This is a genomic window from Levilactobacillus tongjiangensis (genome assembly GCF_003946345.1).
GTDB classification, from domain to species: domain Bacteria; phylum Bacillota; class Bacilli; order Lactobacillales; family Lactobacillaceae; genus Levilactobacillus; species Levilactobacillus tongjiangensis.
The window spans coordinates 57,672-115,342 of the sequence record NZ_RHNY01000006.1 but is presented as its reverse complement, the minus strand read 5'-3'; the positions used below and the strand labels follow the sequence as shown (position 1 = coordinate 115,342).

49 protein-coding genes (1 of these 49 only partly in view) are annotated in these 57,671 nt (G+C 51.0%); 9 read left to right on the top strand and 40 right to left on the bottom strand.

Features of this window, described 5'->3' with window-relative positions; translation table 11 throughout:
- Positions 1-489 precede the first annotated feature (489 nt).
- The 5 genes from EKM75_RS04955 to EKM75_RS04935 all read right to left on the bottom strand — a co-directional run bounded on the left by EKM75_RS04955 (position 490) and on the right by EKM75_RS04935 (position 6,586).
- Positions 490-1,191: a DnaD domain-containing protein gene (locus EKM75_RS04955; protein ID WP_125692598.1), complete on the bottom strand. Its 702-nt coding sequence runs from the start codon at positions 1,189-1,191 to the stop codon at positions 490-492.
- Between the two features lie 92 nt (positions 1,192-1,283).
- Positions 1,284-2,462 carry a pyridoxal phosphate-dependent aminotransferase gene (locus EKM75_RS04950; protein WP_125692596.1) on the bottom strand — a complete coding sequence of 393 codons (1,179 nt, stop codon included), beginning with the start codon at positions 2,460-2,462 and terminating at the stop codon, positions 1,284-1,286.
- 22 nt (positions 2,463-2,484) lie between these two features.
- Positions 2,485-2,988 (bottom strand): cell wall elongation regulator TseB-like domain-containing protein, encoded by a 504-nt coding sequence (locus EKM75_RS04945; protein WP_125692686.1) that lies wholly within the window; start codon positions 2,986-2,988, stop codon positions 2,485-2,487.
- 49 nt (positions 2,989-3,037) lie between these two features.
- Entirely contained in the window at positions 3,038-5,878 is a 2,841-nt protein-coding gene (locus EKM75_RS04940) for a helicase C-terminal domain-containing protein (RefSeq protein ID WP_125692594.1), read from the bottom strand.
- A gap of 423 nt (positions 5,879-6,301) precedes the next feature.
- Entirely contained in the window at positions 6,302-6,586 is a 285-nt protein-coding gene (locus EKM75_RS04935; RefSeq protein WP_125692592.1) for a hypothetical protein, read from the bottom strand.
- 291 nt (positions 6,587-6,877) lie between these two features.
- On the opposite strand from EKM75_RS04935, the gene mvk reads away from it, so the two are divergent.
- Genes mvk through fni form a run of 4 tightly spaced genes read left to right on the top strand, consistent with a single transcriptional unit; the run spans position 6,878 to position 10,965 of the window.
- Positions 6,878-7,825: a mevalonate kinase gene (gene mvk / locus EKM75_RS04930; RefSeq protein ID WP_125692590.1), complete on the top strand. Its 948-nt coding sequence runs from the start codon at positions 6,878-6,880 to the stop codon at positions 7,823-7,825.
- The gene (gene mvaD / locus EKM75_RS04925; protein WP_125692588.1) at positions 7,822-8,805 is read left to right on the top strand and encodes a diphosphomevalonate decarboxylase; all 984 of its coding nucleotides are present in this window, start codon (positions 7,822-7,824) and stop codon (positions 8,803-8,805) included. The genes mvk and mvaD overlap by 4 nt, the downstream gene beginning before the upstream one ends.
- A 35-nt stretch (positions 8,806-8,840) precedes the next feature.
- Positions 8,841-9,914: a phosphomevalonate kinase gene (locus EKM75_RS04920; RefSeq protein WP_125692586.1), complete on the top strand. Its 1,074-nt coding sequence runs from the start codon at positions 8,841-8,843 to the stop codon at positions 9,912-9,914.
- A gap of 13 nt (positions 9,915-9,927) precedes the next feature.
- Positions 9,928-10,965, top strand: a complete 1,038-nt coding sequence (gene fni, locus EKM75_RS04915) for a type 2 isopentenyl-diphosphate Delta-isomerase (RefSeq protein WP_125692584.1) — start codon at positions 9,928-9,930, stop codon at positions 10,963-10,965.
- Between the two features lie 286 nt (positions 10,966-11,251).
- Here fni and EKM75_RS04910 read toward each other — a convergent pair whose 3' ends face one another.
- Complete coding sequence (locus EKM75_RS04910; protein ID WP_125692582.1) at positions 11,252-12,619, bottom strand: RsmF rRNA methyltransferase first C-terminal domain-containing protein; 1,368 nt, start codon at positions 12,617-12,619, stop codon at positions 11,252-11,254.
- 223 nt (positions 12,620-12,842) lie between these two features.
- Here EKM75_RS04910 and EKM75_RS04905 point away from each other — a divergent pair, with 223 nt between their 5' ends.
- A complete protein-coding gene (locus EKM75_RS04905) occupies positions 12,843-13,655 on the top strand; it encodes a Cof-type HAD-IIB family hydrolase (RefSeq protein ID WP_125692580.1) in 813 nt (270 codons plus the stop codon).
- Positions 13,656-14,440: 785 nt separating this feature from the next.
- Here EKM75_RS04905 and glpK read toward each other — a convergent pair.
- The 3 genes from glpK to EKM75_RS04890 form a co-directional block, all read right to left on the bottom strand.
- Positions 14,441-15,943, bottom strand: a complete 1,503-nt coding sequence (glpK, locus tag EKM75_RS04900) for a glycerol kinase GlpK (RefSeq protein ID WP_125683982.1) — start codon at positions 15,941-15,943, stop codon at positions 14,441-14,443.
- Between the two features lie 174 nt (positions 15,944-16,117).
- The gene (locus tag EKM75_RS04895; protein WP_011667624.1) at positions 16,118-16,306 is read right to left on the bottom strand and encodes a 2-hydroxymuconate tautomerase; all 189 of its coding nucleotides are present in this window, start codon (positions 16,304-16,306) and stop codon (positions 16,118-16,120) included.
- Positions 16,307-16,376: 70 nt separating this feature from the next.
- Complete coding sequence (locus EKM75_RS04890; RefSeq protein WP_125692578.1) at positions 16,377-17,273, bottom strand: YitT family protein; 897 nt, start codon at positions 17,271-17,273, stop codon at positions 16,377-16,379.
- Between the two features lie 276 nt (positions 17,274-17,549).
- On the opposite strand from EKM75_RS04890, the gene EKM75_RS04885 reads away from it, so the two are divergent.
- Together EKM75_RS04885 and yjeM are read left to right on the top strand one after the other, a co-directional pair.
- Positions 17,550-18,965, top strand: coding sequence for a C69 family dipeptidase (locus EKM75_RS04885; RefSeq protein ID WP_125692576.1), 1,416 nt, complete (start codon positions 17,550-17,552; stop codon positions 18,963-18,965).
- A gap of 54 nt (positions 18,966-19,019) precedes the next feature.
- Positions 19,020-20,531, top strand: coding sequence for a glutamate/gamma-aminobutyrate family transporter YjeM (gene yjeM / locus EKM75_RS04880; RefSeq protein ID WP_125692575.1), 1,512 nt, complete (start codon positions 19,020-19,022; stop codon positions 20,529-20,531).
- Between the two features lie 364 nt (positions 20,532-20,895).
- Here the strand turns inward: yjeM and EKM75_RS04875 are convergent, their stop codons facing one another.
- The 3 genes from EKM75_RS04875 to EKM75_RS04865 form a co-directional block, all read right to left on the bottom strand.
- Positions 20,896-22,899, bottom strand: coding sequence for a KUP/HAK/KT family potassium transporter (locus tag EKM75_RS04875; protein WP_125692573.1), 2,004 nt, complete (start codon positions 22,897-22,899; stop codon positions 20,896-20,898).
- A 113-nt stretch (positions 22,900-23,012) separates the two neighbouring features.
- Positions 23,013-23,297, bottom strand: coding sequence for an LlsX family protein (locus EKM75_RS04870; RefSeq protein WP_125692571.1), 285 nt, complete (start codon positions 23,295-23,297; stop codon positions 23,013-23,015).
- Positions 23,298-23,756: 459 nt separating this feature from the next.
- On the bottom strand, positions 23,757-24,575 hold the full coding sequence (locus EKM75_RS04865; RefSeq protein ID WP_125692570.1) for a serine hydrolase: 819 nt from the start codon (positions 24,573-24,575) through the stop codon (positions 23,757-23,759).
- Positions 24,576-24,911: 336 nt separating this feature from the next.
- Here EKM75_RS04865 and EKM75_RS04860 point away from each other — a divergent pair, with 336 nt between their 5' ends.
- Complete coding sequence (locus EKM75_RS04860; protein ID WP_125683996.1) at positions 24,912-25,184, top strand: hypothetical protein; 273 nt, start codon at positions 24,912-24,914, stop codon at positions 25,182-25,184.
- Between the two features lie 154 nt (positions 25,185-25,338).
- Here the strand turns inward: EKM75_RS04860 and EKM75_RS12890 are convergent, their stop codons facing one another.
- The 23 genes from EKM75_RS12890 to EKM75_RS04745 form a co-directional block, all read right to left on the bottom strand.
- Positions 25,339-26,274, bottom strand: a complete 936-nt coding sequence (locus EKM75_RS12890; protein ID WP_225426660.1) for a hypothetical protein — start codon at positions 26,272-26,274, stop codon at positions 25,339-25,341.
- Between the two features lie 233 nt (positions 26,275-26,507).
- Entirely contained in the window at positions 26,508-26,852 is a 345-nt protein-coding gene (locus EKM75_RS04850; protein WP_125692569.1) for a hypothetical protein, read from the bottom strand.
- Between the two features lie 323 nt (positions 26,853-27,175).
- On the bottom strand, positions 27,176-27,643 hold the full coding sequence (locus tag EKM75_RS04845; RefSeq protein WP_125692568.1) for a hypothetical protein: 468 nt from the start codon (positions 27,641-27,643) through the stop codon (positions 27,176-27,178).
- Between the two features lie 31 nt (positions 27,644-27,674).
- On the bottom strand, positions 27,675-28,136 hold the full coding sequence (locus tag EKM75_RS04840; protein WP_125692567.1) for a hypothetical protein: 462 nt from the start codon (positions 28,134-28,136) through the stop codon (positions 27,675-27,677).
- Positions 28,137-28,309: 173 nt separating this feature from the next.
- On the bottom strand, positions 28,310-28,666 hold the full coding sequence (rplS, locus tag EKM75_RS04835; protein WP_125684004.1) for a 50S ribosomal protein L19: 357 nt from the start codon (positions 28,664-28,666) through the stop codon (positions 28,310-28,312).
- 112 nt (positions 28,667-28,778) lie between these two features.
- Positions 28,779-29,558, bottom strand: a complete 780-nt coding sequence (gene trmD, locus EKM75_RS04830) for a tRNA (guanosine(37)-N1)-methyltransferase TrmD (RefSeq protein WP_125684007.1) — start codon at positions 29,556-29,558, stop codon at positions 28,779-28,781.
- Positions 29,558-30,076, bottom strand: a complete 519-nt coding sequence (gene rimM, locus EKM75_RS04825) for a ribosome maturation factor RimM (protein WP_125692565.1) — start codon at positions 30,074-30,076, stop codon at positions 29,558-29,560. Before rimM ends, trmD begins: the two co-directional genes overlap by 1 nt.
- Positions 30,077-30,451: 375 nt before the next feature.
- A complete protein-coding gene (locus EKM75_RS04820; protein ID WP_125692563.1) occupies positions 30,452-30,712 on the bottom strand; it encodes a KH domain-containing protein in 261 nt (86 codons plus the stop codon).
- 9 nt (positions 30,713-30,721) lie between these two features.
- Positions 30,722-30,997: a 30S ribosomal protein S16 gene (gene rpsP / locus EKM75_RS04815; RefSeq protein WP_020088982.1), complete on the bottom strand. Its 276-nt coding sequence runs from the start codon at positions 30,995-30,997 to the stop codon at positions 30,722-30,724.
- Positions 30,998-31,084: 87 nt separating this feature from the next.
- Positions 31,085-31,381: a hypothetical protein gene (locus EKM75_RS04810; RefSeq protein ID WP_125692561.1), complete on the bottom strand. Its 297-nt coding sequence runs from the start codon at positions 31,379-31,381 to the stop codon at positions 31,085-31,087.
- Positions 31,378-32,691 (bottom strand): vWA domain-containing protein, encoded by a 1,314-nt coding sequence (locus EKM75_RS04805; protein WP_125692559.1) that lies wholly within the window; start codon positions 32,689-32,691, stop codon positions 31,378-31,380. The genes EKM75_RS04810 and EKM75_RS04805 overlap by 4 nt, the downstream gene beginning before the upstream one ends.
- Before the next feature lie 3 nt (positions 32,692-32,694).
- The gene (locus EKM75_RS04800) at positions 32,695-33,870 is read right to left on the bottom strand and encodes an ATP-binding protein (protein WP_125692557.1); all 1,176 of its coding nucleotides are present in this window, start codon (positions 33,868-33,870) and stop codon (positions 32,695-32,697) included.
- A gap of 31 nt (positions 33,871-33,901) precedes the next feature.
- Entirely contained in the window at positions 33,902-36,550 is a 2,649-nt protein-coding gene (locus EKM75_RS04795) for a cation-translocating P-type ATPase (protein WP_125692555.1), read from the bottom strand.
- A 447-nt stretch (positions 36,551-36,997) separates the two neighbouring features.
- Positions 36,998-38,446: a signal recognition particle protein gene (gene ffh / locus EKM75_RS04790; protein WP_125692553.1), complete on the bottom strand. Its 1,449-nt coding sequence runs from the start codon at positions 38,444-38,446 to the stop codon at positions 36,998-37,000.
- A 19-nt stretch (positions 38,447-38,465) separates the two neighbouring features.
- Positions 38,466-38,807, bottom strand: a complete 342-nt coding sequence (locus tag EKM75_RS04785; protein ID WP_125684023.1) for a putative DNA-binding protein — start codon at positions 38,805-38,807, stop codon at positions 38,466-38,468.
- A 459-nt stretch (positions 38,808-39,266) separates the two neighbouring features.
- A complete protein-coding gene (gene ftsY / locus EKM75_RS04780; RefSeq protein ID WP_125692551.1) occupies positions 39,267-40,739 on the bottom strand; it encodes a signal recognition particle-docking protein FtsY in 1,473 nt (490 codons plus the stop codon).
- Positions 40,739-44,293: a chromosome segregation protein SMC gene (gene smc / locus EKM75_RS04775; protein ID WP_125692549.1), complete on the bottom strand. Its 3,555-nt coding sequence runs from the start codon at positions 44,291-44,293 to the stop codon at positions 40,739-40,741. The genes ftsY and smc overlap by 1 nt, the downstream gene beginning before the upstream one ends.
- A 17-nt stretch (positions 44,294-44,310) precedes the next feature.
- Positions 44,311-45,000 (bottom strand): ribonuclease III, encoded by a 690-nt coding sequence (gene rnc / locus EKM75_RS04770; protein WP_125684029.1) that lies wholly within the window; start codon positions 44,998-45,000, stop codon positions 44,311-44,313.
- 96 nt (positions 45,001-45,096) lie between these two features.
- Positions 45,097-45,348, bottom strand: a complete 252-nt coding sequence (gene acpP, locus EKM75_RS04765; protein ID WP_125684031.1) for an acyl carrier protein — start codon at positions 45,346-45,348, stop codon at positions 45,097-45,099.
- A gap of 940 nt (positions 45,349-46,288) precedes the next feature.
- Positions 46,289-47,323 (bottom strand): phosphate acyltransferase PlsX, encoded by a 1,035-nt coding sequence (gene plsX, locus EKM75_RS04760; RefSeq protein WP_125692547.1) that lies wholly within the window; start codon positions 47,321-47,323, stop codon positions 46,289-46,291.
- Between the two features lie 16 nt (positions 47,324-47,339).
- Positions 47,340-49,373: an ATP-dependent DNA helicase RecG gene (recG, locus tag EKM75_RS04755; RefSeq protein WP_125692545.1), complete on the bottom strand. Its 2,034-nt coding sequence runs from the start codon at positions 49,371-49,373 to the stop codon at positions 47,340-47,342.
- Positions 49,374-49,450: 77 nt separating this feature from the next.
- Positions 49,451-51,145, bottom strand: coding sequence for a DAK2 domain-containing protein (locus tag EKM75_RS04750; protein WP_125692543.1), 1,695 nt, complete (start codon positions 51,143-51,145; stop codon positions 49,451-49,453).
- 32 nt (positions 51,146-51,177) lie between these two features.
- The gene (locus tag EKM75_RS04745) at positions 51,178-51,540 is read right to left on the bottom strand and encodes an Asp23/Gls24 family envelope stress response protein (protein ID WP_125684039.1); all 363 of its coding nucleotides are present in this window, start codon (positions 51,538-51,540) and stop codon (positions 51,178-51,180) included.
- A gap of 232 nt (positions 51,541-51,772) precedes the next feature.
- Between EKM75_RS04745 and rpmB the strand changes: the two genes are divergently transcribed.
- Entirely contained in the window at positions 51,773-51,958 is a 186-nt protein-coding gene (gene rpmB / locus EKM75_RS04740) for a 50S ribosomal protein L28 (RefSeq protein WP_125684041.1), read from the top strand.
- Between the two features lie 1,071 nt (positions 51,959-53,029).
- On the opposite strand, the gene EKM75_RS04735 is transcribed toward rpmB, so the two are convergent.
- The 5 genes from EKM75_RS04735 to EKM75_RS04715 all read right to left on the bottom strand — a co-directional run.
- Entirely contained in the window at positions 53,030-53,704 is a 675-nt protein-coding gene (locus EKM75_RS04735; RefSeq protein WP_125692540.1) for a thiamine diphosphokinase, read from the bottom strand.
- Positions 53,704-54,357, bottom strand: coding sequence for a ribulose-phosphate 3-epimerase (gene rpe / locus EKM75_RS04730; protein ID WP_125684044.1), 654 nt, complete (start codon positions 54,355-54,357; stop codon positions 53,704-53,706). Before rpe ends, EKM75_RS04735 begins: the two co-directional genes overlap by 1 nt.
- Before the next feature lie 12 nt (positions 54,358-54,369).
- Entirely contained in the window at positions 54,370-55,266 is an 897-nt protein-coding gene (rsgA, locus tag EKM75_RS04725; protein ID WP_125692538.1) for a ribosome small subunit-dependent GTPase A, read from the bottom strand.
- A gap of 102 nt (positions 55,267-55,368) precedes the next feature.
- On the bottom strand, positions 55,369-57,405 hold the full coding sequence (gene pknB / locus EKM75_RS04720) for a Stk1 family PASTA domain-containing Ser/Thr kinase (RefSeq protein WP_125692536.1): 2,037 nt from the start codon (positions 57,403-57,405) through the stop codon (positions 55,369-55,371).
- A protein-coding gene (locus EKM75_RS04715) for a Stp1/IreP family PP2C-type Ser/Thr phosphatase (RefSeq protein WP_125692534.1) crosses the window boundary here: on the bottom strand, positions 57,405-57,671 show its end. Its footprint extends 480 nt past the window's final position; only the last 267 of its 747 coding nucleotides appear in the window; its start codon lies beyond the right edge, outside the window; its stop codon occupies positions 57,405-57,407. The genes pknB and EKM75_RS04715 overlap by 1 nt, the downstream gene beginning before the upstream one ends.

The following is a 57,671-nucleotide window of genomic DNA, read 5'->3' as shown; positions in this document are numbered from 1 at the left end:
CCTCCCTAGCCACCTCCAGCTCTGATTGCGTTTTAACCTATTCCAAGCGATACTGAAATATCTACTCATACCACTCACAGGGGCTAGCCGATACTACTCGATTATTAAAATACTGTATAAGCCGAGAGGCCGCCAGATATGGGCTCAGGCGCGTCGTTCTACTTTGTCAGTAGGTGTTTTCCCTACTGGCTTAGCAGAAGACCAAGCTTGGAGACTCGGCACTTTCGAGGCTTCAAGTTGTGTCCGCACCGTTCCAGCCCATATCTGGCGGCCGGTAAGGCGAAAGTCAGGCCAAAGAGGTGGTGCCAGCTGTGAAAATGGCGTTAGCTAGTGATTTTCTAGCTTAGGCCATGGCGCTTTTGAAGACAGGTGAACTTCCTGGCTTCAAAACGAGCGGGAGGCCCGCCTTTCGGCTGAAGCGTCCCCACAGCAGGCACCGCCTCTGACCACCGGAGAACGACAGCTTCCACCATAAATTACAGGTTAACCCTAGTTGTCCGTTAGCTTAAAGATGGGAACATCTGGAATATCACTGCCACCCGGTTGATTGGTTGGCTTAGCCGCGTGCCGCGGTTCTTGGCGTTCCCGTTCCTTTTGAACCTGCACGGCCGTGGTCAGGTGCTTCTTCTCCCAGCTCAACAGGATGCGATCCATGTACTTCAAGCTGTACGCCTGACTCAACACAGCCTCCTTTAAGGCCAACTGAATCAACTCTGGCTTATAGTTGTCCTTGTCTAACCAGTCACTAATACTTTCCATCTCCAGGGGTGACAAGGGCCGGCCAAATTCCCGCTCAATGGCGTTGAAAACTGTGGACCGTTCATTGGTCGCCGCTTGCTTCACTTCTTGATGCGTTTCCTGAACGGCGAGCTGACTCAACCGCTCCGTCAACAAGCGGAAATCGTAGGCATCTTGCTTCTGTCCCTGACTATCGGTCACGGTCGTAATCGTCATTAATTTATGACTGATCATCTCATGTAACAGCTGGTAGACCCGCTGCTTATCCCAGCCCAGGTGGGCCGCAATCTCGTCCGCATCGGGCAGTGACGTGCCCTGGTCCATGTAGCGGCGCAATTGCAGGTAGATCAAGAGCTGGTCGGTGGTCATCCCCACTTCTCTAAAGTGGTCGAGCAGGTAATTCGCTAAGCTGGTCTGACCAGCCGCAACGTACCGCTGTATAAATTCATCCATAAGCTTCCGTATCCTCCTCAAAAGGGTTTCCAGCCTTAGAGAAAAAACGAGACTGGGAGTTTTTCCCCAGTCTCTCCCTAAAACTCATTTAATTATGTTTCCATAAATTGGCTTAGTCGTGCCATTGCCGTCCGGAGTTTCTCCGAGTCGGTGGCGTAGCTCAACCGAATGTGTTGGGGCAGGCCAAACGCTTCCCCGGTGACCACGGCTACGTGCGCCACATTTAAGACTGCCGACACAAACTCATCGGTCGTCTGGAAGCCCTTCATAGCCATTGCTTCACTGACATCTGGAAAGAGGTAAAACGCCCCCTGCGGCTTCTGTGGCAGGCTAAAACCTGGAATGGCCGCCAACAATGGGTAGACCAAATCGAGTCGCTGCTTAAAGGCTGCGTTCATTTGCCCCACTGGCGTTTGATCACCAGTTAAGGCTGCTAGGGCCGCCGCCTGACTGACCGCTGCGGCGTTACCCGTCATGTGGGACAACACGTTCTTCATCGCCGTCGTAATCTGTTGGTTGGCTACCGTGTAACCAATCCGCCAACCGGTCATCGCGTACGTCTTAGAAACGCCGTTGACCAAGACGGTGTGTTCGGCCACTTCGGTACCCAAGGTCAACATCGACGGTGCTGGTGCCTGTTCGTCATAGACCAGATCGCCGTATATTTCATCGGCAACCACGAGCAGGTCGTGACGAACCGCCCAATCCCCAATCGCTTGTAGCTCGGCCTTAGAATAGACGATACCACTCGGATTCTGAGGCGAGTTCAGCACAATGGCCTGCGTCGTTGGGGTGACAGCGGCATCAAGTTGTTCTGGCGTTACCTTGAGTGAAGCACTCGGGGCAACCTCGATTGGATGCCCACCCGCCAGCTTCACCTGTTCACTGTAACTGACCCAGTATGGTGCTGGCAACAACACGTCATCCCCAGGATTCAGGATAACTTGGAACAAGGTGTAGAGCGCCATTTTAGCGCCCGTCGTGACCACGACCTGATTCGGCAACACCTGTACGCCCTGCTTGGTTGCTAAAGAATCTGCAATCGCCTGACGCAGTGGCAGAATCCCCGCCGTTGCCGTATAACTATCCACTTCGTTGGCCCGAATCGCCGTGACCGCGGCCTCTTTAATGCTGGTCGGCGTATCAAAGTCCGGTTGACCCAATCCTAAGTTGATAACATCAATTCCCTGTGCCTGTAGCTCCTGCGCCTGTTGCGACGTCTTTAACGTTGCCGATGGCTTGACGGCTAATGCACGTTGTGAAAGTTGCATGCGCCACCCTCCTTTTTGACCCTTAAATATTCGCGATTTGTTGTAAAACTTTGCCATTACTGTACTGGAACGTGAGGTAGCAGAGTTCCCCACTCTTATTCAGGTAACTCACTTGCCAAGCTGGCTTGCCGTTAAACAAGCACAGTGCGGCAGAAAGCACCTTCTTCGGGTTACGTTGCCAAGCTTGCTTTAAGGCCGTGTTCCGGGACATCCCAGCACTCTGCTTCAAAACGGTAACGTTCTTCCCCGACTTGGGTACAATGGCATAAACGGCCTGTTTGGCCTTGTTCGTGCCAGCAACCGTGTAGTAGGTCGTATCTAAGTTCGTCCAGTAGAAGTTATTGACGCTGGTCAAATGCCCAGACTTTTTCGCGACCGTTTCGGCCCGCGCCTGTTGCTGACTAAGCGGCTTAGTTGCCTTATTAATGACGTACGCACCACTGATCAGCAATGCCAAAATCACGATTAAGACACTCAGCAAGACCCAATGATGCGGTCGCTGACGCCGCTGATACTGTTGTCTCATCAATTTACCATCGTACTCCCTTGTCAAAATTCAATCTTTCCCAATTATATCAGACTTCCGGTGGTGTCACCGGGTCGTCCGGTTGATTTTCGAAAAAATTAAGTAAACCTTGAGCAATTTCGCCCACGTCTCCGGTCGTTTGATTCAGGTCGGTTGGTAACGCCCGCAAAATGCTCTTACCGTACGTCTTTTCAATCAACCGCTGATCTAGGATAACAATCGCCCCGCGGTCGTGTGGCGTCCGAATCAGTCGCCCGATGCCCTGCCGCAGTTTGAGCGTGGTGGCGGGCAAGGCCGCATTGTAGAACGGATTCTTGCCAGCGGCCTCTAACCGCGCGTAATTGGCCTTTACAAATACCCGGTCCGGCGAATCAAACGGTAGCCGCGTCACAATCAAGAGTTCCAGCTGTTCTTCCGGTAGGTCGATGCCCTCCCAGAAACTAGCTGCTCCTAACAAGATGGCGCCATGACTGGTTGCAAAACGTTTTGCAATTCGTTCCTTACTGCCACTGATGCCCTGCGCAAAGATCTCACGTTTAGCAAATTCCGGCTGTTTGACCAGCTGTTGATAAACCTGTTCGATCACACTTAAGGAGTTGAATAGAACTAGCGTCTGTTTGTTCACCGCGCCAGCAATTTGGGAAATGGCGGCTGCCAGGTACGTGATGTAATCTGCCGGCGCCACCCGTGATAAGTTCGGACCAGAATCGGCCACAAAAAGCTCCGCTTGATTGGCGTAATCGAAGCTCGACCGCATGCGGTGCGTCGCGGTCGTTTCTCGGTCGAGGTCGAATTGGTCCAGGACGTACTGGGAACGGCCAGACGAAAAGAGCGTGGCTCCCGTAAGTAAGACGGGCTGAAAACCAGCGTACAGGTGTTGCCGTAAGAATCCTTCGGTGGCGAGTAACCCGCTGGCCATTTGCAGGCTGTTGCGGTCACCCACGTGGTTGATCGTTAACCAAAAGAGACTGGCTGGCGCCTGATCGGCCACCTGTTGAAAGATGGTCAATAAGCGGGCCATTTGGTCATCAAATAAGTGAATCCGGGTGTCGACCTGCTCAAACAGGTAACGTTCAGAGGCGACAAATTGTTCGTGTTGTTGATCGAACCGTTGGCGTAAACTGCCCAACTCGGCCAAGAGGTCGTTCGTGGTGTTGGCGGCCTTGCTGGCAACATCACCACGCGATAATTCGGCGGCTAGGTCCTGGGCCGGAATCAATTCTTCAATGATCTGATTGTGATTATTTAAGCGTTTGCTAGCCAAAAAACGGAGGAACAACCGCTCAATCAGCGCCGTCAACTGGTTTTCCAGCGCCGCGCTGGTGGCTAACATCTGATTCAGGGTCGCGGTAGCTCCCCGATTGTCGGCAAAGAGCTGCAATAGACTGGGACCAATTTCACGACTGATATCGCGTTGAATGTGGTGCAATTCATTGATCAATTGGGCAAACTTCACCTGCGTGCGCCGCTGCTTGAGCGTGCTATCAGGCAGGTGTTGGGCCTCATCCACGATCAGATAAGGCTGATGCAACCGTTCACCCAGATCTAAAGCATGTTCACTCAGATAAGCGTGGTTCACGATAATAAATTGCGCCTGCGCCATCCGCTGGTCCCGGCGCCGAATAAAGTCGTCCTCGAAGAACGGATTATCCGTCGTCACCGACCCCTCGTGCACGATTTCTTGAAAGTATGGTGCTCGGTAAGTTGCCAGGTGGAGCTCATCTAAGTCACCAGTCGTCGTCATGGTCAACCAGACTAGCAATCGTAATTTTAACAGTTGCGTCTGCTTGGACGTCTCGGCCACCTTTAACGTGGTCGCGAAGCGTTGGAGGTCCAGGTAGTGGCGACTCCCTTTAACTAAGACTGCGTTAACAGTGAACGGCACGATCTGTTTAAGCAACGGAATCGTCTGGTTCAGCAGTTGTTCCTGCAAGAGCGTGGTGGCCGTGCTGACCACGACCTGCTTGCCCGTTTGACCCAGATAGGCAAACGGCAGCGTGTACCCCAGGCTCTTCCCGATACCGGTCGGTGCCTCCACAATCATCTGTTTGACGGGATGCCGGTCCGACTCGGCGTAGTTGTTGTAAATGTAATTCATCATCTTAGCTTGTTCCGGACGCCATTCTAGGTTATCCGGCATCAGCTTTTGTTTTTGTTTCTTAGTCTTCGGGTACTTGCTAGGCGCTGCCAAGGTGGTCGTCGCTATCGCGGTCGGTTTGCGTAACGCCAACCCATTTTTCACATACAAAAAGTCCGGTAGCTTGCGGGGCGACTGGTCGTTCAACCGTTTAGCCACGTCAAAAAGTGCCGCCGTTTGGAGCGGTAGTTCGGGGTGTAACTGAATCATCTGTTCCAGGGTGACCAGCGGTAAGGCCCGCAGCCGCCGGAAGAGGAAAATGAACAGTTCGGCCGTCGCACTGGCATCACTGTCTGCGGAGTGTGGATTGTCGTGCTCGATGTTAAAGAGCCCGCTCAAATCACGCAACCGAAAACTGGTCGCCGTGGGCAAGAGAATCTGACTCAGCGAAACGGTGTCTACCGCGGCAATCGTCAGCTCAGGATACCCCACCCGGTCGAACTCAGCGTTAATGAAGGGCAGGTCAAAATTCACGTTGTGCGCCACGAAGACCGTATTGGTCAATAGGCTATACAACGTGCCTGCCACGTCATCAAATAACGGCGCGTGTCGCACCCGTTTGTTCGAGATTCCCGTCAGACGGGTAATCGCCGCCGGAATCTCTCTGAGGGGGTTCACGTCCGTTTCAAAGTGATTAATGATTTTATTATGCTGGACGAAGACGCACCCGATTTGGATAATGCGGTCGCCATCTGTCACACTGGTTCCGGTCGTCTCAATATCTACGACCGCGTAAACCGTGTCTTTATCCATAGTATGCTCACCAATTTCTGCACAATTTGCGTTTATAACTGGCACTATGATACACCACTTAGGCCGCCAACGCTACGCCTGGATTTCTAGTTTAGAATTCAGATTTGTTGTGGTTAGCCGGTTCGGTGGTCAGGTGCTACGCCTGTGGGACCGCCTAAAGCCTGCGAAGCGGTCTTTAGGCTCGACTTTAAGCCTCAAAGTTCGAGTCTTAAAGCTCGTCCTTGCCCTGTAAGCCCAAGTAGCCCGCTTGGCCTAACAGGGCCACCACGGGCTCCGTACCTGACCACCTTCACCTTGGATAGTATTTTTTCATATTTGACTGGTGGCTAACATATGTCCGCCATGGGCAATCTAAAGTCCTCAATGTTAGCCACCAGACACAGCAAGGCTCCCAAATATCGCAAAACCTGTCTTAAACTATTTTTACTTTTTGTATAGACTAATGTGATTGCCAAAATCATTGAAAGTTACGTGATGAGCACTAACAAAGTGCATCGTTGACATTGATTGGTTTCGACGAGTCTCACCGTTGTAGCGACGGAATTTATACCAATGTTTGCCCAACTTCTTATACTTCAAATGCGTCATACTTGGCGTATTGTCATCAAAAACCAACTTTTTCTTACTAATCTGCAAAATGTCATACTCTCCACCCTTAACGGATGGCTTTTCAGCCCAAGTAACACGAGCAATCTTGAGTCCCGCCACCAAAAGCCATCAGTTGCCAGGGAGGGGCCGCGCCGTGTCGACGGTGTTGGTTAGTGTTTTTTAGCTAACCTACAGCGGGGGCCCTCCCTGGTGACCGGTAGCGGCCAGTGACGACAATCAATGCGACCAATTGGTTAAAAAGGTTAACCAACAAAAGTTAGTGTTATTTCTATAGAAAGAGTTAATTTTTCGTTGTTTTAACGTTTTTAATCTGCAAAACTAGCACAACCGCAATCAGTAGAGTATGATATTCTGGTAGATAAAATCGATGAAGAAAGCGAGCGAGATAACTTGGGTAGAACGGCTATCGGGAAAAGTAATGCCAAAATTATTCTCATCGGGGACCACAGCGTTGTCTACGGTCAGCCGGCAATCGCTCTCCCCCTGCCTTCCGTCACCACTACGGTCGTCATGACGACGACCACGACGGGGCAAACTCTAAACAGTCGCTATTTCGACGGACCCATTTCCCAAATGGGCCAAAACCTGGCGGGCGTCGCTAAATTGATCAGTGTCCTGCTCGACCGCTTCGACGGTCAGGAGCAGGCTTTTAACATGACCATTACCAGCGATTTGCCTGCCGAACGTGGCATGGGCTCCTCCGCTGCCGTGGCGGTGGCCATTACCCGTGCCATGTATCAATTCTTTGACCGGCCGCTGAACCGGGAACAATTACTCGCCACGGCCGGTATCGCCGAAAAAATTACCCATGGTAATCCCAGTGGTATTGACGCCGCTACGGTCAGTTCCCCCGTCCCCGTCTGGTTCGTACCCCACCAGGAAACCTTGCAGATTCCCTTCACACTACAGGGCTACCTGGTCATTGCCGACAGTGGTATCAAGGGACAAACGGGCCAAGCGGTCGCCGCAGTTGCCCGACGCCGGGTCACCTTTCCACAAGAGACTCAGCAACAAATCGACACCTTGGGTCAGTTGAGTCACGAAGCCCGTACAGCCTTAGCCACACCCAATTTGACACAACTCGGTCAGATTCTCACGACCGCTCAGACCCAGTTGAAAGGTCTTGGCGTGAGTTCGCCGGAACTTGACCAGTTGACCCAAGTTGCCAGAAGCAACGGCGCCCTGGGCGCTAAATTGACCGGTGGCGGTATGGGTGGATGTTTAATTGCCCTGTGCCCCGATTTAGCCACAACTCGACGCGTCAAAACGGCCCTCTTAGCCGCCGGCGCCACCGAGACCTGGACAGAAGCCTTTAACCTTGAGGAGGAACCCCAATGAACGCAGCGGCCACCGCGCGAGCACACACCAACATTGCGTTGATCAAGTATTGGGGCAAAGCGGACACGAAGCTCATGCTGCCACAGACTAGCAGCCTGTCCCTCACCTTGGATCAATTCTATACGGATACGTCCGTCGCATTCGATGCCAGCCTGACTCAGGATGAAATCACACTGAACGGTCAGCGTCTGACAGCGCAGGCGGGACACAAGGTCCATAACTTCTTAGACCTCGTGCGCCAGCGTTCCGGACAAACTGCCTTTGCCCGCGTTGACTCCACCAATCACGTGCCGACCGCAGCGGGGCTTGCATCCTCGGCCTCCGCTTTTGCGGCCTTAGCCGGTGCAGCCAGTCAAGCTGCTGGGCTCAACCTCTCGCGGACGGACCTCTCGCGGTTGGCACGACGGGGGTCTGGGTCCGCAACGCGCTCCATCTTCGGCGGCTTTGCCGAATGGCACGCGGGCACGGACGACCACAGTTCCTACGCCGAACCGTTTGAAGAGACAGTCGACTGGCCGATTGCCGTGGTGGCCCTCGTGCTGGACGCCCGGCAGAAGAAGGTCAGCTCCACGCAAGGTATGCAAAGCAGCGTGATGACCTCACCGTACTATCCGGCCTGGAAAAACGTGGTCAACCAAGATTTGGCAGCCATCAAGCCGGCGATTCAGGCGCGCGACTTTACCACGATGGGTGAGATCTTAGAGGCGAACGCTATGCGGATGCACGCCCTCACGTTGAGTGCCAACCCACCGTACAGTTATTTCAACGGTGAGACGTTGGCTGCTATGGCCACCGTCCAAACTTTACGGGAACAGGGTGTTGCCTGTTACTACACGTTGGACGCTGGTCCGAACGTCAAGGTCTTCTGTCAAACCCCGGACCTCCCCGTGATCACGGAACGCTTTAAGGCGCAATTTGGCGCCGATAGTGTTGTCGTTGCCCACCCGGGACCGGGCATTAACTTACAATCCACACTTTAAAAAATATCTATTAGTCACAGAAGGGACTTGATTCTTTGATTTCCGCGCAAGCACCCGGAAAACTCTATATTGCTGGCGAATACGCCGTGGTTGAACCAGGATATCCGGCGATCATCGTCGCCCTCAACCAATTTGTCACGGTCACGATCACGCCCAGTCAGGACTATGGACGCATTGCATCCAAACAATACCAAGAGAACTCCCTTTACTGGCAACGCCAGGGAACCGAGCTTATTTTTGACAATCGGGACAATCCCTTTCACTACATCCTGTCGGCCATTCATTTGACGGAACTGTATGCACAAACTCTGGGCAAACCCCTGGCCATCTATCACTTAAACGTCAACAGTGACCTCGACAGCGCCGACGGGAAAAAGTACGGGTTAGGCTCCTCTGCCGCCGTCACTGTCGCTACCGTGAAAGCCCTTTGTCAGTTCTACGACATTCCCATGAGTAAGGACCGGCTCTTCAAGCTGTCCGCCATTGCCCATCTGGACGTCCAAGGAAATGGGTCGCTGGGTGACATCGCCGCCTCCGTTTACGGTGGTTGGATTGCCTACCAGGCCTTCGATCACGACTGGTTAGCCTCAGCGCGCCGGGAACTCTCCCTGGAACAACTGCTGGATGCCAACTGGCCCGGCTTAGAAGTTGAATTATTGACCCCGCCAGAATCCCTACGCCTAATGATTGGTTGGACCGGGACCCCCGCCTCCACCTCCCACTTGGTGGACAAGATTTCCCTGTTCAAAGCCACTCGTCGCAAGGACTACCACGCCTTTCTGCGCGAAAGTCGCGAGTGTCTGCAACGCATGATCGGTGGATTTCACGACCAAGACCTCGACGCCATTCAACACGAGATTGCCGTTAACCGACAACTGTTGAACCGACTTGCCACCCTCAGCCACGTGACGATTGAAACCACGTTGCTGAAGACCATGTGTGACATTGCTGAACACATCGGCGGAGCGGCCAAGTCCTCTGGAGCCGGTGGTGGCGATTGCGGAATCGTCATCATTAACGCCGCCAAGGACCTCGCCCACCTGTTACATGAATGGGAAGGCCGCGGCATTGAACCACTCAAACTCAACGTCCACAACGTTATTGAATAGTTAGGAGACCGCCATGGAAATTTCACGTCACGCCCACCGCAAGGATGAACACTTGTCGCTCGCAGAAAAATTCTATACGCCCACGGCAGATAGTCAATTTGATCAGCTACGGTTCGTTCACCAGGGCCTGCCTGAAATGGCGGTAAGCGACGTGGATTTCACCACGCAGCTAGGGCCGCTGACCCTGCCGGTGCCATTGATGATCGAAGCCATGACCGGTGGTAGTCCCCGCACTGGGAAGGTCAACGCTGCCTTGGGTCGCATCGCCGCCGCCACGGGGATGCCCGTCGCGAGTGGCTCCCAGAGCATCGCCTTGAAGGATGACGCAGCGATTGCCACGTTTACCCCGTTACGGGAAAATAATCCGGACGGTGTGGTCTTCGCCAACATTGGTGCCGGACACACGACCGCCCAGGCACAAGCGGTGGTCGACATGTTAGCCGCCAACGCCTTGGAATTGCACATCAACACCGCTCAGGAATTAGTCATGCCTGAGGGTGACCGTTCCTTCCACTGGTTAGATGGTATTGGTGAAACGGTAGCCGCACTGAATGTCCCCGTCATTGTGAAGGAAGTCGGCTTCGGCATGGCCAGTGAAACTCTCGAACGACTGGCTGATGTCGGCGTGGCCTACGTTGATCTCGGTGGTCGTGGCGGTACCAACTTTGCCCAGATTGAAAACTTCCGGCGACCAGACAAGGAACTGACCTACCTGGCTGGCTGGGGGCAGTCAACCGTCGAATCACTGTTAGAAGCCCGTAGCGTTCCGCAACAACAGGTCATCGCTACTGGTGGTGTTCGTCACCCACTAGACGCTGCCAAGGCACTGGCCTTAGGTGCCAGTGTCGTCGGCAGCGCCGGTCAAGTGCTACATAGTCTCTTACGAACCGACGAAGACGCCACCATCACCATGCTTCAAAATTGGCAGACGGGCTTGAAACGGATCATGACATTACTTGGTACCCGCAATTTGGCGGAATTACGGCAACAGCGGCTCTTACTGTCACCCGAATTGCTGAGCTATTGTGCCCAACGTCACCTTGATTATTAAACTTATGATTAGCGAAAGGGCTATTCTGGTTTTACCGGAATAGCCCTTTTTGTATTGATCAATTAAATTGTTACGTGGCAAATTAGTGTCGTAAATCGGTCGTACTTCGGCGGCCGGGGAGGTAGCCTCCGACTCTGATTGCGACGTTAATACAATCACCCAGCAGGTTTACTCGTATCACTATTACAATTGACTGATAATAGATTGACTGGTAGCAGCAGACAGTAGAAAACCATGAAGCCGGCAAAACATGCTAGACTACACGTTACTGTCACAATGAATTAAACTAATTCAAATCAGTATCGTACACGGTAAACCGGAGGCCCTTGGGGAAGAAATTCTTCACCGTCTGACCAACTACCTTCCCAAAACCAACTGGTTGATCTTGCGACGTCAGGAGGTACCACCCCTTGCTAGGAGCTTCAGTCAGCGTGAAGGTCTCACCATGGACCCACGCCCGCCACTGTTCATCCGTGATAGCCAATGTTTGTTTGACCTGGGCCGTGTCACTGGCCAAGGCTAAGGCGTACGCTGGTTCGAACCGGTTCTTCTTAAACGTTCCCAGGTGAAGTCCCGGCCGAAAGACGTGGCATCGTTTCAAATTAGGCAGGTCCGTTGGCGTCAAGAACAGCTGATCCTTTACCGTCACTAAGTTGCCGGTCAGTGACTGGCCTAAAACGTCCTGAGCAAATGCCTGCCACAGTTTCTTTTGATCACTGGTCAATGGCGTCCCCAGCTTAGCAGCACCCCGGGGTGCAGTTGCCGCAACCTCATCGCGTTCGAGTTTGGCCACAAAGTGTCCTTCCCCGTTCATCAAGTGTGGAAACAGGCGGGCTGCCTTAGTCAGTTCTGGATTGCCATCCGCCCATTCAGGTTTAGCGTCGATCACGCCACCGGTCTTTTCGATTGGAACTAGATGAAATTCGGGGAAGTTTTCAAGGACCCACGCCATCATTTGTTCGTCCTCTTCTGGAGCAAAGGTGCAGGTCGAGTAAATCAATTGCCCACCCGGCTTGACCATCTTCAAGGCCTCAGTCATGATCTGTTGTTGCCGATCAGCACATTCCTGTACGTAATCCAGAGACCAATACGACATGGCGTCCGGATCCTTCCGAAACATGCCTTCCCCAGAACAGGGAGCGTCCACCAGGACCTTATCAAAGTAATCTGGAAAAACGGGACTCAGGCGTTCTGGCGACTCGTTCAAAATGACGGCCGATTGTACCCCAAACCGTTCCACGTTTTCTGCCAGCACTTTGACCCGTTTGCGATTGATTTCATTGGTGACCAGTAACCCGGTCCCGTGCAAGTAACTGGCCAAATGGGTGGTCTTGCCACCAGGAGCTGCACAGAGGTCCAACACCCGTTCACCCGGGGTTGGCGCCGCAGTAGCGCCAACAAACATGGCACTCGGCTCCTGACTGTATACGGCCCCGCTTTGATGCATCAGGCTCCGCCCACTGACAGTCCCATAGTGGCCTAGGGCTTCATATGGCACCGCTGGTGTCGCCGTAAGCCGTTCAGGTAAGTGATGATGCGCTGGGTTGACCCGGTAACCAGACAGGCTCTCCGTGTCAAAGCTAGCGAAGAAGTCGTCCGCTTGGTCACCCAAGAGGCCCCGGTATTTCGTGATAAAGTCTTCAGGTAGATTCACCGTTATTCCTCCATTTTGTTAGTTGCAACTAACTATTTGTATATAGCAATATATGTCTTTTAACCATTTTCAACTCACTTATTATACCCGTTTTTAGGCCGGAACTCTACTCTACTGGGAAGTGAAATAGTCGCAACTTCTGACAAACTATGGTAAATTGAAAGGGCTAGTTTATTTTAAAAATGCGCGACTTAAATATAAAATACATTGTGAGGTGTTCTCTATGGAACGCAAATTAATTGCCATTGACTTGGATGGTACCACCCTGAACGCGGCGTCTCAAATCAGCCCGAAAACCAAAGCTGTGCTGACCAAAGCGCGCGAAGCCGGTCACTACGTCAGCATCGTAACTGGCCGTCCAAACCGAATCTCTGCCGACATTTATGACGAGTTACAACTGGACAGTCCCATGATCAACTTTAATGGTAGCCTGGGGCACATCCCCCACCACCATTGGCGTGATGAATACCAGTATACGTTCAACAAGGAGATTGCACTAGACCTGTTGGCTCATCGTCAAGAACTTGGCATCAACATGATTGCCGCTGAGGGTAAGAACCTCTTCTTGGCCGTACGGGATCAACCGGTGGAAGTGGGTTTCTTCCCTTCCGTCTTGCAGAGTAACCAGATCCTCAACCAGAAGACATTATTAGAAAACCCGACCAGCTTAACCATCGCTGTCGACCGTAGTCATCAGGAACACCTGCTCAGCTACTTGAACCTGAACTTTGGTGACGAAATTGACGCAGCTCCTTGGGGTGGCCCGAACTCCGTAGTGGAACTGGGCGCCAAGGGTGTACAAAAAGCCACGGGGGTTGAAGTTCTAGCTCACCACTTCCACGTGGAACGGAAGAACATTGTTGCTTTTGGTGACGAACACAACGATTCGGCCATGATTGACTACGCGGGTTGGGGCGTGGCCATGCAAAATGCCACAACCCCCATCAAGAACCTGGCTCAGGACGTGACAACGTTAGATAACGACCACGACGGCCTGGCAAACTACTTGGAAAACTATTTAAAATTGGCTGAATAGGCCACTACTTAGCACGACACCGATCCGACAATTGTTGGGGCGGTGTCGTGTTTTTTGTTCCCATACTCTTACTAACGAAATCCAGCCGTAATTTGTCACCCACTTTCGTTTCACCCTGTAATTTACCTTGTGGATTAAAACGAAATTTGACGTAATACTCACGCCGGCGGCCAGGGGCAGACCTGCTGTGAGGGACGCTCCAACCAGAGAACGGGCTTCCCGCTCGATTTGAAGCCACGAAAAGCCCACCTGCCTTCAAAGTCGCCCATGCCGTACGCTAGAAAATCACTAGCTAACGCCATTTTCACAGCGGCCCACCCCTGGCCGCCTCCGTTCTGAATGGGTTCCATCTACGCCACAATGAGAAGACTAAATCAATTTCATCACTGACTACTAATAGTATCGCTGATAAAATCCGTGCAACAAATTTGCAGTTAATCAATCAAAATCCAGTTTACCCTGGTTCCGACCATTTAGTAATCTTGGTAATACTGTCCAAACACGTCATACCAATAATTACCCATATGTACACCAACGATCAGTCTAAGACGGAGGTTGGCCAGGGTGACGCCTCGCAGTGTCGACGGTGTTGATTGACGTTTTGGGTCAATCTACACCGTGGGACGAGCTTTGGGACTCGGGGACTATCCGAGGCCCAAAGTCGAGAGGAAAGACCGCTCCTCAGGCTTTCCTCGGTCCCCACAGCGGGGCGCCGCCCTGGCCAACCGTAGTCGAAAATAAAAAACCAGCCGACGCAAGTAGCGCCAACTGGTTAAAATTAAAGGTTAATCTTGTTCAAAAGCTTGGGTAGCCTTGATAGCGGCTTGCCACCCACGGTAGCAGTGAGCCCGCTTATCTTCGTCCATCTTAGGAACGAATTCATCACGTGACTCGTGCATCTTCCGGATAGTGTCCATGTCTGGCCAGAAACCAACGGCCAAACCAGCCAGGTAAGCGGCCCCTAAAGCGGTCGTTTCGTTGATGGCTGCCCGTTTGATTGGCGTATTCAGAATGTCCGCCTGGAACTGCATCAAGAAGTCGTTGTTAGCGGCCCCACCATCGACGCTCAGCGACTGGAGGTCCAGCCCCGTTTCGGCGCTCATGGTGTCCACCACGTCTCGCGTCTGGTACGCAATCGCTTCAACCGTGGCCCGGACAAACTGTTCCCGGGTGGTCCCACGAGTCAGGCCAAAGACAGCCCCCCGTGTTTCCTGGTTCCAGTATGGAGCACCCAACCCAGTAAAGGCGGGCACAACGTACACGTTTCCAGTCGTCTTGGCATCCACGGCCATCTTTTCCGATTCGCTGGCGTGTTCAAAGAACCGCATCCCATCACGTAACCATTGAATAGCAGAACCCGCAACGAAGATGGACCCTTCCAGCGCGTAAGTGACCTCACCATTCAAACCATAGGCAATCGTGGTCAGTAACCCGTTGTGAGACAGCGTTGGTTCGGTCCCAGTGTTCATCACGATGAACGCCCCGGTCCCGTAAGTGTTCTTGATCATCCCTTTATCAAAGGCCGTTTGCCCGAATAAGGCCGCCTGTTGGTCCCCAGCGATTCCGGCAATTGGCACTTGCACACCGGAGAACGTGTAACCAGCGGTATAACCGTAAATTTCAGAAGATGAGCGAACGTCTGGCAACATCGCAGCTGGAATATCCAACCAGCTTAAGATGTCGTCATCCCACTTCAAGTCGTGAATGTTGTACAACATGGTCCGACTAGCATTCGTGTAGTCGGTGGCGTGTACCCGCCCACCCGTGAGCTTCCAAAGAATCCAGGTATCAATGGTCCCAAATAGCAGTTCACCGCGTTCAGCACGTTCCTGTGACCCGGGGACGTGGTCTAAGATCCAGCGAATCTTAGTCGCGGAGAAGTACGAGTCGATCACCAATCCCGTCTTCTGATGGATCTTTTCTTGGTAACCTTCGTCCTTCAGACGGTCAGCGATTTCACTGGTTTGCTTTGATTGCCAAACGACCGCGTGGTAGATGGGCTCGCCAGTCTTCTTGTCCCAAATGATTGCCGTTTCCCGTTGGTTGGTGATCCCGATACCGCGCACCTTGTAGGGTTGCACGTCGGAATCAATCAACGCATCGGAAATAACAGATTGCACTGCGTTCCAGATTTCGTTGGCGTCATGTTCGACCCAACCTGGTTGGGGGAAGTATTGATGAAACTCCCGTTGTGCCTGTCCAGCAATCTGGCCGTGCCGGTCGAATAAAATAGCCCGGGTACTCGTCGTCCCTTCGTCAATTGCCATCATGTATTGTTGATCATTCATCGTTCGACTCTCCATTCATTCGTTGTTAGCAACGGCCGATTTCTGCCGTGATTTCACACTTGTTACCAGTATACCGAAAAGTCACGCTAACGCCAAACTTTTTTAAAAATGAAACCGCCATCAACTCCGATTTAACAGGGTTGGTGGCGGTTTATAAGTTTTCACAAATATTTTTTACTTTTCGTCGCTCTTAAGAACGCCAGCAACCCCGTAACGGTTGGGTTGCATCTCCCGTAAGATGACGTGAACGTGTTCAGCTGGCGCACCCGTATTCTTGGTAACTGCGGTAGTAACGTCCTGAACGAGGGCCTTCAATTGGTCCTGTGAGCGACCGGCAATTAAATCGATGTTAACGATTGGCATGAAACTCGTCCCCTTCTATATTCAGTATATACATCATTATAACGTTACTTATACAGAGAGGCAATCACCACTACTTACTTTCCTGTGAGGTTTGTCGCAATTTCAACTGTTCCTTTTCGTTGTAGAAGTTTCCTTCAATATCGACGGTGTTGACCAAGTTGACGAAAGCGTGTTCATCAACTTCCTTCACCGACCGCTCCAATGTATAAAGTTCATACCGCGAAATAACCGTCATCAAGACTGCGCCGTCCGTCCGCGTGTACGCCCCAAACGAAGGGATCACCGTAATTCCCCGAATCAGCGTTGAATTCAGCTGCGTAATCACCTCGTCTTGCTTGGTCGTTACGATGAAAGCCGTCAGCTTTTGGTGACGCGTGTGAATGCTGTCAACAACCCGTGACATCGCGTAGATGGAAATGATGGTGTACAGGGCGCTTTGCCAGCCGAATAAGGCACCAGCAACCAGAACGATGGCAAAGTTAATGGCCATCATCAGCGTCCCTATCGTTCGACCGGTCGTCTTCTCCAGCACGACCGCCACGATATCCATCCCACCAGTCGAGAAACCATTCTTCAGTGGGTAGGCCACCCCGACACCGGTCAAAATACCCCCAAACAAGGCCCCTAGCAGCGGGTTATCCGAGATGTTGACCACCGGCATGACAATTGCCAAGATGGACGTCAGCAGGGCAACCAGGATGGAATAAAATGTGAAGCTCCGGCCAACCTTGAACCACCCCAACAACCCAATGGGAATGTTGAAGAGTAAGATAAACCAACCGGTACTGAGGTGAACACCCGCAGTATCCAACAACATTGCCACAATTTGGGCAATACCATTGATCCCGGCACTGAATATTTTCCCAGGAATCAGAAAGTCGTTCAAGGCAACCACGTTAATCACGGACGCGAACACCACAATCAGAACGTTTTTCCCAACTTCTCGCTTACGAAGATTAAACTTCATGCTTTTCGTATGCCCCTTTCTTCTCTTGCTTTATCCTACTCATTTAACCACAACACCCCCGGCTTTACTAGCGAAACCGAACACTTTTCTCAGACAGTTTCCGGAACCTTTTCCCCAAAATCCCGAGATTACCCGCGTATTCGGTGTATAAATATTTATTTTTATCGTGAAATCAAGCAAACTTATAAAATAATCCTTGTAAAACAGCCGCAATTCCCGCTAAAAATGCTAGAATAGAGAACGTGATTTTATTCAGACATTGAAAGGAGCGCTCCCATGAATTATTCCGCTTGTACGAGTATTTTAATTGGTCCCCAAGCAACCATGGACGGCTCGGTCATCATTGGCCGTAACGAAGATGCGAAGGCGGCTTGGCCTAAACACTTTGTCGTTCACCCGGCTCAAACGGCGCCGACGCCGCAGACCTTTACCAGCACGGACAACGGGTTTACCATGCCACTACCTGACCATGCAGCCAAGTACACGGCGACGCCCGAATGGACGACCAAGTTTGGCCTGTTCGAAGAGGATGGCTTCAACGAATACGGTGTCGCCATGAGTGCGACCGAAAGTACCTATTCTAACGAACGGGTGCTGGGCGCCGACCCCCTGGTCAAGGATGGTATCGGTGAAGAAGCCATGGTGACCGTGGTTCTTCCTTATATTCACACCGCCCGTGAAGGGGTCACTCGGTTGGGACAATTGATCGAGCATTACGGCACCTGCGAATCAAACGGGATTCTATTTGCCGACCAGACCGAAGCTTGGTACCTCGAAACCGGTGCGGGCCACTACTGGGTCGCTCAACGCATCCCCGCTAACGGGTACGCCGTCGTTGCCAATCAGATGGCCATTCAAGCCATTGACTTCAACGACGCCGACAACTTCATGTTTGCCCGCCACCTGCAGGAATTCGTGGCCACCAACCACCTGAACCCGCACAGTCACGGCTTCATTTGGCGTGACATCTTCGGGACCCAGGATCAGTCGGATCTCTACTACAATACCCCGCGGGTCTGGTACGGTCAGAAAACGCTGACGCCTAGTGTCAACGCTGAACCCCAGTCGTTCGACCTCCCCTTCATTCAATACGCCGATCGGTTGCTTTCCGTCGATGACGCCCAGGCCTACCTGAGTAGCCATTACGAAGAAACACCGTTTGATCCCGTGGGAAATGGCACACCGGCAGAAAAACACCGCTTCCGTCCAATCAGCCTGGCTAAGACTCAGGAATCCCACGTCCTGCAGCTGCGGCCCAACATGGACCCAGCGTTAGCCGGTATTCAGTGGTTGGCAATGGGGGTCGCTGCGCAAAGCGTCTACGTCCCATTCTACGCCGGTATCACAAGTACCCCGGCGGCCTATCACTTGGGTAAGGAGACCTATGACGCAGATTCCGCTTACTGGGTCTACAAGCTGATCAGTGTCCTGACCGACGCGCACTACCACGAGGCTTGGCCAACGGTTAGTGCCGTGCAAAAGGACCTCCGTATCGCCTTTAAACAGTCCGTGCAACAAACGGACCGGGTCGGCCAACGCCTGCACGGTTCCGAGCTGAGCGACTACTTGACGCAACAGGGAGCCACGAACGCTGCATTGGGAATTCAACGTTATCGTGACTTGGCTGCAACGTTGATCACTCAAGCAACGGACCTTGGGCCACTCAATTATCATCAGGATTTGAACTTATAAACACGGGTAAGGGTTACCCCCCTTCACCACATATAAATGGGAGATATTATACACATGACTAATAAAAAGAAGATTGGACTATCTAGTCTGATCTTAATGATTTTCTCGGCCATCTACGGTTTTGCCAACACGACCGTGGCCTACGACCAAATGGGCTATGCCAGTATCATCTGGTACGTCCTCGCTGCCTTACTGTTCTTCCTACCGAGTGCTTTGATGCTGGCCGAATATGGGTCCGCCTTCAAAGAAGCTCGGGGTGGAATCTATTCCTGGTTGACCGGTTCGATCGGTGAAAAGTGGGCCTTCATTGGGACCTTCATCTGGTTATCATCCTGGATCATCTGGATGCTTTCCACGTCGACGAAGGTTTGGATCCCCCTTTCCACGTTGATTTCTGGGAGCGACCAGACGCAGACTTGGTCCTTCTTAGGACTGACCTCGACGCAAACGATTGGTTTGCTCGGTATCGTCTGGATCCTGGCGGTGACCTTCTTCGCCACCCAGGGGGTTAGCTCCGTGGCTCGCATTTCCGCTTTAGGTGGACTGTTCGTCATGTTCTTGACCGGGATCTTTATCATTGCCAGTTTTGTCATTTTAATTTTAAATGGCGGTCACTTGGCTGAACCCATCAATGGGATTCACAGTTTCATCGCCTCACCTAATCCACAATTCTCTTCACCCATGGCCTTGATGTCGTTTGTCACCTACGCCGTCTTTGCCTACGCCGGGATGGAATCTATGGGGGGCATCACCGACTCCATGGAGAAGCCTGAAAAGACATTCCCTAAGGGGTTGATCATCTCCACGATTGCCATTACGATTATGTACTCACTGTCCATCTTCCTCTGGGGGATCAGTGCTAACTGGGGCGACGTCTTGGGTAAGAACCAAGTCAACCTGGGAAACATCACCTACGTTCTGATGAACAACTTGGGGCTCGTGCTTGGTCACGCCATGCACCTGTCTAACGGGACGGCCGTTATCATTGGTCACAGTTTAGCGCGGTTGACCGGGTTAAGCATGTTCATGGGTTACTTAGGTTCCTTCTTCGTGCTGGTCTACTCACCACTGAAGTCCTTCATCATGGGATCTTCACCAGAGCTCTGGCCAAAGCGGATGACGAAGTTAAACGCCGTGGGGATGCCAGCCTTCTCCATGTGGCTACAAGCCATCGTGGTTGCCATCTTCATCTTCTTCGTTGCCTTTGGTGGGAACGCCGCCAACAAGTTCTACTTGATTCTGACCGACATGGGGAACGTTTCAACGTCCTTCCCATACCTGTTCTTGATTGGGGCCTTCCCATTCTTCAAGCGTCGGACCGACTTGGAACGACCATTTGAAGTCTTTAAGAATAAATTCTGGACGAACCTCATTGTGACGGTCGTGCTGATCATCTTGGTCGGTGGGATTGGCTTCACCTGCCTGGAACCCATCATGGATCACGATTACATGACGGCCTTCTGGACCATTATCGGCCCAATCTTCTTCGGAGCTGTGGCTTGGATCTTCTACTACAACGCCCAAAAGCGTTCAGCTAACAGTAAGACCGCTACAGACGAAGATTAATTCATAATTAAATATTTTAGGGGGTCACGACTGTTGTCGTGACCCCCTTTTTAGAAGAAATTTTTAACTTAACTATGCAAATTTAGCCACCTAGTGTGAGCTGGCAACCTCTCGGCTTAAATAGAGGTTTATTGCTCACTAATTTATTATCAGGTAGTCCATCATAAATGGATACATACAACCCTTCAGCTCCGATTACACCAAAACACATTCAGAGCCGGAGGTGGTGTTAAATGATTTTGCCAGTTTACACCACGAGCGACTTTGAAGACACGGGGTTTCCGTGGCTTCAAATCGAGCGAGAAGCCCGCTCTTCGGCTGAAGCGTCCCCACAATCCCTGGCCGCCGGAGCACAACCAACCATCTATCTCTGCCCGCGACGCCGGAGAGTTCGGTCTGGCGTTTGCCCAATAAACAAGGGAACTTTCTCTTCGACCACATCGCTAAATTCCAATCCATACCAGCGCTTAGGTGACAACGTGATTCGCTGTAGCAACAACCGGCCGCCAATCAGTAATCGGTCTAACGTTGGCAGATTGCCCTGGACACCCAAGTCCTGAAATTCCTGATTTAAGATAACAAATTTAAAGTTGCCAACTCGCCGTTCCGGCATACTAGAGTATCGCGGCGCCTGGTCGTCCAGCACCCCCTCCGCCAACAAGTCATTGACGATTTGGCGCAGATAGACGTTAAGCCGTTGCGGCTTCTTGAAGCCTAGGAATAGTTGCACGTTCATCACATTGCGCGTCCCCAGCGACTCCACGGTGTACGAGCACTCATAGGGCGTGTCCGCCTCATTTACCGTCACAAACCAGTAGACCCGCGCGCGTTTAGGCTGCTGATCAAGAATGGAATAAATAACCGCCCGCTTGATAGCGTAGTCGTCCGCCACATTGCTCAGGTAAACCAGATTCGTCGCAAACGGGGGCACGTTTTCGTCCTGACTTAATGCCTGCAGCTGTGGCAAGAAGTCCAGCAAGGACACGTCCTCCTTTTCCTCCAGGTGGGCGTCTCTGCGGCGATTGCCGTAATACCAGAACACCATGACCGTCAGGATAAGCAGGGTAATAATCAACGTGACGTACCCACCGTGGACGAATTTAACCAAGCTGGCCAAGAGGAACAGACTTTCTAAAAGGCCAAAACAGACGATGAATGCCCGTGCCAACACCTTATGATGCCGCTTGCGGAGAAACGCGTGCAGGAGCACCGTCGTCATCAACATAGTCACCGTGATGGCCAACCCGTAGGCCGCCTCCATGTGACTAGACGTGCGGAAATACCAGACAATCGTCAGGGTAATCGCACACAATAGCCAGTTCACGGTGCTAATGTACAGTTGGCTCTTCACGTGACCGGGAAATTTGATTCGGAGGCGCGGCAACAATTTGAGACCCATGGCTTCATGAACGAGCGTGAAGGACCCCGTAATCAACGCTTGCGACGCAATGATGGCCGCCAGCGTGGCAATCACAATGGCAAACAACCGCCAGCGAGTGGGAACCATCGCGTAGAACGGATTGACCGACCGGGTCGCCATGAGTTGGATCGGATGACGGATCACCCAGGCCCCTTGACCCAGATAACTTAACATCAACGTTAGGTACACGAACGGCCAGGTACCGTAGATGTTACGTTTGCCCACCTGACCCATGTCTGAGTACAGCGCCTCGGCCCCAGTGGTTGCCAGAAAGACGCTCCCCAGGATAAAGATACCCTGCCGATTAATGGGACTAAATAGAAACTGGACCGCGTACAGCGGCGACAACGCCCGCAACAATGTCGGCACCGTCAGCAGATTGACCAACCCGACGGCACCGATAAACCCGAACCAGATGAACATCAGGGGGCCAAACGACCACCCAATCAGTTCCGTCCCAAAGCGCTGAATTAAGAAGAGCCCCAGCAGAATGCCCGTCACCACCGCCAAGACCCAGCCCTGCGTGGCACTAAAATGGAACGGCCCCAGCGTCTGCCCTTTCAGGCCTTCAATTGCCGAGGTCACAGTCACGGCCGGGGTGAGCGTCCCATCCGCTAACAGTGCCGCGCCACCGATCAGTGCGGGAATAATCAGCCAACACATATGGTTGCGCACCAAAGCGTAGAGGGCAAAGATGCCCCCCTCATGGCGGTTATCGGCCCGCATAGCTAGTAAGATATATTTAATCGTCGTAATCAGCATCAACGTCCAGAAGATCAGCGAAATGCTCCCCAACATTACGGGCGTGCTGGTCGTCATTTCCTGGTGACCGGCCGCACCGATAATGGCGTTCATCACGTACAATGGTGACGTCCCAATGTCCCCGTACACAATGCCCAGGGTCATCAACATCCCCAGAGCGGACAACCGCTGTGTCGTGGATTTCATGAACTCGCCCCCTACTCGATTCGAGGCCCATGATAGGCTAAATCACCAAGAACCCCAAACATTCAGTAGTAATTACGTCAGTCACTAACCGAATGTGGGGCGTCAAGATTGGGTCACCGTGAAATCCAGTGGTGGCGCCATTCGCTGAGACTCCAGAGCGTTACCGCCCCCACCAGCCAGATGATACTCATTCCCCGAGTGAGTGTCGCCCCACTGATTTTACCTGCCGAGTGAAAAATCCGATAAAACCCCAAACCAAAAATATTCAAGGTATACGTGTTCATGTGTTCAGCGTGTACGTAGGCGTAAGCCCCAGAGATACTTATCGACAATAAGACCGTGATGATCAAGAAACTAGCTAGTCCTTCAATACTTAATCGAATCAACCGATGTTTCATGAGTCGTCCTCCCCCTCGATTAAGGGCTAGACTACCCGCCATTTTCACTGATTGCGAGTACCATGTAATGTTGTCGTTAATCGCTTAACAAACAAAAAAAGAACCGCTCCCCATTCCTACGAATGGGCGAGCGGTTCTGAAAGCTAAGAAACTCCGGCTTGCTAAACAATCTCTCTGAATCCTTTATTAGCATCTCTTAAACTCTAATATACAACTATACAGGAAAAATCGGGTTTCGTCAAGGGTTATTTGAAAAAAGTCCAAAAAACCGGTATTAGTCGCACTCTGACCGCCTCCGCCTTACACTGATTATTGCCAAAAGAAACTGATAGTCTGGCAGAACTGTCAACTGTCCGAAGACTCTATATCGTTTTACCATCTGACCAATAAATATTTAATACTTACAATCTTAAACTTATGTACTCACGACCCCACACCAACATTGTTTACGAACCAAGCTCATCCCCGGTGACCGTTCAAGTAAGCCACCACATCGCGTCCCAGCCGGTTCATCCCCCGGTACTGTTGTGCTTGATTCCCCTGCTGTGCCATGACCACGATGGTATAGACACCGTGCTTGGTCCGAAAAAGACTGGCATCATTCTGAACACCCTTATCCGGATATTCACCAGTCTTGTTGAAGACCGTTGCGTGTTTGACTAGCTTAGGAAGCTTGGAATGGTTGCGACAGTGCCGTAACAGCGTCAGCATCCGGTTGTCGTACGTCTTACCTAGTAATTGATGCCGATAGGTCTTACTAAGAAATTGGCTCAAATCGGCCACCGACGTGTAGTTATCGTGCCCCTTGGCTAAGGCCCGCGTATCCATCATGTAGCGTCGCAGATGGGAATGCGTAAAGCCATACTTTTTCATCGTTTGATTGACCCGCTTGAACCCACCCAACTTGTGAATCAATCGGTTGGTCGCCGCATTATCCGAATTGTGAATCATCCGCTTTAGGTCAGTCTTGGTGGCCGCCGTCAGCGTCAACTTATGCTGCTGCACGCGCTTAAAAACTGTGAGCATGACGAACACCTTAATGGTACTGGCTGAACGTTGGCCACGAACCCGCTGATTACCCGTGGTCACTGCCAAGGGATGCTTGCCTAACCGTGTGACCTTGACCGACCAGCGTCCGTGAGTGGCCCGCATATCCCGTTTAATCATTTTTTGAATGGTGGCTGGCTGAGCAGTCTTCGCCTTAGCCTGAACCCCAATTGCCGGCCATAACAAACTCGCTAATAAGAAAACTAGTAACCCTAACTTTAATCGTCTCATTTATTTGCTCCTTACGATAATACCGGTATATGAACCCCTTAGCTAAATGATCCAAGGCTAAATGGTCACCGAGCAGCATTCATCTTAAATACGCTATTTATAATGATTTAATTATAGGTGAAAAATATATTAGCTGCAATATCGTTTCAGTGGTAGCCTAATTGCAGAAAGATTAATCCTACGCACTTTCTATTTATGTGAGACCACATCTTGATAACCAACTACGCCAAGCGTATACTTTAAACGTTATTAAATTTTATCATCGAGTTCTAATGGTCAAACAACGGGGGAAGGTTCGCTCGACCATTCAGCAATTCCAGGGAAGAAGTTGGGAAAATGACTCGAATACTACACCCAAGCTTAAAAGAGTTAATGCGCATTGGATTCATTGATTTTTACATTCTATTAGCCGTGGGCGTCTGCTTAGTGATTCCAGTTCCAGACCGGATTATGCCAATAATCTCCAGACTGGCAGCCGGTATCTTTACCATATCTGCCTTACTGACGATTTGTGGGATGACGTTGAATCGCCTCTATCGTGAGGCCGAAACCTATTCGATTTTAGTCCTGCAACTGGCTTTTATTTTCCTGTTTATGGGACTACAATAACTACCATCTGCTTGAGGAATTCTATTAAAGACAATCAATAAAAAAATGGACTAAGAAATTGTTTTCAGAATTTCTTAGTCCTTTTTTTATCATGTTACTAACAGTTATTGCCAAAATCATTTAGACAAAGCCGTCACTAATAATGCTTACTCACTTAATCCGCAACTAATTTCGCATACTTAGCAGGATAGCGGAACATCGCAAACATGGCCGTTCGCCCATCAGTCCCCTTCGCCATTGCCACCCCAATTTTTGCTTGAACAAAGAAGTTTTTGCGCGTTAGTCCTTGTTGACCATAAAAATCGGAAGAAGGATCAAAATAAGTATGTAAAGTATCATTCGCGTTCATCTTATTTAACATAAAGAAGCTTGAATCGGCCTTTTTAGCTCCATAACCTGCCCCGTCAATTCCGTAACTCTTCAGCAGATTAAACATGTACTTTTCGCTGGCCGTATTAAGATTGTCAGCGGTCACATCCCCAAGGACCACATCATTGTCATTTGCCGCCGCAGAACTATCAGGATAGGCCTCTGCTTGCGTCAAAAAATGAACATGACTATTAAGGATCTTGTTCAAGATTGACTTAGCCATCTGCATTGTTTGAGGATCTGGTTTAGCGCCACCACCCATGTTGAGAATGGCATTCTTAGCCAGTGCATCATAGTCGGCGGTCTTGCCTGTCACAGGAATTGTTGCGTTAGTGGTTACGTTCTTTGTCGCATTTACCTTTTTTAAATACCCTCGCCAGATCCAACCCTGTAAGGAGCCATCTGCACTTTTAACGTGATAGTAGATAGTTGAATGGCCTTGGTACTTTTTATAAAGTTTCTCGTGAGCGTCCGTGTACCACGTCACGGTTGGCGTGACATCATTATTACTGTAACGAACCCCCAAATGTTTAGAATACCGAGCACCCTGTGTTGCGGTGTAAGCATGTTGTTTCATACTCTTGCGCCAAACCAGACGGACCGAGTTAGATCTAGCCGCCGAATATTGACTATTGGCGGATGCCGAAACACTCATGGCTCCTAGCATTCCTACACTAACACCGACGACAATTATTCCTTGAATCCATGTTAAATTTCTCATATCCCCATCCTCCTATTAATGTAAGCTTATCACTACATGGAAGTCCTTACTATATTGTGGGATGATTCAACCGGGACAATTTGCTAATAAATCATCTCTAAGTCTGATTTCCCCGCAAAAAAAGCACTCACCCGTAAAGGCAAGCGTTCACTTCAGTGTAACCCGAAAAAGTCGACTTATTTACGGCAAGACTGACTAACCAATCACATAAGATTTTAGGCTTTACTTCCAATCTATGGCCCCAATGCATATGAAGGCGCCGCAATATATTTATCATAAAAGGAAGGCTTAGAAATCTTATTCACCACTAACACATCAACGTCCGCACTTTCTGTAGAAAAGGGAACATTAATTTGATAATATAGCTGCTTTTTACGCCCACTGTAGTACTTATGTTCCGAGTTAGGAAGCTTACTTGGTCCGGACAAAATGGCCGCAATCGGGTGCCCATTTTCTAAAATAGACAATCGAACCGCATTCGTTGGCGTATAAGGTACAAAGAGAACCGGCACCAGCACCACGACGACAATTAGAACGATAGCAAATCGCTTAAAAATCTTTTTCCTACGCGTATTCAATGATTTCTCACCACTTTCCCCGTCGTTAATATGAAAATAAGAAAGTTAAAAATTCAATTATTTTAAATATTCCTAATGAAAGAGACCTTCGTCTTGATGCAAGAACAGCTTTTAGAAGTTTGTAACTTGGACCTTGTTGAGAAGGCACGTTAATCACAAAAATAAGCCCATAGTGGCTAGGCTCCTCGCTCCACCAACCTTAACCTTTTCATTTTCTCTAGTCAATAGTAGCTGACACCAGTTCGAGGTCGAAGTCCGTAAGTTTTTAATTACTATCGACTTCTGCCAAAATCAGCAAGGCAAAAGCCGGCGTTAACCAGGTCTTACTTCACGTTCTTCCAAGAATGGTAGTAAGTACCACCATTCCCACTAATCATCACGCGGACCTTCTTACCCTTAACCCGTTTTGTCGATAAATAGTTGAAGTCAGCGTCATCCTGGTTAGCCGAGTAGAATCCAAATATGGCCCGCGTCTTCTTATGTAGTCTTATCTTATCGTGCCGTACGAACAAGTGACCATTTTTCAGATGCCGCGTTTTCTTCCAAGCCCCTGCGCGCTTATCCTTCTCATACCAGGTGACCGAATGCTTTTTAACAATCAACTTTCGATAATGGATATACGGCAGCTTCCCATACCAAGTCCCGTGCGCCTTAACTGGCGTTGACCGGGAGTATGGTCCCGGAATATTGGTCTTCTCAGCACTGGCCGTCGACGTCACTGCTAACGCCAATCCCAAACCCACAAATAACGCTACGACACCGATCATTAAGTGACTAATCTTTTTCATCATCTAACTTCTCTCCATTCTTTACGTATCTATTCTATTTGACGTTCTTCCAGGCATGGTAGTTCTCACTCCCGTTAGCATCCACCATGACGGGAATCGTCTTACCTTTGACTTTGCGCGTCACCATAAAATGAAACGCATTGCCCTTTTCCTTGGCCGCATAGAACCCAAACATATGTAACGTTGTGGGACCCTCCGTCAGGTTGAAACGATAGACATACAGATGCTTACCCGTCAGCCGCCGCCACCGTTTCCAACTAGCCGACCGCTTGGCCTTGAACGACCAAGTCACGGTATGCTTCTTGACCACCGTCTTGAGGTAGTCCGCATGCTTGATGTGCGTGTACCAAGTCCCCCGCGCCTTGACTGGCGTCGTATGGGTATACGCACCCGGCAACGTCTTAGCCGCTTTAGCCGGGGCCACCGGTGCCACTGCGAGCACCAGCCCGAGTATTAGTGCCAATCCGCCACCAAGCTTAAATCTATTCCAATTCATGAATCGTCGTCTCCTTCATAACGCTATGTATTGCTGTGTAGCTAGGCTTACTTGCTTATTATACGCAATCGTCACGACATAGTTTGACATTTAGCCTTCAAAAATTGCAACAATCGCTTATGTTTTACAAAAAAAACACCAGTCGCGTAAACGACTGGTGTTTCTGAATGGTACTAGTTGCGACGGCGTTCTGGAATCCGCGCTGCCTTACCGTTAAGTTCACGGAGGTAGTAGAGCTTAGCACGACGTACACGACCTTGACGAATAACGTCAATTTTAGCAACACGTGGGGAGTGTAATGGGAAGATCCGTTCCACACCGACACCGTTACTGATCTTACGTACAGTGTAAGCTGCTTGGATACCAGCACCCTTACGCTTGATTACGACACCTTCGAACAATTGGATACGTTCGCGGGTACCTTCGACGATCCGGGCGTGAACCCGAACAGTGTCTCCGGCACGGAAATCTGGAACATCGTCCCGTAATTGTTCTTGGTTGATCTTAGCAATTAAATTGTTTTGGCGCATAATATATTCTATCCTTTCGCCAACATTCATTCTCAGTTTCGACAGCGGAATGTTGTTTCTGTGGCTAAACAGCCAAAAGTAAGTGTACCATATCCGAAAATGCCTGTAAAGGTTATTTTCTTGACTCCTTCTCAGCAGCCTGACGTTCTTCCTCTTCGATCCGAACGTCCGCCAGCAAATGCTTCTGCTGCGTCGTGAGTCGACGGTGGTCAATCAAATCGGGCCGACGTTGATACGTCCGCCGTAGGGCTTCCTTATCGCGCCATTCGTCGATTTTACCGTGATTCCCACTGATCAACACATCGGGTACCTTCATTCCTCGGAAGTCCGCTGGCCGCGTATATTGCGGGTATTCCAGCAAGCCTGATGAGAAAGAATCGCCGGGTGCTGATTCAGAATTGCCCAGCACACCAGGCAATAACCGCACCGTGGCGTCAATCATGACCATGGATGCCAGTTCGCCCCCGGTCAACACGAAGTCTCCTAAGGAAACCTCATCCGTCACCAGTGTCCGAATCCGTTCGTCATAGCCCTCGTAGTGGCCGCACAGGAAGGTTAAATGTTCCTCGTGGGCAAACTCTTCGGCCACGTGTTGATTGAACGTCACGCCGGCTGGATCCAACAGAATAACCCGGCCCTTAGGCAAACCCTCAGCCGCCGCCTGTTCCTCGGTCGCCTTTAAAGCATCGAAGATGGGTTGTGGTTGGAGCAACATTCCTGCGCCCCCACCAAATGGGTAATCGTCTACGTTACCGTGCTTGTTCGTTGAATAATCCCGAAAGTTGGTAACGGGCATGGTCAAATGACCATTTTCAATGGCCTTGCCAACGATGGAGTCGTGCATAGGACCAGAGAACATATCCGGAAATAGGCTTAACACATCAATCCGCATTACTCGAGTCCCTCCATTAATTCAACGATCACTTGACCAGCGTCAAGGTCGACTTTTTTCACAACGTCGTCGATCTTAGGCAGCAACAGGTCATCCTTCCCAGGACGCGCAACGACCCAAACGTCGTTCGCCCCTGGTGACAAGATTTCCTTGATTTCGCCCAACTCTTCACCGTCTTCAGTAACGACCTTAAGCCCCACGATTTGGTGATAGTAGTATTCGCCGGGTTGTAAATCAGCGGTTTCTAACTCGTTGTCAGTCACCTTCAACGTGCTTTGTTTGTAAATTTCCACGTCATTGATCGATGGTTTGCCTTCAAATCCTAACAGATAGAAGTTCTTGTGCTTGCGCATTGTGGCAACCGTCAGCGTAACTGGTTTACTCTGCCCTTTTTGAAAGGCGTACAGAGTTGAACCAACAGCGAAGCGGCTCTCAGGGAAGTCCGTGGTCGCAATGATCCGGACCTCACCCTTGATGCCGTGGGTGTTTACGATGGTTCCCACCGTATAATAAGCCATATGATTGGCCTCCTTAGTCGTTTATTTATCTACGAATGGTGCAAACTAACTCGTCCCACCACATTTAATTATTTGAAATACGTTATTTTTAGTTGTGATCTAAAGGTTGAAACTTTGCAAATACCAATTAGCCAACTCAGTCGTATCCCTTGCCTTTCCGGCCGCCAGGGGTGGTGCCAACTGTGAAAACGGCGTTGGCTAGCGTTTTTTTGCTAGCCTAGGCCGTGGGCGTCTTTCAGACACGTGGTCTGCGTGGCTAAAAAACAAGCGAGAAGCCCGTTCTTTGGCTGAAGCGTCCCCACAGTAGGCACCGCCCCTGGCCACCGGAGAGCGCCAACTTGATGGTACAAAAAAACTCGAGGAAACGTTGCCGCCTCACTCGAGAGTCTTTGTCGGGCGGTCATCAATGATGAGTCGCACCCGTTTATTACCTTGCACACGGACGCTGTAGACGATCGTACGAATCGCCTGCGCCACACGGCCTTGTTTACCGATTACCCGTCCGACGTCATCGGGGTTCACGGCTAACCGATATTCGTAGAACCGTTCCGTCTCGACCGGCGTTACCACCAGGTCTTCCGGATGTTCAACGAGTGGGCTAACAATTGCTAGAATTAATGCCTTAAAATCGGTCATCGCTAATCACTACTTCTTAGTGTACTTAGCTTCGTGGTATTGCTTCATGATACCCGCGTTAGAAAGTAAAGTCTTAACCGTATCTGAAGGTTGAGCACCGTTGTTCAACCAGTTCATGATAGATTCTTCCTTCAACGTGATTGAAGCTGGTTGGGTAACTGGATTGTACGTTCCAACTTGTTCGATGAAACGACCATCACGAGGGCTCCGTGAATCGGCAACCACAATCCGGTAGAATGGGCGCTTCTTTGAACCCATCCGCTTTAAACGAATCTTAACTGACATGTAGACACCTCCTGTATTTCTTTCAACGAATAATAATATACCAGTTTATAGATATGATGTAAAGGGTTTTTTCTTTACACCTTGAAATTAATCAAAATCCTGGCGTAACCAAGCCACATCATCGGTCGTCAAGAACTGCCGATTTACCGCGATCCATTTCTGCACGGACCCGTAATCATCAAAATCTAGTCCCTTTTCAGATGGCTCAACCACCTGCAGGTCCCGGGCGAAGGTCAGGTCGGCCACGGTAATCGGTGCTTGAAAGAGTGGATTCTCTTCAGCCCGTGCCGCCCATTCACCATCCAAGATGGCCCGGGCATTGCGATAGACCGCCGTTTGCTTAATGACCGCTCGTAATTCAAATGCCGTTAAAGTCTGTCTCATTTCTGTCTCCTTAACCGTTGCCACTGTGGATCAGCTGCTAGACTCACGACGGTTCCTGGTGCTTGTTGCACCGAGAATTGGCTAACTGGGCTCGTCAATAACCACACCAGTGTCGCGGGCAATGTCGGTCGCAATTTTTGCTCCCCATAACCGTCCGTCAAGATAATCACCAGTTGTCCCACATTCCCCGCCATAATTCGGGGCAATGCATCCAAAACTGCTTGAAATCGGGTGCCACCCCCACCCGTCCGGATTAGCTGCTGTGGGCGCCTCTCCAGCGTAAAACTGTGGGTGAGGTCAACGACCGTATCAAACGGGTAGACGGTCACCTGGGCCGGGTAAACGGCCAACAGTGACGTCAATTGACCTAATAGGTAACTAACCTCCCGATTGCCCATGGAACCGGACTCGTCCAAAAAGACAGCGACCTTACGCCACGTTTGGACGATTTCTCCGGGTAGCTCCATCCGCATCGGTTGGCGACGATTGAACCGACCGTACGCCGGTTGCCGGCCTGCTGGAACCTGTCCCAGTCCCCGTTTCAATAAGCTCCGCCAATCCAACGGCTGAGTAGCCACAATGGGTGTCAGTGCCGCTCGGATACTACCGGGCAACGTTCCCCGCTGCTTCGCGGACAGAGCCGTGCTGGCACTCTGGAAGAGGTCTGAACGCCACTGTTCCCGGCTGGCAGCGTCTTGATCAACAGCCACTGACCAGCCCGTGTGACCATCCTGAACCGGTAGCTCTGGCAAACGGCCCGGGCCACCAGCGGCTAACTGCTGGTCGGTGGCCCGGTGGTCGGCTTGCCACGTCCGCAGCTGCCGCAAGTAAACGGCTGAATCCTGTTGCGGCGCCACAGGTCGACCCATAACGGCCGCTAATCGGCGACTGGTCACCGCTTGGGCGGGCAAATCAGTTAGATAGTCATTGACTGCCGCATCCGTGGCCCACCGAACTAGCCCGGCCTGAGCAGATGTCTGCACGGCCTGAGCGTAACGGGTCGGATGCTGCCACAGCAGGTGCAACACGGTGTGCCGGAGCATCGCCAACCACTGTGCCCCCGTCCAATCAGTCTGAACGATGGCTGTGGGACTCACGGCCACTTGCCATTCCGACACCGCTGCAGTTAAGGCAATGGGCGTAGCACCCGCTTCTAATCGCAGCGTAAGTCGGCTGAGTGCCCGGCCGTAGAAGGGATCGTGTTGTAAGAGGTACATCACCGAATTGTGGTAGAGAACCCGCGTGACGGCAACCGCGTCTTCACCGGTCGCCCGCCGCACACGTTCTAAGTCTTGCGTCAAACTGGTCATGATCTACACCTCGATTTGGCTACCGCGCAACCCAATCTGTGTCAGTAAGCCATACAACTGAGCCACCCCAGGATGGGCGGTCTGAGCCGCCGCCAAATTTTCCAACAAGTCTGCTTGATCCGCCATGGTCTGGGCAATTGCAAACTGGCCATCGGCCGGACAAACGGCTAATAGGTCTGCAAACCGCTGACCATTTTCGTTACGAGTCAACGGCCGCTCACTGGACTGCAAGCAATTCTGTAGAATCTGTTGCTGTTGTGCCGCTGAGAGCGTCTTCATCGTCGCCACTGCATCTGGTAAAGTCATCGCCTGTTCGACCGTGAGGCCCGGCCGGTGTTGCGTCAGAAAACCAGCAAAAGCCGTGCCGACCGTCATGCCCAAATTCCCCTGCATGATGGCCGCCACGACTGCTGACTGATTAAAGAGATGCTGTGCGTCAAGTTCCTGCACCGCCCGCGAGACCCGTTCCCAGGCCCGTGGTGTGGGTTGCAGGTCATCGTCGGTAGCGTTGTCTACGCCCACCACGTGCAAGTCCGCCGGATTCTCAGTCAGATACTGCGTGACCAGTGGTGTCACACGGGGTTGACCAGCAACCTCCGTCGTCGCCCACTGCAACCATGAAGCAGTATCCGCCTGAAGGACCAGGCGCGTCGTTCGGTCGGCAATGGCCGCATCCCCGGGGGTGACTCCGTAGTGGCTCTGGGCAAAGCCGGCCATTGTAGCATCCGGATTTTCAGCTAGGAGCAGGTGCACCTGGTCGGGTAATTTCAGCGTATTGATCTGCCGTTGCAACACCAAGTTCATCAGCTCGCTTTGAACGGCCTGCGACCCCCGGTTGAACTCATCCAAAAACCAGATGATCTCCTGTTGCGGGTGCGCCTCGGCATAGCGAATCATGGCAACCAACGTGTGGGAGTACCCAAACTGCACGTCGGCTAATGAGCCGTACTGGGCCGTTTGCACGAAGGAATCGGCGGTCAGTGGCGGGACTGGAATCACTAGGTCGCCCTTTTCCACTAAACTCACGACCGTCGTGAAAAGTTTTGCCTGGCGTTGTGCCGCTAAGTCGGCCACTAACGCGGATTTTCCGATACCGGCCTCACCCACGATTGTTGGCACGCTGCCACTTGCTAAGATTACCTGAGTTGCCTGTAAACAGGCCTGATAAGTCAATGCCACCTAAACCGCTCCTTCCAAATAACACGATGCTTTATTTTAACACGCGACGTCGGAAGAATTTAACAATTTCCACGATAACGATCATCAGAAACGAAGCCAGGAGAACAATGCCCCATTGGAAACCATCCAAATGAGCAACGTGGAACATGCTGTTTAAGCCAGGCACCAGAATGGTCATGGCTAACAGGGCAAAGGCAATCACAATGGCCCAGTTGAAGAATTTGTTCTTAAACAAACCAACCGTGAAGATGGACCCGTGAATCGACTTGGAGTTAAAGGCGTGGAACAGTTGAATCAACCCTAACGTCGCAAAGGCCATGGTCAAGGCATCGGCATGGGCCAGTTGCGTCGCCTGATGCACGGGGTAGGTAATGGCTAACCAGTAGACGCCTAACGTAATGGCCCCTTCCAGCAGGCCCTGGTAGACGATACCACCGAAGACCCCACCGGAGAAGAAGTTCGACTGTCGGCCCCGTGGTTTTTGCTGCATAATATTCTTTTCCATGGGTTCGACCCCTAAGGCAATCGCTGGCAACGTGTCGGTCACCAGGTTGATCCACAGGATATGCACGGGCGCTAAGATCTGCCAACCCAGCATGGTCATCATGAAGAGTGTCAGTACTTCCCCCAGGTTGGCGGAAAGCAGGTACTGGATGGCTTTCTGAATGTTGGCAAACACCTTCCGGCCCTCCTCGACCGCCACCACAATGGTGGAGAAGTTGTCGTCGGCCAGGACCATATCACTGGCCCCTTTGGAAACCTCGGTCCCAGTGATTCCCATCCCGATACCAATATCGGCGGCCTTCAGGGCGGGAGCATCGTTGACCCCATCCCCGGTCATGGCCACGACCTTACCGTGCTTCTGCCAGGCATTCACGATACGAACCTTGTGTTCTGGCGCGACCCGTGCGTACACCGCGTAGTCGCCCACTTTTTTTGCAAATGTGTCATCGTCCATGTCGTCCAACTCGGCCCCGGTGATCACCGCGTCGGTCTCACCCTTGTCGATGATCCCCAGCCGCGTCGCAATCGCTGCGGCCGTATCTCGGTGGTCACCGGTAATCATCAGTGGTCGAATTCCGGCGGACTTGGCATCGGCCACGGCTTGAGCAACTTCTGGTCGTTCAGGGTCGATCATGCCGACCATCCCGGCCAAAATCAGGTCATTTTCAACGTTGGTGGACGTCATCTCTGTCGGAACCTCATCCACGATGCGGTAGGCAAACGCCAGGACCCGTAAGGCCTGTGTCGCCATGTCATGATTGGTGTTAAGCACCATCGTGCGTTGGGCAGCGGAGAACGGGTTGATTTCACCGTTCAAGCTCACCCGCGTCACCCGCTTTAACAGTTCATCGGGCGCACCCTTGACGGCAATCAGGTAGCGACCATCCGCCAACGGATGCACCGTGGACATGAGCTTACGTTCGGAGTCAAACGGAATTTCGGCGACCCGGGGCCGGTCGGCTAGGACCCGTTCCACCGGATACTGCCGGTCCAGCTGATACTGAACCAACGCCGTTTCGGTCGGGTCTCCAGCCAAGCCATCCGTGGTAATTTTAGTGTCATTACTGAGAATCATGACCTGCGCCAGTCGATTCTCCTGGTCAAAATCTACGCTGTGTGCGTCTAGTAAGTCCAGGTTTTCGTAGACCTTTTCCACCGTCATCTTATTTTGCGTCAGTGTCCCAGTCTTATCCGAAGCAATGATGTCCGTACTCCCCAACGTTTCAACGGCGGGTAACTTCCGGACAATGGCGTGCCGTTTGGCCATCCGTTGCGTCCCTAAAGCCAACGTAATCGTCACGATGGCGGGCAGGCCCTCAGGAATGGCGGCCACGGCGAGCGAAATGGCAGTCAATAACATGTCGATCAGGCTCTCAGCTTGACGCCACATCCCCATGCCAAAAACAATCGCGGCAATCACCAGAATTAAAATGGTGAGTGATTTCCCTAACTGCGTCAAGTTGGCCTGTAGCGGCGTGGTGGTTTCATCGGCGGCTTCGATCATGCCAGCGATACGACCGACCTCCGTCTGCATCCCAGTGGCAACGACGACCCCGGTGGCCCGACCATAGGTAACGTTACTGTTCATAAAGGCCATGTTGGTTCGGTCCCCAATGGCGAGGTCAGCGGCTGCCAGAGTGCCGGCGGCCTTTTCCACTGGCACGGATTCCCCGGTCAGGGCGGATTCCTCGACCTTGAGGGAGGCCACGTCGATCAGTCGCAGGTCGGCGGGGATGATGTCCCCCGCCTCTAGCAAGACGATGTCGCCGACTACCAACTCGTCGCTCTTGACCGTCAAGATTTGACCATCCCGTTGTACGGTGGCGTTAGGGGCTGACATCTCTTTCAGAGCGCTGATGGCTTCCTCCGCCTTGGCTTCCTGAAAGACCCCAAAGATGGCGTTCAGAACCACCACAATGAGGATGATCACGGCGTCGACCACTTCGCCAGTCAACCCAGCAATCAGGGCCGCTACCAACAACACAATAATCATAAAATCTTTGAACTGTGCGATAAATTTCTGCAGCATCGACGTTGTCTTCTGTTGGTTAAGGGCGTTACGCCCGTGCTGCGCCAATCGTGCTTGAGCTTGCGCGTCAGTCAGGCCCTGCTCGCTAGTCTGTAAGTCCTGGTAGATTGCGTCGACTGTCTGCTGATACATCGGCATTTTTGCCATATGGCATTTCCTCCTGAGGTGTACGGTAAGCTCATTTTCTCTTGGCCTTGGCTAAAAGAAAATGAGACCTACGCGTGCACACAAATAATTGTGAACACACATAAGTCTCACTATTTAAGACAATCCCGGATTGGCGGCTCATAAGCCATGCTGCCAAAAAAATCTTGCTGACGGGTATTGCCGCAGAATCGTTCTGCTAGTTACTCCCTTATGGTTGCTGTGAGGATAGTATACCGGAATTTTTTGACGCCGTCTACATAAATAGCCTAATAAATGTTAATAATACTTATTATGTCGATAAGTAACTGCCATGAATGTTAACTGATTTCTTGTCGCCTAACCCCATCCCAACGGGGTTTAGCGGCTCAAAGGCCGCCAATATTATACCGTTAAAAAAACAGGAACTCAGCACCAGTCTTCTGGCACCGAGTTCCCGATCAGCACGGTCTACTTGCGCTTCTTACGCTTCAACCGCTTCTTCTTATTCTTCTTCATCTGGCGAGACATCCGGTTCATGGCCATCTTTTGCATCCGGCCACTGATACCGCCGCCACCCATACCGGTGTTACCCATCAGCTGTTCCATACCAGACATGTTTCCCTTGGAGACCTGATTCATGGTCTTCTTCATCTGGTTGAACTGCTTGATCATCCGGTTAACTTCGTGGATTGGCCGACCAGCCCCAGCAGCGATCCGTCGCCGGCGTGAAGGGTTCAATAAATCCGGATTAGTCCGTTCCTGTGGCGTCATGGAATACACGACGGCCTTCAGGTGGTCCATATCCTTAGGATCCATTTGCACGTTCTTCATGGCTGGGTTATTGGCCATCCCTGGAATCATCTTCATGAGGTCTTCCATTGGCCCCATCTTCTGAATCTGGGCAATTTGGTCCAAAAAGTCGTTGAAATCAAACGAGTTTTCTTGAATCTTTTCGGTCAATTCCTTGGCCTGCTTCTCGTCGTATTCCTTCTGGGTCTTTTCAATCAGGGAAAGCATATCCCCCATCCCCAAGATCCGAGACGACATCCGGTCTGGATGGAAGACATCCAGGTCGGTCATCTTTTCCCCTTGACCAATGAACTTGATTGGCTTGCCAGTCACGGCCCGGATAGACAGTGCGGCACCACCACGGGTGTCCCCATCTAACTTGGTCAAGACGACCCCGGTCACGTCCAGCTTTTCGTTAAATCCTTCCGCAGTTGCGACGGCGTTTTGCCCAGTCATCGCATCAACGGTCAACAGAATTTCATCAGGATGGGCCAACGCTTTGATGTTGGCCAATTCATCCATCAATTGTTCATCAATTTGTAACCGACCAGCGGTATCAATGATCACGTAATCGTTGTGATTTTCAGCAGCCTGAGCCAGCCCTTGCCGCACGATTTCTACGGGGTCAACGTCAGTCCCCAACTGGAAGACGGGCACGTCGATACCTTCAGCCACCTGGACCAATTGGTCAATGGCGGCTGGCCGGTAAATATCGCCGGCAATCATTAATGGCCGAGCGTTTTCTTCGTTCTTCAGCTTTAGAGCCAACTTGCCGGCAGTCGTCGTCTTCCCGGCCCCTTGAAGCCCAACCATCATGATGATCGTTGGAATCTTGTCGGACTTATTCAGGGGAACGGCTTCTTCCCCCATCGTTTTAGTTAATTCTTCGTCAACAATTTTGACGATTTGTTGCGCTGGGTTCAGTCCTTCGAGGACGTCGGCCCCCATCGCCCGGTCACGGACCTGCTTGACGAAGTCCTTGACCACGGTAAAGTTAACGTCGGCTTCGAGTAAAGCCAACCGGATCTCACGCATCGTTTCCCGTAAATCACTTTCGGAAACGCGGCCCTTGCCCCGTAGTTTGCGCATTGCGCCTTGTAGTCGTTCGGTTAATCCTTCAAACGCCATTCGTATTGCCACCTAACTTTCATTGTTCTTCTAGATTTTCTAAACCCGCAACCAACCGATTCAATTTGGCATCGTGGGGGTAGTTAGCCGCCACGTACGACTGAATTTCATCAGCCTGTTGATTGCGCGCTGTAAATTCTTGATAGAGATGCAGTTTACCCTCATAATCTTCGAGGATTTTTTCGGTTCGTCGCAAATTATCGTATACCGCCTGCCGGCTGACGTTGAATTCTTCAGCAATTTCACCCAAAGAATAGTCGTCACCGTAATACAGTTGCATATAGTTGTTCTGCTTCGCGGTCAACAACGGTTGGTAGAACGCAAATAGGGAATTAATTCGATAGTTTTTTTCGATTTCCATGATTGGTCCTCCCACATAGTTACACACTCTACTAGAATACTGATTTTTAGCGGTTTCGTCAATTTTTTTCGCGTACTTTACGGTAACTAGAGAGTAGAAGACAAGGCGGTTAGTCAATAGGCCTTAACATAGATAGACGAATACTCCTGATCTCAAAATGTTTATCCGTCTGAGTTAAGCGGAGATGACTACCGTTTGTCGCCCGTTGCGACTATTTACGTTCGGAGCGAAAAAGGACGCATCTTTTTATCACAAATGATTAATTAACGTGTGTTAACTTTGAGGAACCCTAACAGTTTATTCACAAGGTTTAAAAAGATGAAGCGGACTCGGGAGTAATCTCCAAGTTCACTTCATCTTTTTAAATTCTACATCACAAAGAAATTTTACTTAGCAGGTTCGAGGTAAATGTAGGCATCACCACGGTTAGAGCCTTCGTCACCCCAGCCATTTTGTGCACTACTTCTCCAATGCTTTAACATCGATCAGGCCCTTGAACAACCCGTAAACAAACTCGTTGGGATCAAACGGCCGCAAGTCAGAAATCTGTTCACCCAACCCAATAAACTTCACCGGTACGTGGAGTTCATTACGAATGGCCAAAACAATTCCCCCACGGGCTGTCCCATCCAACTTAGTCAGGACAATACCGGTCACATCGGTTGATTCTTTAAAGAGTTTGGCCTGAGTCAAGGCATTCTGACCAGTCGTGGCATCCAGTACCAGCAAGACTTCGTGTGGCGCATCTGGAATTTCACGGGTAATGATGCGTTTCATCTTAGCCAACTCATTCATCAAGTTGACCTTATTTTGCAGCCGACCAGCGGTATCGACGAAGAGAATGTCGTAATCCTCTTCCTTCGCCTTTTTCACGGCATCGAAGACTACCGCAGCGGGATCTGATTGTGGCTTGCCCGTCACAATATCCACGTCTGCTCGCTTGGCCCAGACATCCAACTGTTCAGTCGCCCCGGCCCGGAAAGTATCGGCAGCGGCCAGTAAGACCTTCTTGCCGTCTTGATGGTAACGGTTCGCCATCTTCCCAATCGTCGTCGTCTTCCCGACCCCGTTGACCCCGACAAATAGGATCACGGTTGGACCAGAGCTGGCCACGTTCAGCGCAGTACTTTCATCGTTACCGGCCGCATCGTAGATTTCAACCAGTTTTTCAACCACGACGTTTTGAACGTCGGCGGACTTTTTAGCATTTTGTAATTTTACTTCATCGCGTAACTCATCACTGAGTTTAACGGCCATGTCGAAACCAACGTCGGCGCCAATCAGGGTTTCCTCAAGGTCATCGAAGAAGCCTTCATCCACGTGGCGGAAGTTAGCCAGTAAAGCGTTCAGGCGTTCACCGAACGTCTTGCGCGTCTTCTCCAACCCCTTGTCGTAGAGCTGTTCATCGGTCTTTTCGGCCGGTTCACCGGTTTCAGAATCATCAGTCTTCGTGGCTGGTGAGTCTTCCTTAGCCTTGTCGACCGAAGACTCTTCAGCCGGCTGATTCTCAGTTGGTGCTTCACTAGTTACACCATCTTCAGTAGTGGCGGCCACTTCATCAGTAGCTGGATCGTCTACTGACGGTGCAGCACTGTTGACAACTGGTTCAGAAGATACCGGAACATTGGCTGCCACTGAAGCTTCAGCAGCACTAGTTGCCGCAACACTAGCCGGTTCAGTAGCCGCCGTGCTAGTGGCTGGTGCTTCACTAGTAACCGCAGAACTAACTGGTGCCGCGTCAGACGATGCCACCTCATCAGTCGATTCAGGTTGTCCAGTCGCAGAGGACGATGGGGCTGTTGCCATCCCCGCATCGTTAGCCACGCTAGACTCAACGGGTATTTCACTCGTAGGCGTTTCTACTGGCGCTTCACTAGCCTGGCTTGCGGGTTCTTTCTTAGCCCGGCGACGAAAAATATCAAATAATCCCATTAGGATTGCTTCCTTTCCTGAGTGGTTTCTTGGTCAAGGTCCACGGCGACCATCTTGGAGACGCCGGACTCTTGCATGGTCACCCCGTAAAGAATATCGGCTTGCACCATGGTTTCCTTCCGGTGGGTGATCACGATAAATTGCGTTTGATCTTGGAATTGGTGGATGTAGCGGGCAAACCGCGTCACGTTAGCGGGATCTAACGCGGCTTCCACTTCATCCAGAATACAGAACGGCACGGGTTGCACCTGTAAAATGGCAAACAGTAGTGTAATGGCCGTCAACGCCCGTTCACCCCCAGAAAGGAGCCCCATGTTCTGGAACTTCTTGCCAGGTGGCTGGGCCATGATGTCGATTCCAGTGGTCAGGAGGTCGTCCGGATCGGTCAAAACTAATTCGGCCGTTCCCCCGCCAAACATCTGGCGGAAGGTTGCTGTAAACTTAGCCGCAATGGCGTCAAAGCTTTGCTTAAACCGGCGCTTTACTTGGCCATCCAATTCCGTCATGGTCGTGTTTAACTGTTCCTTGGCCGTCAAAAGGTCGTCTCGCTGCTTAGTCAGGAAGTCATAACGTTCCTTCACTTCCTGATATTCATCAATCGCATTGAGATTGACCGGCCCAATTTCATCCAGCCCCCGCTTCAGTAGCTTCAACTGGACGGCTAAATCATCGGCTGGCATATCACTAACGTCTTGTTCAGCGGTGGCCAGACTCAACTGGTACTTTTCAGATAATTGATTTTGTTGCTGGTCGATCAAGGATGACAACCGGGTCTGTTTGATTTGTGCTTGTTGCAACTCATCGTTAGCCAGTTGCAGCAACCCCGTGGTCCGCTGATTGGCTTCCTCAGCCGCAGCCAACGCATCGTTCGCCGTCGTCAACGCATCGTTAGTCGTTGCCAACTGCGTTTCGATTGCCTGACGATCAGCCTGAGCCCGCTTTAACTGGGCTTCGGCATCGGCTGGCGTCTGGGCCTGTTGCTCAGCCAATCGTTGCAGGCTAGCCGTCACATCAGCCACAGCTTGTTGATCGGTTGAAATCGTATCCTGCAATGTCTGTAGTGCCTTGGTCTGTTGTTGATGGCGCTCTTTGGCCCCGGCCAGCCACGTCTGCTTAGCGGTCAATGCCGCTTGCTTCTGAGACTGTTCGGCGGTGACCATGGTGATTTGCTGTTGCAGCTGTTTGACGGCCTGCTCAGTCGTTTCAACCTGTTGCTCACCGGTGCTGATTTGCTGAGCCAATTGACTATCCTGTTGATCCGCGTCGCTGTCCTTAGCCTGTTGAATCTCCAACTCAGCCGCTTGGACCTGACGGTTAGCCTGTTCCAACGTGGTTTTAGCCGTGGCTAGGTCGTCATCTAACTGACGACACTGCGGCTGTAACTCATTGATTGTCGTTTGTAGTGCTTGGCTACGTTGCTCGCTGGCCTGAAGTTCCGACCGTTCGGCTTTGATTTTCGCTTCCTGAGCATTCAACTGCTGCTGCATGGTTTGAATCGACGTTTGCAGCTGTTGGAGTTCCTGTTGTTGCCGCAACACACTGCTGTGGCTCTGACGCGACTGCCCCCCAGTAATGGCCCCACTCGCACTGACCACGTCTCCAGCTAAACTGACGACTCGGTAGCGGTGATGGATGCGTTGACTGATGGCGACGGCGCTGTCCAAATCGGCAGCAAGAATCGTCGTTCCCAGCAAATACCCAAGAATTGCCTGAGCGGACTGATCAATTTTGATCAAGTCACTTCCCACGCCGAGGAAACCAGACATGCTGTGTAAGAGTTGCAGGGTGCTGTGGTCAATTTGCCGGCCCCGCACTGTGCTCAGTGGCAGGAAGGTCGCCCGACCGGCCCGGTGCTCTCTCAGATAGCCGACAGCCGCCTTAGCGGTCGTTTCATCGTCGACGACCACTTGTTGCAGCTGACCGCCTAAAGCGTACTCTACGGCCGTCGTATAGCGTTCAGGGACCTGTAGCAGTTCAGACACCGCTCCCAGTAATCCCCGGAAGTGCTCCCGTTGCTTCAGAATCGCCCGAACACCCTGGTAAAAGCCTCCGTATTCGGCCGAAGAAGCCTGCTGACTAGCAGCCTTGGTCTGCGCGCGCTGGTAGACCTCCAGAGCAGCTTGCCAATTATGCTGCAATTTTTGAAAGTTTTGTTGATGTTGTTGGTACTGACCGGCCTCGGCATCCAGAGCTTGTTCCGCCTGATTAAGGGCGTCCTTTTTCTCCTGTGCCTGTTGCGTTAAAGTCGTCGCCGCAGACTGTGCAGTCTGCGCCCGTTCCTTAAGTTCGGCCAGTTGCTTAGCCACTCGTTTCCCCTGTTTTTGCAGGCGCTCCTGGTTCTGTTGCAAATACTGTTGTTGATTCCGCCAGTTAGCCACACTTTGCTTCTGATCGAAGTAAGTTGTGCGCAAGTCCTCCAACTTTTGTCGCAGGTTCGTCAAGGTCTTCGGATCCGTATCATGGGTCAGTTGGCGGGCCTCTTCCTTAGCAGTTTTCATGGCTGCAGCGAGTTCGCTGACTGACTCTTGCGCGTTTTTTACTGACGCCTCATTTTGCTTAATTTGTTCTTGCAACTCAGCTAATTGGTTGGTCAGCCGTTGGCGTTGTTCATCCTGATGCTTTTGTTGCTCACCGGACAAATTGAGTTGGCCTTGACTCTGCTCCACCTGTTGTGTAGCGGTAACTAGTTTAGCCTGTAAGGTGTCTTTCTGACCTAACAGCGCTGCCTGTTGTTGTTTTAACCCTTGCACGGTAGCGGTCTGCGCTTGTTCAGCGTTTTGGTGAGTCGCTACTTGATCCTGTTTTTCCTGAACCTGGGTATCGGTCGCCGTCTTTTGTTCGAGCTCCGCATGCAGTTGCCGCACCAATTGCGTTCGGTCCAACAGAGCATACCGCTTCTGTTGGTCCAGATAATCTTGCGCCAAGTTGCTTTGTTCTTCCAAGGGTTGAATGCGTCCCTCGAGCTCAGCGATAATATCCTCCACCCGGTGCAGATACGCCATCGTATCGTCTAGTTCCCGCTGCGCTTTTTCCTTGTGCTTGCGGTACTTGTAAACGCCGGCCACTTCTTCTACAATGCTGCGTCGTTCCTCAGGTTTGCTGTTAAAAATGGCCTCGACCCGCCCCTGAGAAATAATTGAAAAGGAGTCCTGGCCCATCCCGGAATCCATTAAGAGCTCCGTGATGTCCTTTAGCCGGCAACTCTGACCGTTCAACTGGTAATCGCTCTCACCGTTGCGGTACAAGACTCGACTCAGTGTGAGCTCAGTATAGTCGCTCTTTAAATAGTGGTCACTGTTGTCCAGCGTAATGGATACCGCCGCTCTATTCAGTGGATGCCGATCTGCCGAACCCGCAAAGATAACGTCGGGCATCTTACTCCCCCGTAGACTCTTCGCAGACTGCTCCCCCAAAACCCAGCGGACAGCTTCAGAGATATTACTCTTACCACTTCCGTTGGGGCCGACGATGCCAGTCATTCCCGGCAAAAAGTCAATTCGAGTCTTATCCGCAAAGGACTTGAACCCACTTATTTCTAATGTCTTTAACCGCATCGTTAGTCATCCTTACTCTACTTCAAATTCGCTAACGCATTCCGCGCTGCATTTTGTTCCGCATGTTTCTTAGAGTGTCCGTGGCCCTCACCTAACAGCTTGTCGTCCACGTAAACGGCCACTTTGAAGGCTCGGTCATTGTCGGGACCCTCTTCGTCCAAAAGCCGATAATCAATGGCCACTGGCCCATTCTTTTGAACCAATTCTTGCAGTTCCGTCTTGTGGTCAAAAAACTCGTCAAACCGACCTTCATCCAGCTTAGGAAAGACCACGGTCGTTACAAATTCGACGACTTTATCCAAGCCCTGATCCATATACAGAGCGCCGATAAAGGATTCGAAGATGTCACATAACAGGGAATCACGTTCTCTGGCTTTGGCCTTTTCTTCACCGCGACCTAACCGAATGTACTGGTCAAAGTGGCATTCACGCGCAAAACTAGCGAAGCTGACCTCGTTGACCATGGCAGCCCGTAGACGGGTCAAACGCCCCTGGGGCATCTTAGGGTAACGCCGGAAGATGTAGTTGGAAACGACCAGCTGCATCACCGCATCCCCTAAAAATTCAATTCGTTCATAAAATTTCAAACCCTGGTTAGGATGTTCGTTCACGTAAGAGGCTTGCGTAAATGCTTCGTCCAGCAAAGATTGATCTTTGAAATGGATGTCAAAGTTCTCTTCTAATTCTTTATTTAATGCCGCTATCACGCGTTACTTCCCTCATTTCTGTTTAAATCCAAACTTGCTCGTCATCAGATTGAAAAAGCCCGGGACGAAAAGTTGCGGCCCGGACTCGCTCAGTGCTTATTTTGATTCTTTTTGATGGCCTTCGATGTAATCTACCACTTCGCCAATGGTATTCAACTTCTCAGCATCTTCATCGGAAATCTCGGCTCCAAACGTATCTTCCAGTTCCAAAACGAATTCAACGAAATCGATAGAATCCGCATCCAAGTCCTGCTTGAAGTTGAGTTGTTCGTTGATGGCATCGCGGTCGGTTTCAAACCGATCGGCAATGATATCAGCAATCTTGTCAAAAATTTCTGCTCTTGTCATGTTTTACCCCTCGCTCACAGTATTCAATAAGTAGTCTAACCGTTTTAGCCACCCTTGTCTAGCCAATTATAGGCCTAACGACAGAGGTTGGTGTGGAACCGTGTTGCTGGGCCGATTTTAGTAGTCAAGTAGGTTGACCAAGCTGATTGGTAGTACCAATGAAATTGTCTTGTCCGACTGAAAATCAACTGCAAGTACTAATACCATACTCAGATTTAGACCAAATTCTATAGCAGACCAGTCATTGATTAATCCTACAAGCTCTGTAGATTGACTTGAAAATATACCTAAACATCCAAATCAATAAACTAGCTTAATTACTCAGTCACATCAAAGCACCCAGATAAAGGTTGAAAGTTCGAAAACCATTATGAAACCAAGAATAGTAAGACGTTACGGACTTAAAATTAGTCTCATCCAGCCACCGGCAGCGGTCAGAGATTCCACCTGCTGTGGGGAACGCCTGCGGCCTGAAAACCGGTCCTTCGTCTCGGTTTGAAGCCTGGAAAAAATCACCAATCTTCAAACACGTCCCACGCTGTAAGCCGAAAATCGGCTAACACCGTCGACACAGCAGGCTCCACCTCTGACCGCCTCCGGTTAAACGGGTTCTTGGAAACTAAGCTAGTTTAAATACCCGATTCTTGTTGTATCAGTCACAGTGGGCGTTTCAGTGCTTTCAACCTTTAGTTACTCAGCTAAAATAGCCGGAGGTTGCCAGGACAGGTACCAGCAGTGTCGGTAATGTTGGTTCGGGCGAATTTCCCGGACTTACATTGCCGGACAAGCTTTTAGATTCTCATGGTTTTCGAGAAGCTAAAAGTTGAGCTGAAGGACCGCTCCTCAGGCCGGAAGCGGCCCCACTGCCGGTGCCTGTCCTGACAACCGGAGGCGGAAAACTCCTACTTGCAGCCTTTGACCTAGCAACTAGTGGTTGAAACTATTTCAAAGATTCCTTCAGTGCTGCCATCTGCTCGGTATGATCAGCAAAGTAAGTCACCAGCTGATCGGCACTATGGCTAGCTAACAGCTCACGAATCTGGCCAATCGTATTCTTAACGGTTGGCGCTTTGGTTGACCCATGGGTCTTTACCACGGGCGCCTTCAGTCCCAACAGAACGGCACCACCATATTGCGAGTAGTCCATGGCACTCTGCACGTTCTTGAAGACAGGCTTCAAGAGACCGGCACCTAACTTGCCACCCAGGCCGCCACTCATGATTTCACCCTTGATCAGCTTCAGCATGGACAACGCGGTTCCTTCAATGGCCTTGAGCGTTGCGTTTCCAGTAAACCCATCGGTCACGACCACATCGGCCGCACCGTTTAAGAGTTCACGAGATTCGACATTCCCAACGAAATTCAAGTCGTCCATACCGGACAAAGCTTCGTAAATGGCTCGATGCGCCATGTCACCCTTATCAGCTTCGGTCCCGTTGTTCAAGAGACCCACCCGTGGCTTGGCCACGTGCATGACAGACTGCGCGTAATACTGGCCCATAACGGCGTACTGGACCACGTTAAATGGCTTCGTATCAGCGTTAGCCCCCACGTCCAACATCACAAAACTCGATTGATCTGGCTTACGCAAGACGGGAAGGGTGGTCGTCAGACCTGGCCGCTCGATACCCTTGATCCGACCAACAATCAATAAGCCAGCTGCCAAGACGGCCCCGGTATTGCCGGCAGAGAAGAAAGCATCCGCCTCACCTTCCCGAACGGCCGTCGCAGCCAGTACGATGCTAGACTGCTTTTTACGGCGAACGGCCCGAACGGGTTCATCCTCCATGGCAATGACTTCGGGCGCCGGAACTAAAGTGATCCGGGTCTTATCTTGCAAGAGTGGTGCCACTTTTTCTTCTTGACCGTAGAGTAAAAATTCTAGGTCGGGGTAGGCATCCCGTGCGAGTTCGATTCCTTTAACAATTTCATCTGGGGCGTAGTCACCGCCCATTGCGTCAACGGCAATTTTCATGAGTAGTCTCCTTTGGTTAATCCATCGTCATATTTTTGTGGGCGGTCATACTGAGAAAGGCCGCCAACGCTAAGTTTTGATCCTTATCTGCCCAGTTTGGTGACGACACCGTTTCCTTAGCCGCCTGCTGAGCTGCACTCAGAATGTTGAGATCCGCCACGGGATCACCCACTTTGAAGTCAGGCACTCCGGACTGCTTTCTTCCCAGAATATCACCGGGACCTCGTAATTCCAAATCCTTTTGAGAAAGAACGAAGCCATCGTTGGTACTGGTCATAGTTGTCATTCGTTCAATAGCCAACTGATTTTTGGGGTCAGCAATCAGGATACAAGCTGACGCTCTTGAACCCCGACCAACCCGGCCACGCAACTGATGCAACTGTGAGAGTCCAAAGTGATCGGCGTCGTAGATGATCATCAACGTGGCGTTCGGGACATCGACCCCCACTTCAATCACGGTCGTTGCCACTAACACTTGAAATTCATTGGCCTTAAACGCAGCCATGATGGCATTTTTTTCGTCATCTTTCATCCGGCCGTGTAGCAGACCCACCTTATAATCGGGTTCAAACTCTTCCTTGAACCGGGCATAGATGGCCTCCGCATTTTTCATATCAACGGCCTCAGATTCCTCAATCAATGGTGTGACCACGTAGGCCTGAGAACCCGTACTGAGTTCTGCTTTGACCTCACGCAACGTGGCGTCCACTTGATTGCTCCGAATCCAGCTCGTCTTGATCGGTTGCCGACCGGCTGGCAGTTCGTTGATGACTGACACATCCATTTCCCCGTAGGCCGTGATGGCCAGTGTTCGGGGAATGGGGGTCGCCGTCATTGCTAAAACGTCCGGTTGCTGGCCCTTTTCGCGCAGCGCTTGCCGCTGATTGACCCCAAACCGGTGTTGTTCATCGATTACGGCTAGGCCTAAATGATGATAAGTCACTTCCGGCTGGATCAGGGCGTGGGTCCCAATCAAGAGGTCCACTCCGCCCTCAGCGATTTGTGGTAACAGCGTCTTACGCGCCGCAGCCTTGGTGGCCCCCGTTAACAGGGCTACGTTCACCGGAAAATCAGCAAACAACTTGGCCAGATTATTGGCATGCTGTTCGGCTAAAATTTCCGTGGGCGCCATCAGCGCAGCTTGCGCACCAGCAGTAATGGCGGCATACATGGCAATAGCCGCCACCACGGTCTTCCCACTCCCAACGTCCCCCTGCAACAGTCGATTCATGTGAACGGGACGCTTCAGGTCGAAACAAATTTCGTTGACCACGCGCTTTTGCGCTGCAGTCAGTTCGTACGGTAGTGAGTCAATAAATGCCTTTAACTTCGCCAGGTCGTAGTGAAAAGCCTGACCGTGCAGCGTGTGATCTTGCTGCCGAACGATTTGTAGACGTAATTCAAAGAGGTAAAATTCCTCGAACTTCGCCGTTCGCCGGGCTGCCTGGGCCGCCGCATCGTTCGCTGGAAAATGCATGTCGTGAATCATTTCGCGCCGATGTAACAGCCGGTATTGCTCACGTAAGGTCTCTGGAATTAGGTCAACAATCACCGGCGAATAGTCCTCATAGGCTGATTCCACCAGCTTTTTGACGGTTCCCTGGCGAATTTCCTTGTTAGCCGGATAAATCGATTCCATTCCGCTGTCCGCACTAGCCAAGATCTTCATTCCCGCTAGACTCTGTCGTTTCGCATCAAAACGGCCATAGATCACCAATTCTGCTCCCACTTCCAACTGATCCTTGAGCCAGGGCTGGTTAAAGAAGGTCACCGGAATAATCGTGTGTTCATCGACTAGTAACCGAAAATTCAAGCGATTTTTCTTCCGACCGAACCGTGTTAGAACGGGCATAGCGGCCACGGTTCCTTTGAGGGTGACCTTGGCCTGATCCGTCAATTCAGCGGGATCCTTGGCCTCCAAGTCCTCATAACGGAAGGGAAAGTAGGTCAAAAGATCGTTGATATTTTCAATATCCAGACTCTTCAACGCCTGAACGCGTTTGGGGCCCACCCCAGCTAGGGTGGCCACACTATCGCTTAAACTTGCCACTGATTTTCCCTCCCATCATCGCTAACTAATGCGAAAAAAAGACTGGACCATTAGCCCAATCTTTTTTCGTACACCGGTTATTCAACCGAAATCAAGAATGGGTAAACCGGTTGGTCCCCTTCATGAACTTCTGTTTCTAAGTCATCGTCCAACGCTTCGACCTGTTCTTGCAATTGTTCTGCAACTTCAGCCGTCGTATCGGCACCATAAATAATCGTTATAATTTCACTTTCATCATCGAGCATGGCTTTGACCGTGTCGACCGCCGTGGTCAAAAGATCCGCGTCGGTTACCTTGATCGTTCCATCAACGATTCCCATGAAGTTGCCTTCCTTGATGTCAAACCCATCAAGTTGGGTATCACGAATGGCATGCGTTACCTGACCGCTCTTAACAGCTGACAGGTTGTCTTCCATTGCTTCTTGGTTTTCGTCTAACTCGGCATCTGGATTGTAACCCAGCATAGCTGTCATCCCTTGTGACACCGTCTTAGAATGTACAATGACGGCTGGCACATCGGCGACCTTGGCTGCTTGTTCGGCAGCTAAGAAAATATTCTTATTGTTAGGTAAGACAATGGCCCGCTTAGCCTTGCTTTGGTTGATGGCATCCACGATGTCTTGCGTACTTGGGTTCATAGTCTGACCACCGTTAACAACGTGGGTCACACCCAAACTCTTGAACAACGTCGCTAACCCGTCACCAGCAGTAATGGCAATGATGGCCGTATCAGCAGGCGCTTCTTCAGCAGTTGCCGTAGCAACGGCAGATTCAGCGGGGGCTTCATCATGTTCCATGATGGTTTCCTGTTGCATCCGCATGTTATCGACTTTGACCTTAGCTAAGTCCCCAAATTCTTGGCCCCAAGCAATCACTTTGCCAGGGTGTTCCGTGTGGACGTGGACCTTGACAATTTCGTCATCGTTAACGACCAGTAAGGAATCCCCTAAGTTAGCCAGGTAGTCGTAGAAGGTATCGTAATCAAAGTCATGATCAACCTGCTTACCGCGGCCAATACGAACCATGATTTCGGTACAGTAACCGAATTTGATGCTGTTAGGATCAAGTTTCCCTTGCACACTCTGGTGGTGGGTCGCATCGATCATTTCATCCATTTCGGCGTCGTCAGGCTTGTAGTCGCCCTCTTCAGCGACACGACCGTTCAGAGAGTCATTGAAGGCTTCCAAAACAAAAGTCAGCCCTTGACCACCGGAATCGACCACACCCACTTGCTTTAAGACGGGGAGTAAGTCTGGCGTCGTCGCCAAAGCAGCTTTGGCCGCTTCAAAGACGGCATCCATCACAGCTAAGACGTCGTCAGACTTCTTAGCTGTGTTTAAGCCGGCCTGTGCGCCTTCACGCACAACAGTCAGGATAGTTCCCTCAGTTGGCTTCATAACAGCCTTATAAGCTGTTTCTGCACCAGCTGCGAAGCCATCTGCTAAGTCTTGGGCCGTTAAAGTTTGCTTGTCAGCCAATTTCTTAGAGAAACCACGGAAAATCTGGGATAAAATGACCCCAGAATTCCCACGAGCTCCCATTAACAGTCCTTTAGCTAAAGCGGTTGCTAATGCCCCAACGGCAGTGCTGTCCAAGTCACGTTCGTACTTGGCCCCACTCTGCAGAGAAAGGCTCATATTGGTTCCCGTATCCCCATCTGGAACAGGGAAAACGTTTAGTGAGTTAATAAAATCGGCATTCTGGTTTAGTTTTTGCGAGGCGGCTTGGACCATCTTACCAAACTCAAGATTAGTAATTTCTGTTACTTTCAACTAAGTATCCTCCTTGATTTCAGTACGTCTGGCTAATCAGCCAACACCCGCACCCCTTGAACAATGACGTTTACTGAGTTTGCGTTAACCCCCAGCATCGTTTCCAGGTTATATTTAACTTTAGATTGAACGTTCCGTGATACTTCAGAAATCTTGGTTCCGTAGCTGACGATAATAAAGACGTCAATTGCTACGCCATTTTCTTCCTGTCGCACAACAACACCGCGGGCGTAGTTCTCCCGCCGTAAAATATCGTTAACGTTGTCACGGATTTGATTTTTGCTTGCCATGCCCACGACACCATAATTATCAGTCGCGGCACCCCCAACTACGGTCGCAATCACTTCATTCGTGATATCAATTGTTCCGTACTGAGTCTTAATCTTTACGGCCATGGAAATAGCCTCCTTGTCTGGTTGTAGAATCTTAACAGAGATTAATCTTACCACAACCCGCGCAAAAATAGAAATAGGAACTCTTAAAAGCACGCCCTGACGGTAAATAAGTGTCAAGCAAATTTACTTGAAAGAAAATATTGCGTTCCGCAAAATAGTATGGTAAATTAGTCAGGTGAGTAAAAAGCACTGCTTTTTTAAAGTAATGAATCCACAAAGGAGGGTTTACGCCATGGCAAAGGATTTTATCAACGGTAAGCGGACGCGCTTCGGTAACAAGCGTTCCCACGCTTTAAATTCATCTCGTCGCGCTTGGAAGCCGAACTTGCAAAAGGTTCGCATCTTGGTGGACGGTAAGCCGAAGAAGGTCTGGATTTCTGCCCGGACTCTGAAATCAGGTAATGTAACCCGCGTTTAGTTATAAACACGGTTATATAAGAAAAAGCACGAGCCAGTTCGCTGGTTCGTGCTTTTTTTGTGTCTCCTCCACTTGAAAGCGGTTATCACTGCAACCTCAAGTGAAAAGGTTTCATGTATCCGCCGGTCAATTTTTACTTAATATACTGCTATTTACTGAAGATTGGAAGTTCGAAAACCGTTATCAAGCCCGGAATAGCAAGTCGTTATAGGCTTAAAATTGGTCTCACCCAGCCACCTGCGGCGGTCAGAGATTCCGCCTGCTGTGGGGAACGCCTCCGGCCTGAAAAGCGGTCCTGCGGCTCGGTTTGAAGCCTGGAAAACCACCAGTCTCCAAACGCGTCCCACGCTGTAAGCCGAAAATCGGCTAACACCGTCGACACAGCTGGCTCCACCTCTGACCCCCTCCGGTTAAACAGGTTCTTGAAAACTAAGTTAGATTAGATGCCTGAGTGACAGTACTTCCTAAATTTTATTGGCGCGCCACTAGGTTGCCAAGAGTCAGTCGAATTTGGCAAACGTTAAGGTGGTACTTCTCCACAATATCTGACTAACTCCCAACACCCAAATTTTGTTGTATCAGGCATATGGCAAATAATACTTAGCAATCGAAGAAACTGGCTTTCAAAATCAGGTTTCTACTAGAAATTTTAAATCAAAAAAGAAATTATTTTTTCTTCAATTCAATTTAGCAATTCTGCAAAAAGTTAACTTGCACCCTGCATTAACAACCACCAATTTCCCTATATCAGGTTGGTCAGGTTGAAAATCACTCTTACTATGTCACGACCAACCACCTAATATTTCAAAATACATCAATGTAGCCGGAGGTTGCCAGGACTGGGACCGGCGGTGTCGATGGTGTTAGTTTGGGTGGGCTCTGCCCGAACTTACACCATGGGGCAAGCTTGGAGACTTGCGTGGTCTGCGAAAGGCTTCAAGTTGAGCTGGAGGACCGCTTCTCAGGCCGGAAGCGACCCCACAGCCGGTTCCAGTCCTGGCAGCCGCAGGCGGCACAACAAAAAACTCGCAGTCACCGCAAGTTTAGCGGTAACCACGAGTAATTTAAACCTTATTCATGCCGAGCTTCGTAAGTATCACAGCTTTGAATAACGCAGAGTAAACCGGTATCGAACTGAAATTCACCAGTCTTCCCCACAAACTCATTGCTAGCAAACGAAATCGGATATGGAATCGGTTCATTGTGTAGCTGATACTTTTCATTGATCAGGCTTAAATGGTCAATGGGAGTTAAAGGAATGAACGCCAGATAATTTTTATCTGGCTCCTTCTCCAACGTGTAATGACCAGGGAGGTAGAACGAAATCGTATTTTGCTTATCGATCAGACGAATCTGACTGGCATAAGCCTTAAATTGCGGTTCCAACACCAAAAACAGGTTGGCCAGAAAATGGTCGATTCGACCACCGGTGGCACCGTAGATGTCTACCCGTTCAGCAGCATAGTCGTTAAACGCAACTGACACGGCCATTTGGGTATCCGTAAAATCTTTTTCAGGTTGGGATTGCCGAATGTCTTTCACATTCCGGCGTACCCGTTGCAACTCCGGCGCTGCTAGGGAATCAAAGTCCCCAATAGCAGCTACCGGTTGGACATTATTATCGATCAACCGTAACGTCCCCCGGTCAACGCCAATCCAGGGGCCAACGATATTCTCAGCGAAGTCGGCCGGCCAATTGGCCTTGGGACCGCCCACGAGTAGATTAAACGTTCCGCCCCGTAGCATTACTTCGTTGCGTCCTTTAAGGCTTTGATCCGAGCAGCTGGGTCGTCTGCGTTGAAGACGTATGAACCAGCCACTGCAACGGTCGCACCAGCCTTGGCACAGTCAACAACGGTTTGGTCGTTGACTCCACCATCAACTTCGATATCGAAGTCATAGCCTTTTTCCTTCTTGATTGCGTCCAATTCAGCAATCTTGGAAACCGTGCTTTGTAAGAACTTCTGACCACCAAAACCAGGGTTAACGGTCATGACCAAAACTTGGCCAACCATGTCTAAGACTGGCAGGATGGCGGAAACTGGTGTCCCAGGGTTGATAACAACTTCTGGCGTAGCACCAGCGTTTTGGATCATTTGTAAGGCCCGGTGAATGTGTGGCGTTGCTTCAACGTGGACACCGATGATGTCAGCGCCAGCCTTGGCAAAGTCTTCAACGTAACGTTCTGGATTTTGAACCATCATGTGAACGTCTAAGACCATCTTCGTGATTGGCCGAATCGCCTTGACCCAACCTGGACCGTAAGATAATGCAGGGACGAAGCTACCGTCCATGATGTCGATGTGTAAGACCTCTGCTCCAGCTTGGTCCACCTTTTCGATATCTGGTTGTAAGTTGACATAATCGGCACTTAAAATTGAAGGCGCTACTTTAATCATAAATTCTCTTCCTCATTTCTTCTTGTTATAAATTGGTTTTTGATTCTTTAACAACGTAAGTAATAACAGGTAGTTATCATACCGGCTTTGCATCAAATCGCCAGCGGCTAAGGCGTCCTTGACGGCACACCCTGGCTCATTGACGTGAACGCAACCCCGGAAACGACACCCACTGGATAGGGCCAAGAACTCTGGAAAATACTGCCCAAGCTCCCGGTAATCGATAGTCAAGGTGTCATATGACGAGAACCCTGGCGTATCGGCCACTAACCCGCCGGCCACCGGCATCAGACTCACTTTACGCGTCGTATGCCGGCCCCGATTCAAGGCCGTGGAAATCTCACCGGTCGCCAACGTTAGCTCTGGTGAAATGTGGTTCAGCAGCGTGGACTTCCCCGCACCGGTCTGTCCCATAATCACGGTCTCCTTGTCAGCCAGCGTGGCCTTCAGTTGATCTAGACCTGCCGTCGCAAATGGTTCCCGGGTCAGGCACACCTGATAACCGATCTTTCGGTAACCCGCTGCCAGTTCTTCAAACTCCTGGTACCGGGCATCTTCAATCAAGTCAGTCTTCGTAAAGTAGATAACTGGCTGAATACCACTGACCTCAAGCGCAATCAGCTGACGATCCAATAAATTGGTCGAAAATTCTGGCGCCGCGACCGCCGTCACGACGACTCCCTGATCAATGTTAGAAACGGGTGGCCGGGTCAATGAATTATCCCGCGGTAAGATTTCTAAAATGTAGCCTTCCTTGGGCGTTGAACTCTCAAACGTCACGCGATCCCCCACCAATGGTGTGATCCGCCGCTTGCGAAAATTCCCCCGCGCACGGGTCCGGTACATTTTACCGTCACTGAAAACGTCATAGAAGCCGCTCAGCGATTGGCGAATTTGTCCCTCTGACATGCAGCACCTCCTTTATTCTTGTGTTTCTATCTGGCTGATTCTACACAAAAGCTCAGTCCTCTTTCATTATAAAAGAACTGAGCGTTAAATGCAGGCTTTTTCCTAATTTTTCGTGACATGATTATCTGAAGCAATGACGTGGCCGTCACGAACGACCTTATAAGCGCCCGATTTGCCCGCCGCTACCGTAAATGGCAGGGTCACCGTCGTATCCGCTGTAATCGTCATCTGTTTGTAGATTGAACTTAGCCCGTGGTCCTGATCCTTCAAATAAATCTGAACCAAGTTGGCCGTCGATGACGAACTACTGCTACTGCTATCTGAATCGTCAGCCGCATCGCTCTCATCTGAACTATCATCAAACGGAATCTTAACGTTAACACTGAACTTATCGGTACTCGTACTATCAGCCTTTTGCTCACCACGCGAAATCGTCAGTGTCACTTCATCACCTTCGTGAACCACGGCGCCCTCACCTGGTGACTGCTTAATGACGTGGTCCTTGGCAACGTCGGTTGAATAGGCGTACTGGAAGGCCAGGTTCAAGTTGTGATCAGTGGCATACTTCTGTGCTTGGGCTTTCGTCTTGTTTGACAGGTCGGCCAACGTGACGGTCGCCGAGCCAGTCGACACACTAAAAGTCATGTCGCTGTTCGCCGGTACCACGTTTTTGCCGGCCGCAATGCTCTGTTGGATAATTTTCCCAGCCGGCACGCTACTGGAGTGCACGGACTCACGGTGAACCGTGAAGCCCAACGCCTCCAGTTTGGCTGCCGTGCTCGCGTACGAATCGCCCTGGTAGTTGCCCAGCTTGAACCGCTTGGGGCCTGTGCTGATCCACAGGTCGACCGCCGACTGCCGTTTGAGCTGCGTTCCTGAACGCGGTTCCGTCCGCACGACCCGGTTGACCTTAACCTTGCTGCTAGCTGTCTTGTGGACCTCACCAACAGTCAAATGAGCCGTTTTAAGCTCGGTACGTGCCGTTGCTTCCTTCCGACCAATGACGCTTGGCACACTGGTCATCTGGGGCTTAAAAATGGCCATGCCAATTAAAACACCCAAGATCAGTAGCAATGCAACCAATCCAGCCAGCAAAAATTTTCGCCGACGGGGGTGGCGTGACTTCTTCCGTTTCTTTTTGCCCTTAGCCGGGGTCGAGTCATCTTGTGTCATAGTGGCCGCCGCAGATGAGTCTTCTGGTTCAGACTTGGTGGCCGCAGAAGCGGGTAACGGTGCGGAGCTTAACGCACTCGCCGGCAAGACCTTCGTCTCACCGTCATCGTCATTGGCTGGCACAAACTTAACCTCGCCCGCCCGTTTGGGTGATAACGACGTCTTCAAGTCTTCCGCCATGCTTTCAACATCAGTGTAGCGGTCCGCTGGTCGTTTAGACGTCGCCTTCAAGACCACGTTTTCCAACGCCTGCGGAATCCGCGGGTCAATGTCTCTGACGGACGGAATCTCCGACTGGAAGTGCTTCAGGGCAATGGAAACAGCCGTCTCACCTTCAAACGGCACGGTGCCCGTCAACATTTCGTAAAGCATGATGCCCAGCGAGTAGATGTCGGATTGCTTCGTCGCCATCCCTCCACGGGCCTGTTCAGGCGACAGGTAGTGAACGGAGCCTAAAACGGTATTGGTTTGCGTCAAGCTGTGTTCTGACAGGGCCACCGCAATCCCGAAATCGGTGATCTTAGCTACCCGGTTGCGATCGATCAGAATGTTTTGGGGCTTTAGGTCCCGGTGAATAATGTTGTGTTCATGGGCCATCTTCACGGCACTCAGGATCTGCTCCATGATCTGGATGACCTCTTGATAAGCAATTGGAAAGTGGTCCTTAATGTACGCCTTTAGGTCGGTTCCCTCGACGTACTCCATGACCAGGTACTGCATTCCATTTTCCTCGCCCACGTCGTAGACCTGAACGATGTTGGAATGAACCAGTTCGGTGGCTGCCAACGCTTCACGCTGGAACCGTCGAATCGTCCCGGGATCGTCTCTTAAATCGAGGCGCAGCAGCTTGACCGAGACATCCCGGTCAAGAATCAAATCATGTGCTAAGTAAACGTTGGCCATACCGCCTTCGCCCAGAGCGCGGATGATACGGTAGCGGCCATTTAGCGTATAACCGGTCCGCATTAGTCAGCCACCTCCTGCCCCGAGTTGGTGATCAGTAAGACCGTAATATTGTCCAAGCCACCGGCAGCGTTGGCCAAGTTAACCAAATCATCACACTTTTCAGTGGGCGTCAGGTCACTTAACAACACGTCTTTAATGGCTGCATCATCGACCATATTGGTCAAGCCATCGGTACAGAGCATGAGTTGGTCGCCCCTGACTAACGGGTACGTGTTGAGGTCAAAGCGGGCGTCCGTTGAGATTCCCAGTGAACGAATGATGACGTT

What these genes read in the sequence shown, in the direction of transcription:
- EKM75_RS04955 (WP_125692598.1), bottom strand. Translation starts at nt 1,191, where the DNA reads ATGGATGAATTTATACAGCGGTACGTTGCGGCTGGTCAGACCAGCTTA.
- EKM75_RS04950 (WP_125692596.1), bottom strand. Translation starts at nt 2,462, where the DNA reads ATGCAACTTTCACAACGTGCATTAGCCGTCAAGCCATCGGCAACGTTA.
- EKM75_RS04945 (WP_125692686.1), bottom strand. Translation starts at nt 2,988, where the DNA reads ATGAGACAACAGTATCAGCGGCGTCAGCGACCGCATCATTGGGTCTTG.
- EKM75_RS04940 (WP_125692594.1), bottom strand. Translation starts at nt 5,878, where the DNA reads ATGGATAAAGACACGGTTTACGCGGTCGTAGATATTGAGACGACCGGA.
- mvaD (WP_125692588.1), top strand. Translation starts at nt 7,822, where the DNA reads ATGAACGCAGCGGCCACCGCGCGAGCACACACCAACATTGCGTTGATC.
- fni (WP_125692584.1), top strand. Translation starts at nt 9,928, where the DNA reads ATGGAAATTTCACGTCACGCCCACCGCAAGGATGAACACTTGTCGCTC.
- EKM75_RS04905 (WP_125692580.1), top strand. Translation starts at nt 12,843, where the DNA reads ATGGAACGCAAATTAATTGCCATTGACTTGGATGGTACCACCCTGAAC.
- glpK (WP_125683982.1), bottom strand. Translation starts at nt 15,943, where the DNA reads ATGAATGATCAACAATACATGATGGCAATTGACGAAGGGACGACGAGT.
- EKM75_RS04895 (WP_011667624.1), bottom strand. Translation starts at nt 16,306, where the DNA reads ATGCCAATCGTTAACATCGATTTAATTGCCGGTCGCTCACAGGACCAA.
- EKM75_RS04890 (WP_125692578.1), bottom strand. Translation starts at nt 17,273, where the DNA reads ATGAAGTTTAATCTTCGTAAGCGAGAAGTTGGGAAAAACGTTCTGATT.
- EKM75_RS04885 (WP_125692576.1), top strand. Translation starts at nt 17,550, where the DNA reads ATGAATTATTCCGCTTGTACGAGTATTTTAATTGGTCCCCAAGCAACC.
- yjeM (WP_125692575.1), top strand. Translation starts at nt 19,020, where the DNA reads ATGACTAATAAAAAGAAGATTGGACTATCTAGTCTGATCTTAATGATT.
- EKM75_RS04875 (WP_125692573.1), bottom strand. Translation starts at nt 22,899, where the DNA reads ATGAAATCCACGACACAGCGGTTGTCCGCTCTGGGGATGTTGATGACC.
- EKM75_RS04870 (WP_125692571.1), bottom strand. Translation starts at nt 23,297, where the DNA reads ATGAAACATCGGTTGATTCGATTAAGTATTGAAGGACTAGCTAGTTTC.
- EKM75_RS04865 (WP_125692570.1), bottom strand. Translation starts at nt 24,575, where the DNA reads ATGAGACGATTAAAGTTAGGGTTACTAGTTTTCTTATTAGCGAGTTTG.
- EKM75_RS04860 (WP_125683996.1), top strand. Translation starts at nt 24,912, where the DNA reads ATGACTCGAATACTACACCCAAGCTTAAAAGAGTTAATGCGCATTGGA.
- EKM75_RS12890 (WP_225426660.1), bottom strand. Translation starts at nt 26,274, where the DNA reads ATGAGAAATTTAACATGGATTCAAGGAATAATTGTCGTCGGTGTTAGT.
- EKM75_RS04845 (WP_125692568.1), bottom strand. Translation starts at nt 27,643, where the DNA reads ATGATGAAAAAGATTAGTCACTTAATGATCGGTGTCGTAGCGTTATTT.
- EKM75_RS04840 (WP_125692567.1), bottom strand. Translation starts at nt 28,136, where the DNA reads ATGAATTGGAATAGATTTAAGCTTGGTGGCGGATTGGCACTAATACTC.
- rplS (WP_125684004.1), bottom strand. Translation starts at nt 28,666, where the DNA reads ATGCGCCAAAACAATTTAATTGCTAAGATCAACCAAGAACAATTACGG.
- trmD (WP_125684007.1), bottom strand. Translation starts at nt 29,558, where the DNA reads ATGCGGATTGATGTGTTAAGCCTATTTCCGGATATGTTCTCTGGTCCT.
- rimM (WP_125692565.1), bottom strand. Translation starts at nt 30,076, where the DNA reads ATGGCTTATTATACGGTGGGAACCATCGTAAACACCCACGGCATCAAG.
- EKM75_RS04820 (WP_125692563.1), bottom strand. Translation starts at nt 30,712, where the DNA reads ATGACCGATTTTAAGGCATTAATTCTAGCAATTGTTAGCCCACTCGTT.
- rpsP (WP_020088982.1), bottom strand. Translation starts at nt 30,997, where the DNA reads ATGTCAGTTAAGATTCGTTTAAAGCGGATGGGTTCAAAGAAGCGCCCA.
- EKM75_RS04810 (WP_125692561.1), bottom strand. Translation starts at nt 31,381, where the DNA reads ATGAGACAGACTTTAACGGCATTTGAATTACGAGCGGTCATTAAGCAA.
- EKM75_RS04805 (WP_125692559.1), bottom strand. Translation starts at nt 32,691, where the DNA reads ATGACCAGTTTGACGCAAGACTTAGAACGTGTGCGGCGGGCGACCGGT.
- EKM75_RS04795 (WP_125692555.1), bottom strand. Translation starts at nt 36,550, where the DNA reads ATGGCAAAAATGCCGATGTATCAGCAGACAGTCGACGCAATCTACCAG.
- ffh (WP_125692553.1), bottom strand. Translation starts at nt 38,446, where the DNA reads ATGGCGTTTGAAGGATTAACCGAACGACTACAAGGCGCAATGCGCAAA.
- EKM75_RS04785 (WP_125684023.1), bottom strand. Translation starts at nt 38,807, where the DNA reads ATGGAAATCGAAAAAAACTATCGAATTAATTCCCTATTTGCGTTCTAC.
- ftsY (WP_125692551.1), bottom strand. Translation starts at nt 40,739, where the DNA reads ATGGGATTATTTGATATTTTTCGTCGCCGGGCTAAGAAAGAACCCGCA.
- smc (WP_125692549.1), bottom strand. Translation starts at nt 44,293, where the DNA reads ATGCGGTTAAAGACATTAGAAATAAGTGGGTTCAAGTCCTTTGCGGAT.
- acpP (WP_125684031.1), bottom strand. Translation starts at nt 45,348, where the DNA reads ATGACAAGAGCAGAAATTTTTGACAAGATTGCTGATATCATTGCCGAT.
- plsX (WP_125692547.1), bottom strand. Translation starts at nt 47,323, where the DNA reads ATGAAAATTGCCGTTGACGCAATGGGCGGTGACTACGCCCCAGATGAA.
- EKM75_RS04745 (WP_125684039.1), bottom strand. Translation starts at nt 51,540, where the DNA reads ATGGCCGTAAAGATTAAGACTCAGTACGGAACAATTGATATCACGAAT.
- rpmB (WP_125684041.1), top strand. Translation starts at nt 51,773, where the DNA reads ATGGCAAAGGATTTTATCAACGGTAAGCGGACGCGCTTCGGTAACAAG.
- EKM75_RS04735 (WP_125692540.1), bottom strand. Translation starts at nt 53,704, where the DNA reads ATGCTACGGGGCGGAACGTTTAATCTACTCGTGGGCGGTCCCAAGGCC.
- rpe (WP_125684044.1), bottom strand. Translation starts at nt 54,357, where the DNA reads ATGATTAAAGTAGCGCCTTCAATTTTAAGTGCCGATTATGTCAACTTA.
- rsgA (WP_125692538.1), bottom strand. Translation starts at nt 55,266, where the DNA reads ATGTCAGAGGGACAAATTCGCCAATCGCTGAGCGGCTTCTATGACGTT.
- pknB (WP_125692536.1), bottom strand. Translation starts at nt 57,405, where the DNA reads ATGCGGACCGGTTATACGCTAAATGGCCGCTACCGTATCATCCGCGCT.